The sequence below is a fragment of the Streptomyces sp. NBC_01381 genome, from assembly GCF_026340305.1.
GTDB lineage: Bacteria > Actinomycetota > Actinomycetes > Streptomycetales > Streptomycetaceae > Streptomyces.
Genome location: NZ_JAPEPI010000002.1, coordinates 3,425,985 through 3,482,130, shown reverse-complemented (window position 1 = coordinate 3,482,130; position 56,146 = coordinate 3,425,985). Strand labels below are relative to the sequence as shown.

The window sequence follows — 56,146 nt, the reverse complement described above, 5'->3', positions numbered from 1 at the left end:
TCTGCACCAGATCGTCCAGGGGGTCGTGCCGTCGGCGCGGGTCGTCTATACCGACAACGACCCCATCGTGCTGCGGCACGCCGAGGCTCTCCTTGTCAGCAGGCCCGAAGGGATGACCGACTACATCCACGCGGATGTCCGCAACCCGCTGGAGATCCTCGAACACGCCCGCGGGCTCCTGGACTTCGAGCGCCCGATCGGCCTCTCGCTCATCGCGCTCATGCATTTCCTTCCCGACGACCAGGACCCGCACGGCATCGTGCGCACCCTCGTCGACGCACTGCCCTCCGGCAGTCATCTGGTGCTCTCGCACGCGGCGTCCGACCTCTACTCGGAGCTGGCCGAGCGGGTCACCGCCGAGTACGCGAAGGGTGGCATCCAGCTGGGGTTCCGCACCCGCGCCGGGGTCGGCCGCTTCTTCGACGGCCTCGACCTCGTCGAGCCCGGCCTCGTGACGGCCCCCGAGTGGTTCAAGGACACCGCACGTCCGGAGCCCGAAGGCAGCGGGATCTACGCCGCGGTGGCCCGCATTCCCTGACCGGCACGTGGCTACGCCGGCCCGTCCTCACCGTGGCCGTGCCGCGCGAACCGGTTGGCGATCAGTCGAGCCGGGCATCACCGTGGGGCAGGACCGGCCACGCAAGACATGCCGTGGCCCCGGTGGACGGAGTTCCATGAGTGCGCCGGTTTGTCCCAGGGAGGGGAAGTGAGTCGCCATGCGTGCGCACACGCGCGCCCATCGGCACACCGCACGCGCCGAATTCGCCCTGCCTCAGGAGGCCGCTTCGGCGGGCCGGGCACGGAAGCTGACCTCCGTGTTCCTGACCCGTCCCCATCGCCATGTGACGAAGGTCGACGCCGAGCGGGTGGACGACGCCACGCTGATCGTGTCCGAACTCGTCACCAACGCCACCCGGCACGGCCGCAGCCCCTGCCGCCTGCGCCTGGTCGTCTCCAACGACCAGGTGACCGTCGAGGTCCATGACGCGAGCCCGGTCAGTCCGCACGTACTGAAGACGGACACCGACCCCAAGACGGACACCGAGCGGGAGAGCGGGCGCGGCCTCGCGATGGTGCGGCACCTCGCGGCGCGCCTTGAGGTCGTCGGCACCGGCCGGGGCGGCAAGACGGTGCGGGCGGTCCTGGTCTGGTGAGGGACCGTCACCCTGTCCGGCCGCGTGTGCAACGTCCTCGCAACCTTGCGCGGGCTTGACTGGAGCACCGCCTCAACGGCGGCCCGGCGAGCAAGGAATGGCGGCGGCCCATGACCGAATCCCCGCGCGTGGAGCTGACCCCTGCTGCCGCCGAACTGGTGCGGCGGCTGCGGGAGGCCCACGGACCGCTGATGTTCCACCAGTCCGGCGGCTGCTGCGACGGCAGCGCCCCGATGTGTTACCCGGCGGGCGAGTTCCGGACCGGCGGCTCCGATGTGCGCCTCGCCTCGCTGGACGTGGCGGGCGTCGCCGAGCCGGTCGCCTTCTGGATGTCGAAGAGCCAGCACGAGGTGTGGAGCCACACCCGGCTGATCGTTGATGTCGTACCGGGCCGGGGCGGCGGCTTCTCCCTCGAAGCACCCGAAGGTGTACGTTTCCTCATCCGTTCCCGACTGATCGGCAACTAGCCGCAAGCCCTCCAGCCGACGGGCACCACCATCTGGTGAACTCCTCACACGGCCCCCACACTGGGGCAGTTGGCCTGGCCAGGGAGACATCAGGGGGCGTAGTGGCAACACGACGCGAACACACTTTCCTACGATTCAGAACGGCGAGAGCGGCGCTCTCGGTACTGACGGCATTCGGCACGCTGGCCGGTGCGGCTCTGATGGGAGCGGCACCGGCCGACGCCGTGCAGGGCACCCGCCAGCCGGGTGGTTCGGAGATCGCTCCGGGCGTGTCCTACCGGCACTTCGACATTCCGGCATCGCGCGGCACGGCACGCGCGCATGTGCTCGACATCGACCTGAGCGACCCGCGCACCGGCGTCGACCTGCTCTATCCCGGTGCGGTGGGCGCCCGTTCCGCCGTGTCCACGCTCGCCGACGGGGCCGGTGCGGTCGGCGGGATCAACGGCGACTTCTTCAACATCAGCGAGACCCAGCATCCGGGCGTCGAGGCCACCGGCGCGCCCGTCGGCCCGGCGGTCGCCCGCGGCCGCGCCCTCAAGGGTGCGGTGCCCAATGGCCAGCGCTTCGGCCCTGCGATGCCGCCGGGTGTGACGACCGAGGCCGTGCTCGGCGTCGGCTTCGACCGGCGGGCCCGCATGGACGATCTCCGTCTGGACGGCGAAGTGCGCACCGCCGAGACCCGGCTGCCGCTGGGCGGGCTCAACCAGTACGCGCTGCCCGTTGGCTCCGTCGGCGCGTTCACCAGCGACTGGGGCAGCACATCGCGGGTGCGCTCCACCTGTGGCACCGATACGAACCGGGGCGCGCCCTGCAGCACGGACACCCACGAGGTGACGGTGCGCCACGGGCGTGTCGTGGAGTCGGCCGACACGCCCGGCAGCGGGCCCGTGGCCCGCGGCAGCACGGTCCTCGTGGGCCGCGAGGCGGGCGCCCAGCAGTTGCGCAAGCTGTCGGTCGGCGACCCGGTGAGCGTCCGGCACCGCCTGGTGGCGGCCGAGTCCCGCACTCCGTTCCGCTTCGCGCTCGGCGGCTACCCGGTGCTGCGCGGCGGCGCGCCACTGCCCGGAATCGACACCGTGACCTCCGCGGTGCGGACCGCCGCCGGAATCGCCGACGACGGCGAGCGTCTGCTGCTGCTCTCGCTCGACGGCTCCCCCGAGTTCCGTTCGGGCCTGACGATCGCCGAAGTGGTCGACACCCTGCGCGAGTTGGGCGCGGAGGACGGATTCAGCCTGGACGGCGGCGGCTCGTCCACGCTGGTCTCGTCGAGCACCCTGGTCGCCAGGCCACCGGGCGCCGATTCCGTCACCGTACGGAACAACCCCAGCGGTGGCGCGGAGCGCCCGGTGCCGAACGGCATCGGCGTGTTCTCCACGGCGTGAGCCCGGGCGCCGCCGGTCACTCGGTGTCCCGCACCGCCACGAGCCCGTTGAAGACACCGACGTACGCCGTGCCGTCGGGGCCGAGGGTGACCGGCGCCCAGTTGTTGTCGTAGGCGATGCCCGTGCCGGCGAGACGCTTCCACTTGGTCTCGCCGGTGCGGAAATCGACCGCGGTCAGGTACCAGGCGTCGATGCCGAGGCTGTTGGGCTCCTTCGTGTAGAAGTACAACAGACCGGCCGCGGTGGACAGTTTGGGCACATTCGACGGCGCGCGGACAGCGCTCTCCCACACGGTGTCGCAGCCGCTGCCGTCCTCGCGTACGTCGATCCGGCTGACCCCGCCGACGACGCTGCGCCCGAAGGTCAGCGAAGTGATGTTCTCGTAGCCGTAGTTGTTCTCGACGACCAGGCTGTTGCCCCAGCTGATCAGCGAGTTGTCGGTGGTGGACGCGCCGGAGCCGAAGACGGGGACCTTGCAGACGAGGCGCTTGTCGGCGGGGACGTCGGCGCCTCTGCGGTAGACGAGGACGTTCATGCGGTCGTCGGCGTTGTCGGTGATCGCCACGTAGTCGTCGCCCGCGCCGAAGAGGTCGGGGGTGGTGCCCGAACCCTGGTTCACCGAACCCGGTTTGGTGCCCGTCCCCCGGTCGTAGGTCTGGCGCCAGACGGCCTTCGGGGTGCCGTCGGCGGCCGCCCGGAAGCTGTAGAGCGCGTGGTCGGAGACGATCGACACGCCGTCATCGGCGACGGAGAACGAGTTCTGGATCTCCTCGCCCTCCAGGCGGATCGAGCGGATGTCTCCGGACTCGGGATCGACGGTGCCGACGCGGCCCTGCCGGGTCACCCACCAGATCCGGCCCTCCCAGTCGGGCATCACGGACGTGACCGGGTCACATTCGCCACTCGGGTAGAGATTTGACCAGGTAACGCAGTCGTGCGGGACATGCTCCGTCAGATCCCAGTCCTTGTCGACGACGAACCGCCAACTGCCGTCCGCCGTCTGCTCGTGCGCGAGCCGGACGATGTGCTGCCGCGAGTCGGCGAGCACGAGCCGGTCCTGGTCGTCGAGGTACGAGTAGGCGCCGCCCGAGGTGTCCTTGAAGATCTTCGAGAAGTCGAGCCGGGTGATCGCCTCGACGGTCGAGGGGCGTTGCGGCAGCTTGTACTCGGCGAGCGTCTCCAGCGAATCCGGATCGAGCAGCTTCACCAGGAAGCCGGTGAAGGTGCCGCAGACGGTGACGATGCGGCCCGCGCGGTCGAAGGTGGCGGTGGCGCACTCCCCGCCGATCGCCGCCATCTTCGCGCTGCCGACCTGCGGCTTCTTCCCGAGGGGCCCGTTCCATGGGTACGTTCCGCTGCCCGCCGCGTCGGCGTGCATGCCGCTGCGGCCGTTGGCCGCGAGATACGGGTGCTGGGGCGGCTGTTCGCCGGGCAGCGGCTGAGTGGCGGCGGGCGCTCCCGCGTACTGCTCGACGCGCCGGTGCCCCGGCGCCTTCGGGATGTCGTCGGCGTGGGCCGGGTACGCGAGGGACGCCGCGGCCAGGGCCACCGCACTGCTGAAACCGAGACGACGCAGTCTGCTGGACATGCGCCGAAGCTAGATCGGCGCCCTTGAAGTGTCCATGGAAACATGACAGTTGTTCATGAAGGCGAAACGATCAGGGCAGCGGGCGGATGTTCACGGCTGCAGGCTGCTGACGATGTCGGCCGTGGCCGTGACCCCGTTGTGGATGGTCGGCGCCACGCTGGAACTCGCCAGGTAGAAGCCGAGCAGCGCGCAGACAAGAGCGTGCGAGAACTTCAGCGCGCCGTTACGCAGAAAAACCACCGCAAGGATCACGAGCAGCAGCACCACAGAGACCGAGATGGCCATGGAACACCCTCCTCCGCCGCGTCAGCACCGCGGCTTCGGCCGTCAGTGTTGCGCAGCGGAGGGACCGTCCGGGCGACCGGCATGTCCTCCGAACGGGTGTTAGTTCCCGTGGGCGTCGAGGAATGTTTCGAGCCCCGCCAGGTCGTCCGTGTTCAGGTGATCGACGCCTGCGGCGAGGAGCTCGCCCCACACCGCCTCGCGCGCCGGACCCGCCAGGTCGGGGGTGGCCCAGAAGCGGACGCGCTGACCGCGCTTGTGGGCGGTGGAGACGATGCCGTGCAGCTTGTCGCGCTCGGCCGCGGGGAACGCGCCGACGCCCTGCCAGCTGAAGTTGAGCGTCCAGTTGTCGCTGATCAGCGGGATGAATGAGGCGGGGGCCGCGGTGCCGAGATCGGCGAGGCGGCCGTCGTAGAAGGCGCGGCGCACCCGCTGGGCCTCCATCGGCGCGCGGGCCGCGCGGTCGCCCGATATCACCGCCGTCACGGCGGAGCGGCGCACCTTGCCGTGGGAGTACGTGGTGAACAGGTGCCGGTAGCGCTGGAGATGGCGGTCGAGTTTCAGGTACGTCGCCGCGCCCTCGGTCTTGATGTCGACCAGGAGCTGGAAGGGGGTGCGGTGGTAACCCCGGTACACGGAGCCGCCGTTGGCGCGGACGCGGGCGGCCAGGGGGTCCAGGTACAGGGATTCGAGGGTGCGGGTGGGGTCGAGGTCCACCGGGTCGTGGGCGACCAGGAGTTGGCCGTCGACGAGGTAGATGTCGGCCTCGACGCTGCCGAAGCGGTGGTCAAGGGCGTCGAACAGGGGCCGGGGGTGCTCGTAGTCGTTGTGCGCGTGGGCGCGGATGAGGGGGCGGGGGCCGTGTCCGCGCTCGCTCGCCTGGGCGTACGCGGGGACGGCGACGGTGCCCGCGAGGGCGGCGCCGAAGGTGGTGAGGGCTCTACGACGGCTGAAGAGGGCCATGGAGACTCCCGGAGGACGAGGGACGACGGGCGGGGCCTCAGTGAGTATGAGGCCATGCCCGCGTCAAGAAACCTCCTGCGGCGGGGAGTTGGCGCTATCGACGCCCTTCGTTCACTGCGATGAGCGCACGGAACTTCAGGGCTTCCTGCCGTCCACCACCAGCTCGCTCCAGTGCACCGTCCGGTCGCACCACCGCTCCAGGAGCACCCGGTCGTGGCCGACCGCGAGCAGGCCGGCGCCGCTCTCGCGCCGGTACTTCTCCACCGCGTGCACCAGCGCAGCCGTCGTCGAGGCATCCAGCATCGCGGTCATCTCGTCGCAGATCAGCCAGCGGGGGCGGAGCACCAGCGCGCGAGCCAGGCAGGCGCGCTGCAGCTGGCCGTCGCTCACCTCGTGCGGCCTGCGGCCCAGGAGGTCGTCGCCGAGTCCGACGGTGGCCGCCAACTCCCTTACCCGCTCGGCTGCCTCGCTCCCCCGCCCGCCGGCCCGCAGCGGCTCGGCGATCAGGTTCGTGAGGGTCAGGCGGGGGTCGGCGGAGAGCCGCGGCTGCTGGAAGACCACGCCGAAGGCGGTGCGCTGTTCGCGGGGCGCGCGGTGCCGCCAGCCGCGCGCGGGCTCGCCGTCGATGACGACGCGGCCCGCGTCCGGCTTGTGCAGCAGCGCGGCGACGCGGGCCAGCGTCGACTTGCCGCAGCCGCTGGGTCCGAGGAGGCCGACGGAGGCGCCCGCGTCGACGGTGAGGTCCACGCCGCGTACGACGGGGGCGCGGCGGTCGTATCCGGCGGTGACGGAACGCAGTTCAAGCACGGGGTGCCTCCAGCAGGGCCGCCGGGTGGGGGTGGTGGCAGGCGACTGAGTCCGCCGGCTCGGGCACGGCTCCGCAGGCCTCGTCCGCCGCCGGGCAGCGCGCCGCGAACGCGCATCCGGCCGGCAGCGCGGACAGCTCGGGCGGCATGCCGGGGATCGGCGTGAACTCCCGCTCCGGCAGGGCGTCGAGCAGGCCGCGCGCGTACGGGTGGCGGGGCCCAGGCGTGCCGAAGAAGTCGTCTGCGTCGGCGAGTTCGACGATGCGGCTCGCGTACATCACGGCGACGCGGTCGGCGATCCGCTCGGCGGCAGCCAGATCGTGGGTGATCAGGAGCAGCGCGCGGTCCTCGCCGACGTGCCGGCGCAGTTCGTCCACCGTGCGGTCGACGAGGTCACGGTCGAGCCCGGTCGTCGGTTCGTCGGCGAGCAGCAGCGGCGCGTCGCCGATGAGCGCGAGCGCGGTGGCGGCGCGCTGGGCGAGGCCGCCGGAGAGCTCGTGCGGGTAGCGGTCCAGGTGCCCGGCGGGGAACGCGGCGCGCTCGGCGGCTGCTTCGGCGGCCGCCCGCAGCTTCGGCCGCGGCACGCCCGCGAGCTCCCGCAGGGTCTCCTCCAGCTGGGCGCGCACCGTCCGCACGGGCGTCAGGTGTGCGGCCGGGCTCTGCGGTACGAGGCCGACGCGCCGCCCGCGCACGGTGCGGGCCAGGGTCCGTTCGTCGGCGGCCAGCAGGTCCACGTCGCCGATGAGCGCCGACCCGGCCGTCTCCGCGTTCTGCGGGAGCAGCCCGAGCAGCGCCGACGCGAGCACGGACTTGCCGCAGCCGCTCTCGCCGACGAGGGCCAGGCACTCCCCCGCCGCGAGGTCGAAGCGGGCGTCGGTGACGGCGGAGACGAAGCTGCCGCCGCGCATGCGGAAACGTACGGAAAGGCCCTGCACGGACAGCACGGGAGTCACAGCATCAGCTCCGATCGGCGCCGGGGGTTGATCCGTTCCCGCCAGGCACCCGCGAGGCCCGCGATCGCCAGGGTGGGCACGATGATGAACAGGCCGGGGAAGAGCGTCGGCCACCAGTCCCCGGCGAGCAGCGAGCCGCGCGCGCTCTGCACGAGCGTGCCGAGGCTGGCCTGGTGGGTGGGGAGTCCGAGCCCGAGGAAGGAGAGCGCGGACTCGTGCCACACGGCGTGCGGCACCATCAGGACGGCGGCGAGTCCGGCCTGCGGGAGCACGCCGGGCAGCAGATGCCGCACGGTGACGCGCAGTCTCGAGGCACCGCCGGAGATCGCCGCGTCGACGTAGGGGCGGGACCGCAGCGAGAGCACCTCGGCGCGGACGATGCGGGCCGTGGACAGCCAGTGGGTGAGCGCGACGGAGACGACGACCGGCCAGACGCCGGGCCGGAACATCGCCACGATGAAGATGCCGAGCAGCAGGTGGGGCACGGACGAGAAGACGTCCACGAGCCGCATGACGACCCGGTCCACCCAGCCGCCCGACGCGGCGGCGAGCGCGCCCACGGCCGTGCCGATGACGGTGGCGACGACGGCCGCCACCACACCCACCAGGAGCGAGACCCGCAGCCCGTACACGCAGCGCACGAGCAGATCTCGGCCGACGTCGTCGGTCCCGAAGGGGTGCGCCCAGGACGGCGGTTGAAGCTTGGCCGCGAGGTCGACGGCCTGTTCGTCGAGGTTCACGAGCGGCGGTACGAGCAGGACGGCGAGAACGACCGCCGCGACGATCACCGCCGAGGAACGTACCCGCCACGCGCGCGTGGAGCGAGTTTTCGAGGCGCCCCCTGTAGTGGCACGCCAGGTCACGTCAGCCATCGAATCCCACCCTCGGGTCGGCGAGGCCGTACAGCAGATCGGCGAGGAGGTTGCCCAGGAGCACCGCCGCCGTGGCGAGCACGGTCAGCGCGGCGAGCAGCGGGAAGTCCACGGAGGTGGCGGCCTGCACGGTGGCGGCGGCGATGCCGGGCCAGCTGAAGACGGTCTCCACGAGCAGCGCACCGGTGATCAGTTCGGGCACCCGCGAGCCGATCAGCGTGAGCACGGGCAGCATGCCCGAGCGCAGGGCGTGGCCGAGGAGGACGGTCCGTTCGGCGAGGCCACGCGCGCGTGCACCACGGACGGGGTCGTCCCCGAGCGCGTCGCCGACGCCTTGACGTACGTACAGAACGAACCAGGGAAGCTGCGAGATCGCCAGGACGGCGGCGGGCAGCACGAGATGGCTCGCGACTTGTCCTGCCGTCACGGTCGAGCTCGCGGTGTCCGTGAGCCCGCCCGACGGCAGCACGCCCAGCTTGAGGGCGAACAGCCAGACGGCGAGGAGGCCGATCCAGAACGGCGGCGCCGCTTCGAGGGTGTACGCGAGCGAGGTCACCGCACGGTCGAGCCAGCCGCCCGGACGGCGCGCGGCGAGGACGCCGAGCGTGGTGCCGACGAGGATCGCGAGCAGGAACGCGGTGGCGGCGAGCAGCACGGACCAGCCGATGCGTTCACCGATGGCGTCGGAGACGGGCTGGCGCAGGGTGCTGGAGTCCCCGAGGTCGCCGGTCAGGGCCGAGGTGAGCCAGTTCCACCAGCGCTGCACCAGGGGCTGGTCGACGCCGAGGTTGGCGCGCAGCTGGTCGAGGTTCTCCTGGGACGCCGTGAGCCCGGCCGTCCCCGCGTACGCCTTGACCGGGTCGAAGGGGGACGCGGCGGCGATCGCGAAGACGCCGAAGGTGACGGCGAGCAGGACCGGGACGGCGAACAGGGCCCGCCGTCCCGTCATGCGCGCCATCGGCCCCCACGGGAGCTTCCGGAGCGCGGACTTCACTGCTTCGGCTGCCAGTCTTCGACGTTCCACCACGGTCCTGACGCGAGGCCGTGGTCGTGCGGCTCGGTCTGGGTGGTCAGGTCGCCGAAGCGCTTGTCGACGACGTAGAGGTGGTCGATGTGGGTGAGGAAGGTGTAGCCCGGGTTCTTCACCAGCTCGCGCTGGATGGTGTCGTACGCGGCCTGCCGCTTGGCGTGGTCGCCGCTCTCGCGGGCCTCGTCGAGCGCCTTGTCGACCTTGGGGTTGTCGTAGTGGGCCATGTTGTTGAAGCCGTCACCGGCGAGCGAGGACTTCAGGAGGGTGTACTGGTCGAAGTCCGGGTCGGCCGGGGAGCCGCCGCCCGCGAGGACCGCATCCTTGGGCATCCGCGGCTCGATGACCTCCCACGTGCCGGCCTGCACCTCGACCTTGATGCCGAGCTTCTTGGCGTCGGACGCGTAGGCGAGCGCGTGGTCCTGGCGGAGCTTGTCGCCGGAGAGGTACCAGAGCGGGAACTCCGCCTGGACGCCGCCCTTCTCGCGGATGCCGTCCTCGCCGGGCTTCCAGCCCGCGTCGTCGAGGATCTTCTTGGCCTTGGCGGCGTCGAACTTCAGCTCGGTGCCCTTGGTGAACCAGGGGCTGTCGGTCGGCACGGGCCCGTAGGCCTCCTTGCCCGCGCCGTCCAGGATGGAGTCGACCATCGCCTTGCGGTCGACGCCGGTGTCGAGCGCGCGCCGGATGTCGGTGTCGCCCGCGACCTTGTTGCCGGTGGGCAGGGTCACCACGCGGTAGTCGAAGGTCTTGGCGGCGTACGTCTTCTTGTTGCCGTCGTTCTCGTACTTCTTCGCGAGGTTGGGCGGCAGGATCGCGCCGTCGAGCTCACCGGCGTCGAGCCGGGTGGCCCGGATGTCGTCGTCCTTGATGATCGCCATGGTGAAGTTCTTGACCTTCGGGGCGCCGCCCCAGTAGCCGGGGTTGGCCTTAAAGGTGAGCTTCTCGCCCTTGGACCACTTCACCAGCTTGTACGGTCCCGTGCCGACCGGATCGGCGGTGAACTTCCCCGTGTTCACGTCCTGCTTGCCCGCTATGTGCTCGGGCGCGATCGGCAGGACGGTGCGCTCGGCGAACGGCGCGTAGGGGTACTTGAGGTGGAAGACGACCGTGTCGTCGCCCTTCGCCTCGACGCTCTTCACGGCGTCGAGCTCGGTCTTGGCGGCGTTGTTGGTCTTCTTGTCGAGGATCGTCTCGTAGGTGAAGACGACGTCCTTGGACGTGAAGGGCTTCCCGTCGCTGAACTCGACGCCCTCGCGCAGCTTGTACGTGTAGGTCTTGCCGTCGTCGGCGACCTTGGGCAGCTCCGCGGCGAGCGCGGGCTTGAGCTTCATGTCGGCGTCGTGCGTGAGCAGACCGTCGAAGATCTTGGAGTTGCCGTCCTTGCCGTAGCCCAGGAGCGGGCTGAGGGACTCCGGCTCGTACGCGATGCCGACGACCGCGGAGTCCTTGGCGGCGCCGGCCCTGTCGCCGTCGCCCGGCGCCGAACAGGCCGAGGCGGCGACCGCCAGAGAGGCGGCCGCCGCCACCGCGCCCGTGCCCCGTATCGATCGGGCCCTCATGCTCCACACCCCTACTGAAGATCAACAGTTATTGCGAACAGTTCGCAATTATGCCTCACGTAATGGAGACGTAAAACGCGCAGCCCGCACGCGGTACGTGCAGGCCGCATCGAATACTGCTGTGGGGTATGTACGTCGGGATTTACGTCGGGATTTACGTCGGTCAGGGCGCCTGGAGGTCGAGCAGAGCCGCCAGTTCATCGCGGTGCCTGCCCGCCGTCCCGAAGGCGATCGAGTCGGCCTTGGCCCGCTTCAGATAGAGGTGCAGCGGGTGCTCCCACGTCATGCCGATGCCGCCATGCAGCTGGAGCGCCTCCTCGGCGGCGTGGACCGCGACGGGAGCGGCATAGGCCTGGGCGAGGGCGGAGGCGAGGTTGGGTTCGTCGCTGCCGGTCGCCAGGGCGTCGGCGGCGTGCCGGGCGGCGGCGCGGGTGTTGACGACCTCCAGCCACACCTGGGCGAGCCGGTGCTTCAGTGCCTGGAACGAGCCGACGGGCCGGTTGAACTGGTGCCGTTCCTTCGTGTGGCGCACGGTCTCCGTCAAGCACCATTCGGCGAGGCCCAGTTGCTCGGAGGCGAGCAGCCCGGCCCCGGCCCGCAGACCCATGCGTACCGCAAGGTCGGTGTCGGAAGTGAGGGCACGCGCGCGTGCCGCGTCGAAGGTCACCGTGGCGAGCGGACGGGTGGGGTCGAGGGAGGTCTGCGCGGTGACGGTCACGCCGTCCTGTGCGACGTCGGCAGCGAAGAGCCCGGCGGCCGTCGGCACGAGCAGCACGTCGGCGGCGGCCGCGTCGGCGACGCCCGTGACGCTGCCGTGCAGGGCGCCGCCCTCTTCGCGTACGTCCGTGAAGGTCTGGCCGGCGGCCGCGGACAGCGGCACGGCGAGCACGCCGACCGTGCGTCCCGACGCCAGTGCCGTGAGCAGTTCGGCCGCCGCGTCCCCGTCGCAGACGAGGAGCGCCTCGGTCGCGACGACGGCGCTGGTGAGATAGGGCACGGGTGCCACCGCACGGCCCAACTCCTCCAGGACGACGGCCGCTTCGCGGTGGGCGGCACCCTGGCCGCCCAGTTCCTCGGGCACGAGCAGGCCTGCCAGGCCCATGCCGTCGGTGAGCGCCTTCCACAGTTCGCGGTCGTGCGGCTGGTCGGTCTCGCAGCGGGCGATGACGGCGGCCGCGTCGCAGTGGTCCGCGAGCAGGCCGCGCACGGCCGAACGCAGCGCCTCTTCCTCTTCGGAGTAGAGCAGATCAGTCATCGCGCGAGGTCCTTCCAGGCGACGTCCTTGTCGGTGCGCGGTTCGGACGGCAGGCCGAGGACGCGCTCGGCGACGATGTTGAGCAGCACCTCGCTGGTTCCGCCCTCGATGCTGTTGCCCTTGGCGCGCAGATAGCGGTAGCCCGCGTCACGCCCCGCGAAGTCGACCTTCTCGGGCCGCCGCATCGTCCAGTCCTCGTACAACAGGCCTTCCTCGCCCAGGAGTTCCACCTCCAGGCCGCTGATCTCCTGGTTGAGGCGGGCAAATCCGAGCTTCAGCCCGGAGCCCTCGGGCCCCGGCTGCCCCGCGACGAGCTGCTGGCGCAGCCGCTCACCGGTGAGCCGGGCGACTTCCGCCTCCACCCACAGCTTGAGCAGGCGCTGGTGCAGGTCGTGGGTGCGCAGTTCGGGGCGCTCGCGCCAGGTCGCGGCGACGGGGGCGATCAGGCCGCCCTCGCGCGGGATGCGCGACCCTCCGATGGACACGCGCTCGTTCATCAGGGTGGTCTGCGCGACCTTCCAGCCGTCGCCGACCTCCCCGAGACGGTGCGCGTCCGGGATGCGTACGCCGGTGAGGAAGACCTCGTTGAACTCGGCCTCGCCGGTGATCTGGCGCAGCGGCCGCACCTCGACGCCCGGGTCGGTCATGTCGCAGACGAAGTAGGTGATGCCGCGGTGCTTGGGCACCTCCGGGTCGGTGCGGGCGATGAGGATGGCCCAGCGGGCGGCGTGCGCGCCGGACGTCCACACCTTCTGCCCGTCGACCACCCAGGTTCCCCCACTCTCGGCTTCGCTCGAGCGGGAGGTGCCCCCCTCGTCCCGGACCGCGCGGGTGCCGAGCGCGGCGAGGTCGGACCCGGCGCCCGGCTCGCTGAAGAGCTGGCACCACACCTCGTCGCCGATCCACAGCGGCCGCAGAAAACGCCGCTTCTGCTCGTCGGTGCCGAAGGCGAGGATGGTGGGCGCCGCCATGCCGAGGCCGATGCCGATGCGGCGCGGATCGTTGTCGGGCGCGCCCGCGGTCTCCAACTCGGCGTCGACGACGGCCTGCAGGGCACGTGCCGCGCCGAGGCCGCCGAGCCCCTGCGGATAGTGCACCCAGGCGAGTCCGGCGTCGAAGCGGGCCTTGAGGAAGTCGACGCGGTCCGTCGAAGCGGGCGGGTTGGCGGCGAGGAACTCCTGGGTGCGGCGGCGCAGTTCGGCGGCGTCGGTCATGCGGCGGCTCCCTCGGGGACCACGGCCACGCGGCCCGTGGTGATGCCGTCGGCGACGCGCTGGACGGCGGCCGCGGCCTCGCCGAGCGGCACCCGCTCGCTGATGAGGGGCTTGATGGCGCCCTTGGCCGCGAGCTGGGTGAGCTCCTCGTGGCAGCGCAGGATCGCCTGCGGGTCCTTGGCGTTGTAGAGGCCCCAGTGCAGGCCGAGCACCGAGTAGTTCTTCACCAGGGCGTGGTTGAGCGCGGGCGTCGGGATGACGCCGCTCGCGAAGCCGACGACGATGATCCGTCCCTCGAAGGCGACGCACTTCGCCGACTGGGTGTACGCGTCGCCGCCGACGGGGTCGTAGACGACGTCGGCGCCACGGCCGCCGGTGGCCTCCTTCACGGCGCCGATCACATTCTCCGTACGCCGGTCGATCACGACGTCACAGCCGAGCTCCCGCGCCACCTCGGCCTTCGCGGCGCCGCCGACGACACCGATGACCTTGGCGCCCGCCGCCTTGCCGAGCTGGACGGCCGCGCTGCCGACGCCGCCGGCGGCCGCGTGCACCAGGAGCGTCTCGCCCTCCTGGAGGTGCGCGCGGCGGTGCAGGCCGAACCAGCCGGTCTGGTAGCCGATGTGCAGGGCGGCGGCCTCCGCGTCGTCCAGTGCGTCGGGTGCGGGCAGCACGGCGGCCGCGTCGGCGATCGCGTACTCGGCGAAACCGCCGTACGGCAGCGCGGGGTTGGCGATCACGCGGCGCCCGTCCTCGGTCTCGCCGCAGATCTCCACGCCGGGCGTGAACGGCAGCGGGGGCGTGATCTGGTACTGCCCCCGGCAGAGCAGGGCGTCCGGGAAGTTGATGTTGGCGGCGCGGACCTTCAGGAGCAGCTGTCCGTCGCCCGGCACCGGGCGGTCCACGTCTTCGAGGCGCATCACCGCGCCCGGCTCGCCGTTCTGGTGCACTTGCCATGCCTGCATGCGGGGCCTCCACGGGGCTTTCGTAGACCGGGCTCCGTCGCATACTAAGCGGTCGCTTGCAGGCAGGGGAAGGTCCTGTCAGGCGCCCTTGGGCCGCCGCTGGGCGGGGCGCGCCCTGACGTGCATCCGCTCCCCCTGCGGCCCGAACAGGCTGAGGAATTCGGCGGGGCCCTCGCCCGTCGAACCGAACCAGTGCGGCAGGCGGGTGTCGAACTCGGCGGCCTCGCCCGCCGTGAGGACCACGTCGTGATCGGCGAGCACGAGCCGCAGTTTCCCCGAAAGGACGTACAGCCACTCGTACCCCTCGTGGGTCTGCGGATCGGGCTGTACGGAGCGGGCGGGCTCGACCACCTTGTACGCCTGGAGGCCGCCGGGCTGCCGGGTCAGCGGCACCATCGTGCGGCCGTGCCGGACGATCGGCTTGGCCCGCACCCTGGGGTCGCCGACGGGCGGGGCGCCGACCAGCTCGTCCAGGGGTACCTGGTGGGCGCGGGCGATGGGCAGCAGCAGCTCCAGGCTGGGCTTGCGCCGGCCGGACTCCAGGCGCGAGAGCGTGCTCACGGAGATGCCGGTGGACTGCGAGAGGGCGGCGAGGGTGGCGCCGCGCTCCTTGCGGACGCGCCGCAGGCGCGGGCCGACTTCGGCGAGCACTCCGTCCAGATTCGCGTCGTCGCCGTCAGCGCTCTCCGTGGCAGCCGCCGCCGCGCCCTCTTCGATCTTCTTCGCCATGAATTCATTGCAGTATCGGCAACGTTGTTTGTCAATCCCGCGTCGTCGGTGCGACGGTCTCCGTGGAGGTGGTCACCATGACCCAGGACACCAGGAACGTGAACGGCACCAGCACCAGCACCAGCGGCAGCACCGGCGCCTCGTACGACGTGGTCGTCGTCGGCGGTGGTGCGGCCGGGCTGAGCGCGGGGCTCGTGCTCGGCCGGTCGCGGCGGCGCGTCCTCGTCGTCGACGCGGGCGAACCGCGCAACGCGCCCGCCGCGCACATGCAGGGCTATCTGTCGCGGGACGGCATGCCGCCCGCCGAGTTCCTCGCCGAGGGGCGGCGGGAGCTTGCGGCGTACGACGTGGACGTGGCCGATGACCGTGTGACGGCCGTACTGCCGGACGGCGCCGGGGAGTTCGACGTCACGCTGGCGGGCGGCCGGTCGGTGCACGCCCGGCGGATCGTCGTCGCCACGGGCCTCGTCGACGAGCTGCCCGAGCTGCCCGGTGTCGCCGAGCGCTGGGGCCGTGACGTGCTGCACTGCCCGTACTGCCACGGCTGGGAGGTGCGGGACCAGGCCTTCGGAGTGATCGCTTCGGAGGTGTCCGGGATCCACCAGGCGCTCCTGGTCACCCAGTGGTCGAAGGACGTGACGCTCTTCCTGCACACCGTGCGGGAGCTGCCCGACGAGGACTGGGAGAAGCTGGCCGCGGCCGGCGCCACGGTGATCGAGGGCGAGGTGGCCGGGCTCGAGGTCGAGGGCGACCGCCTGGTGGGGGTGCGGCTCGCGGGCGGCCAGGTGTTCCCGTGCTCGGCGCTGTTCGTCGACGCGAAGCCGGTGCCGAGGCACGGCCTCCTGAACGAGCTCGGCGCCGACATGCAGGACACGCCCGTCGGCCCCTACCCGGCCGTCGACCCGACAGGCCGCACGAGCGTCCCCGGCGTCTGGGCCGTGGGCAACGCGACAGGCCCGAAGGTCCAGGTGATCCAGGCGACGGCCGCGGGCTACCAGGCCGGCGTGATGATCAACTACGAGCTCGTGCTCGCGGACGTCGAAGCGGCCGCGGCACGGCGCCGCGCGGGTGCCTTCTCTCCGGAGATGGAGGCCGAGGTCTCCGAACACGTACGGGGCGCCGACCGCCACGGTCTGCGCTGAACCACTGTCACTGTGCCTCAATTCCCGTACAGCCATGGAGCTTTGATGCGGAAGGCGGTATCGATGCGCCCATGACTGACGAGACTGGCGCGCCGCTGCCCGGACTCCCCGCGCCTCCCCCGCCGGGCGTGAGCGCCTTGCCCGACGGCACCTACGACGGGGCGGTCGTCCTGGTCACCGGTGGCGGGACGGGGCTCGGCAAGGCGATCGCGGCGGAGTTCGCGCGGCTCGGCGCGGATCTGGTCATCGCCAGCCGCAAGGAGGACCGTCTGAAGGCGGCGCGGGACGAACTCGCGGGCCTCGGCGGCCGGGTGACGGCCGTGCCCTGCGACATCCGCGACCCGGACCGCGTCGCGGCGACCTTCGATGCCGCGGAGGAGGCGTACGGACTGCCGGACGTGCTGGTCAACAACGCGGCGGCGAACTTCCCCGTGCCCGCCGAGGACATGTCACCGAACGCGTGGCGCTCGGTCGTGGACATCACGCTGACCGGGACGTTCTTCATGACGCGCGAGTTCGCCCGCCGCCATCTCGCGGCGGGCACGCCCGGTTCGGTCATCGCCATCGGGGCGTCGTACGCGTGGACGGGCGGGCCCGGTTTCGCACACAGCGCGGCGGCCAAGGCGGGCGTACGGAGCCTGGTCGAGACCCTGGCGGTGGAATGGGGGCCGTACGGCATCCAGGTCAACGGCCTGGTCCCGGGCCTGATGCCGCACGAGGACATGACCGACGACATCCGCGGCAACCTGGACCGGGCCCGGGACAAGGCCACCCGTCAGCCCGCTCTCCGCGTGGGCGCACCACGCGAGCTGGGCTGGGCGGCGACGTTCCTCGCCTCGCCCTACGCCCGCTTCATCACCGGGCACACCCTGGTGGTCGACGGCGCGAACTGGCAGCGGCGCGGCCTGGTGAGTCCGCAGGTGGTGACGGTGCGGGAGCAGATGGGGCGGGGGGCCTTCGAGGGGTGACGGTGGTGTCCGCCGGCCGCCGGCGGCCAGCGTCACATCCCTCGAACTCCGCCGGCCCACGGCGGTCGGCATCACTTCCCCTCGAACTCCGCCGCCCGCCGCCCCGCCCGCGCCGCGTACCCCGCTCGCGAGTCCTCCGACGTGAGCGTGATCGCCGCGTTCATCGCCACCCGGTCGAGGGCGGCATCCATTCCCGCGTCCGCGTAGGCGTCGATGCCCCGCTTGATGCCCTGCACCGCGAGCGGGGCGTTGGCGGCGATCTCCGCGGCGACGTCGCGGGACGACTTCGCCAACTCGTCACCTGGCACCACCAGTTGGAGGAGGCGGAGCCGTTCAGCCGTGACGGCGTCGATGCGGCGGCCGGTGAGTGAGAGCAGCTTGGCCCAGCCCGCGCCCGCGTCCCGCGCGATCCGCAGATCGCCGCCCGCGTCGACCGCTACACCGATCTGCGCCTCGGGCAGCGCGAACACCGCGTCGTCGGCGGCGATCCGGACGTCCGCCATCAGCGCGAGCTCGAATCCGAAGCCCAGGCAGTAGCCCTGCACGGCGGCCACGACGGGCTGCGGCAGGCGGGCGAACGTACGGAAGCGCTCGTGGACCCAGCGCAGCCCTTCGTAATAGTTGCGGGTGCGCTCGGAGCCCGAGCGGCCGTCGATCGCACCGAATCCGTTGAGCGACGTGACGTCGATCCCCGCGCAGAACGCCCGCCCCTCCGCCCGCAGCAGCACCACCCTGATCGAGTCGTCGAAGCGGATCCGATCGGCGAAGATGCCGAGCTGGCGGGTGGATTCCCAGCTCCACGCATTGAGCTTCGCCGGATGGCAGAGGGTGAGGATGCCGAGCCCGTCCTCGACTTCCAGGCGCAGGCGTTCCTCGCCCTCCGGAATGTCCGTGCCGATGGTGTCGATCATCAGAGACCAGCCCTCCGCCCGCGTTTCTGACGTACCGTCAGAGCCGCAGCGTACCGGCGGGGGCTCAGCGGCTGAAGACCTCGAAGGACACGGCGGGCTTTCCGCCGAAGCGCGCAGCCGTCCGCTGCACGTTGCCGGTGAGGAATTCGCGGCAGTACTTCTCGGGGTCCTCCTGCGTCAACACCTCGATGTAGGTGCGGTGTTCGAGGAGAGAGAGCACCGAGCGCTCGAACCCCGCCGTCGCGTCCGCCGCGTGCGTGGGTGACGAGGAACCGGCGACGGCGACCCAGCGCACGCCGTTCCAGGGTTCGAGGCCGTCCTCCTCGATCAGCTCGGGGAAGATCCAGCGGTTGCCCGCGTCCGACGCCGCGTCGAGGGTGGCGCGGCCGACGGCGACGTGATCGGGGGTGTTCCAGGCGACGCCGCCCCAGGTGTCGCGGTGGTTGAGCGTGATGACGAGCTCGGGCCGGTGCCTGCGGATCGCGGCGGCGATGTCGCGGCGCAGCGCGGTCCCGTACTCGATCACTCCGTCCTTGTGGTCGAGGAACTCCACGGTCGACACGCCGACCACGGCGGCGCTTGCCCGCTGCTCCCGCTCGCGCAGCGGCCCGCAGGTGGCGGGGTCGAGCGTGTCGATGCCGGCCTCGCCGCGGCTGGCGAGGAGATAGGCGACCTCGCGCCCGCCGTCGGTCCATCCGGCGATCGCCGCCGAGCAGCCGTACTCCAGGTCGTCGGGGTGGGCGACGACGGCGAGTGCGCGCTGCCAGTCTTCGGGCATGGGGGTGAGCTGGTCGTTCAACGGCTCTGTCATGGCCGCAGCCTAGCTCCGCGGGGCCGCGGGGCCACGGCCGAGGAGCCGTCAGGCCTCGCCGCGGGCCAGCGCGAGCAGCCGGTCGAGGACGCGCGGTGCGCCCACCCGAAGACCGTCGTGCTCGTACTCGTCGGTGACCCAGGTGCGCAGGCCGCGGATGGCGCGGGCGGTGCGCAGGGAGTGCCCGGTGTCGACGTACATGTCGTCGTGGTAGATCGCCGCGGCGGCCGGAACCTCGTTGGCGGCGAGGCGCGCTGTGTCGTACAGGGGTGCCCAGTCGGTGCGTGCGGCAAGGAGGTCGGCGGTCTCGCGCAGCGGCTTCAAGGCCGGGTCGCAGTCGAACTGCCAGCGCTGGATGGCCTCTCCGGTGAAGAGCAGCGGAGCGTCACCGTTGAGCGCCTTGGCCGGGTCGAACTGCGGGTACTCGCCGCGTACCCGCTGTGCGGACCAGTCGGTGGGCCGGCCGCCCTGGCCGTAGATCGTCTCGTGCATGAGGGCGAAGAGCGGGTTGCTCCGGAGCGAGAGGGCGGCCTGCACGGCTTCCTGGAACGCGTCAGAGAGCGCGGGCCCGGACGGCGTCCGTACGAAGGCGTCTTCCACCAGGTAGTGCAGCCGGTGGCTGCCGTCGCCCGTGCCGAGGAGCATGCCAAGGGACTGGAACGCCTCGACGGTCAGGCGGTAGCCGCCGGTCAGCACCGGCTCGTGCTCCGCGACATGGGCGGCGATGCGGCGGACGCGTTCAACGTCCTGCGGATAGCGGGCGTAGTGGGCCGCGGTCTTGCGCTCCATGCGCGGATAGGCCGCGCGGTAGACGACGTCGGCGTGCCCGTCGAGCGTCGGCAGGCCACCGGTGATGATCGCGGTGTCCAGGCCCTCGGGGGCTGCCGAGAGGTAGTGGGTGGTGCAGAAGCCGCCGAAGCTCTGGCCGAGGACGGTCCAGGGGGCGCCGCCGGTGAGCTCGCGCCGGATCAGTTCGCAGTCGCGGACGATGGAGTCGGCCCGGAAGTGGGTGAGATAGTCCGCCTGTTCGCGGGGGCCGCCGCGCAGCGCGAGCGTCTGGCGGTTGGCGGGTGTGGAGCTGCCCGTGCCGCGCTGGTCCAGGAGCAGCACGCGGTAGTCCCGCAGGGCCCGGCCGAGCCAGGCCTCCTTGCCCACGAAGCGGTTGGCGCCACATCCCGGACCGCCCTGCAGATACACCAGCCACGGCAGGTTCCCGCCCGCGTGGGCGCCGGCCACGACCTCCCGCGCATAGACCTCGATGCGCTCGCCCGCCGGGTCGTCGTGGTCGAGCGGCAGGGAGAAGCGGTGGTCGGTGAGGACGACGCCGGGCTGGCGGTAGGGGGCGCTGGCGGTCAAGGGGGCTCCTGGGCGACGCGTGGAACGGGGTGCTTCGTCACAGTTGAGCACACCCGTGCCGGGAGCGATCAAGGGGGCATCAGGCTGATGCGGTCAGCGGGGCGCCAGGCTGGAGCGCCGCACCACGAGCTCGGGCTGGAGCACCACGCGCCGGTGCTCGTGCCGCTGAGGGGCCTGCGACTCGGTCTCCTCCAGGAGGAGTTCCGCGGCCATGGTGCCCATCGTGACGGCGGGCTGGCGCACCGAGGTGAGCGGGACGACCGCCGCGGCCGCGAACTCGATGTCGTCGTAGCCGACGATGGCGATGTCCTCGGGGACGCGCACCCCGGCGGCGTACATCGACTGGAGCACTCCGAGGGCCAGCAGGTCGTTGGCGCAGAACACGGCGGTCGGCCGCTCGGCGAGCCCGAGGAGGCGGGCGCCCGCGTCGCGTCCCGCCGCCACGTCGAGGCGCTCGGTGGGCAGTTCCCGCAGCGCCGATGCCGGCAGGCCCGCCTCGGCGAGCGCCTGCAGCGCCCCCTCCCGGCGGTCCTTGACCTGGTTGAGCCCCGCGGGACCGCTCACGTACGCGACGCTGCGGTGCCCGGTGTCGAGGAGATGGCGCACCGCGAGCGCCCCGCCCTGTACGTCGTCCACCGAGACGGAACACTCGGTGGCTCCCTCGGCGACCCGGTCGACGAGGACGAAGGGGATGTTGTGCCGGCGGAACGCCTCGATGTTGCGGCCCGTGGCGTCCGCCGGGGTCAGCAGGACGCCGCGCACCCGCTGTTCGGCGAAGAGCGCCAGATATTCGGCCTCTTCGGAGGGGCTCTGTCCGCTGTTGCACATCATCACGCGGAGCCCGGCGTCGCGCGCGGCCCGCTCGGCACCGCGCGCGACGTCCACGAAGAAGGGGTTGCCCATGTCGAGCACGAGCAGCGCCATGATGCGGCTCTGGCCCGCGCGCAGCTGCCGCGCGGACTCGCTGCGGACGTAGCCGAGCCGGTCGATGACGGACTGCACCCGGTGGCGGGTCTCTTCGGAGACCATGTCCGGCCGGTTGATCACGTTCGACACAGTGCCCACCGACACCCCGGCATGCTTCGCCACGTCTTTGATGCCGACCATGCGTCCCCTTGTTCCGTTGCTCGTACGGCGCCTTGTGCACCGCCTCGTGCGATCCCCTCAGAATTTGTACTGGTCGATGTTCTTCTTGTCGAAGACGGTCGGTTCGCCGAGATCGACCACTCCCTTGTCACCGATGGTGAAGCTGCCGAGGTCGCCCGCCTTGAACGACTCGCCCTTCTTGCCGGTGATCTGCCCGGACTTCAGGGCCACGGCGGTGTGCGCGGCGAGTGCGCCGAGCTTGGCGGGGTCCCACAGTTCGAAGCCCTCTACGGTGCCGTTCTTCACGTACTTGCGCATGTCGTTGGGGGTGCCGAGGCCGGTGAGGAGCACCTTGCCCTTGTACTTCGACCCCGAGAGGTACTGGGCGGCGGCCTTGATGCCGACCGTCGTCGGGGAGATGATCCCCGCCAGCTTCGGGTGTTCCTGGAGCAGGCCCTGGGTCTGCTGGAAGGACTGCTGGGCGTCGTCGTTGCCGTAGGCCGTCTTGACCAGCTTCATGTTCTTGTACTTGGGCTTCTTCAGCTCGTCCTTCATGAAGCCGATCCAGGTGTTCTGGTTCGTCGCCGTCTGGGCGGCGGAGAGGATCGCTATGTCGCCCTTGTAGCCGAGCTGCTTGCCGAGCAGCTGCACCTGGCTGCGGCCGAGCGCCTCGGCACTGGCCTGCGAGACGAACACGTCACGGCAGCCGGCGTTGGTGTCCGAGTCGTAGGTGACGACCTTGATGCCGTTCTTCATGGCCTGCTTGAGGGCGGTGCACAGGGCGCCGGGGTCCTGCGCGGAGACGGCCATCGCGTCGACCTGCTGCTGGGTGAGCGTGTTGACGTAACTGACCTGCCCGCTGGTGTCGGTCGCGCTGTTGGGCCCTGTCTCCTTGTATGTCGATCCGAGTTCCTCGAGCGCCTTCTCGCCGCCCTTGTCGGCGACCGTGAAGTACGGGTTGTTGACCTGCTTGGGCAGGAAGGCGACGGTCAGGCCCTTCTTGGTGGCCGCGTTCGGATCGGCTTTCGCGTCCGATGCCTTGGCCGCGTCGTCGTTCTTCGACGACTCCTTGGTGGTGCCTCCGCAGGCGGTGGCGGTGAGGGCGAGCGAGGTCACCGCGGCGAGGGTCACGCAGGCGCGGGTGAGGGCAGCTCTGCGGGCGGCTCGGCGGGGAGTTCGGCGGTGGGTTCGGCGGGGAGAGAGCATCGTTGGTCCCTTTCGGACTTGTCTGCGGTACGAGGGGGTCAGCGGGCGGGGGCGGTGGCGCGGCGGCCCGCCCTGGCGACGGCGATCTGCCGGACCACACGCGGCCCGAGCACGGACACGACGAGCAGCACGCCGGTGACGACGATCTGCGACTGTGCGGAGACGTTGAGCAGGCTCATCGCGTTCTGCAGCGCGCCGAGCAGGAAGACGCCGGCGATCGCGCCGCCGAGGGTTCCCTTGCCGCCGTCGAAGTCGATGCCGCCGAGCAGCACGGCGGCGACGACGGACAGTTCGAGCCCGGTGGCGTTGTCGTAGCGGGCGCTCGCGTAGTGCAGCGCCCAGAAGACGCCGGTGAGGGCGGCCATGAATCCGGTGGCGACGAACAGCCACAGCTTGTGCCGCTTGACGCGCACCCCGGCGAAGCGCGCGGCCTCCTCGTTGGCGCCGATCGCGAACAGCGAGCGCCCGAAGGGGGTGGCGTGCAGGACGACCACGGCGATCGCGAGGAGCGCGAGGAAGGGCAGGAAGGCGTAGGGCAGGAAGGTCTCCCCGACGCGTCCGGCCGCGAAGTCCAGGTACTGCGCGGGGAAGTCGGTGACGGCGTCCGAGCCGAGCACGATCTGCGCGATGCCCCGGTAGGCGGCCATCGTGCCGATGGTGACGGCGAGCGACGGCAATCCGAGCCGGGTCACCAGGAGACCGTTGATCAGTCCGCAGACGACTCCGATGACGAGGACCAGCGGAATGATCGTCTCGATGGCCATGCCCGCGTTCCACAGGGCGCCCATCACCGCTCCGGAGAGCCCTGCCGTTGAGGCCACCGAAAGATCGATCTCTCCGGAGACCACGAGGAGCGTCATCGGGAGGGCTATCAGCGCGATGGGCAGCGTATTGCCGATGAGGAACGACAGGTTGAGCGCGTTGCCGAAACCGTCGACAAAGGAGAACGACATCAGGAGGAGTACGACAAGGAGGGCGCCGACGACGGTGTCCCAGCGGACGGCGCGCGTGAGCGTGAGCCGGGTGGAGTCAGCCATGGCGGCCCGTCCTTCTGTTGGATGCGGCCCTCTTCTTCAGGGCCTTGGCGACGCGCAGGGCGACGATCCGGTCGACGGCGATGGCGAGGACCAGCAGCACGCCGTTGATGGCGAGCACCCACACGGAGCTGACGCCGAGCGCGGGGAGCACGCTGTTGATGGAGGTCAGCAACAGGGCGCCGAGTGCCGCTCCGTAGACGCTGCCTGAGCCGCCGGTGAAGACGACGCCGCCGACCACGACGGCGCTGACGACGGTGAGTTCATAGCCGTTGCCGGTGGCGGAGTCGACGTTGCCGAAGCGGGCCAGGTACAGCGCGCCCGCGAGTCCGGCGAGCGCCCCGCAGGCGGTGTAGGCGGCGAGGATCCGCTTGCGCACCGGAATGCCGGCGAGGCGCGCGGCCTCGGGGTTGGAGCCCAGGGCGTACAGCTCGCGCCCGCCGCCGAAGTGCCGCAGGTAGTACGCGACGCCGATCAGGACGACGAGCGCGATGAGCGCCAGGTAGGGCACGGCCGAGATCCCGCCGGAGCCGAAATCGATGTATCCGCCGGGCAGGTCGGCCGCGGTGATCTGCCGGGAGCCGACCCAGATCGAGTCGATGCCCCGGATGACGTAGAGCGTGCCGAGTGTCACGACGAGCGCGGGCACCTGGCCGAGGCTGACGAGCGCGCCGTTGAGCAGGCCGCAGCCGACGCCCAGCGCGACCGCGAGGAGGATCGCGACGGTCGAGTTGCCGCCGCCCTGGAGGTGGTTGCCTGCGGCGAAGGCGCTGATCCCGAGCGTCGAGCCGACCGACAGGTCGACGTTGCGGGTGATGACGACAAGCGCTTGTCCCGTCGCGACGAGGACAAGGATGGTCGCGTTGAGGAGCAGGTCCTTGATGCCCTGTTCGGACAGGAACTCGCTGTTGCCCGCCTGGGTGATGCCGATCATCACCAGGAAGACGAGCAGGATGGCCAGTTCGCGCATCTTGAAGACGCGGTCCACGAGGCGGGTCGCGGCGGCCTTCTCCGGGTCCACCGCGGGTGCGGGGCTCTGGGTGGTCGCGCTCATGCCGCCCTCCCTGTGGCCGCCGCCATCACGGACTCCTCGGTCGCCCGCGCGCGCGGGATCTCCGCGGTGAGCCGCCCTTCGTGCATGACGAGGACCCGGTCGGCCATGCCGAGGATCTCCGGCAGGTCGGAGGAGATCATCAGGACCGCGACTCCGTCGGCAGCGAGTTCGGAAAGCAAACGGTGCACTTCGGCCTTGGTGCCGACATCGATGCCGCGGGTCGGTTCGTCGACGATGAGCACCTGGGGGCGGGTGGCCAGCCACTTGGCGAGGACGACCTTCTGCTGGTTGCCGCCGGAGAGGGTGCCGACCGCGTCGGCGATCCGCGCGTACTTCACTTGAAGTCGCACCGCCCAGTCCAGCGAGCGGCTGCGCTCGGCGCCGCGGTCCATGAGGCCCGCACGCACCGTCGTACGCAGTCCGGTGAGCCCGATGTTGCGCTCGATCGACATGTCCATCACCAGGCCCTGGGCGCGCCGGTCCTCGGGGACGAGCGCGAGTCCGGCCGCCATGGCCGTGCTGGGGGCGCCGTTGACCAGCGCCCGTCCCTGCACCTCGACGGTCCCGGCGTCCCACCGGTCGACGCCGAACACCGCCCGCGCGACCTCACTGCGCCCGGCTCCGACGAGGCCGGCGAGGCCGACGATCTCGCCGCGCCGCACGTCGAACGACACATCGGTGAAGACACCCTCCCGGGTCAGCCTGCGGACGCTGAGGGCGACTTCACCCACCTGTGTGTCCTGCTTCGGGTAGAGCTCGTCGAGGTCGCGGCCCACCATGCGGCGTACGAGATCGTCCTCGGTCAGGCCGTCGAGCGGCTCACTGGCGATCAGGGCACCGTCCCGCAGCGTGGTGACGCGCTGGCACAGCTCGAAGATCTCCTCGATGCGGTGCGAGATGAACAGAACCGCAGCGCCCTGTTCGCGCAGGGCGCGGACGACGCCGAAGAGACGGGCCACTTCGCTTCCGGTGAGCGCCGCGGTCGGCTCGTCCATGATGAGGACCCGGGCGTCGAAGGAGAGCGCTTTGGCGATCTCGACGATCTGCTGGTCGGCGATGGAAAGGCCGCGCGCGGGCTGTTCGGGGTCGAGGTCCACCGCGAGGCGCTTGAAGAGCGCCCCGGCCGCGGCGTGCACCGCCTTGTGGTCCACGCGGCCGAGCGAGCGGCGTGGCTGGCGCCCCATGAAGATGTTCTCCGCGACGGACAGGTCGGGGAAGAGCGTGGGCTCCTGGTAGATGACGGCGACGCCCGCGTCCCGGGCGTCGCCGGGGCCGTGGAAGACGACCGGGCGGCCGTCGAGCGAAAGCCCTCCCGCATCCGGCCGGTGGACCCCGGCGAGGGTCTTGATGAGGGTGGATTTCCCGGCGCCGTTCTCGCCCGCTAGGGCGTGCGCCTCACCGGCGTACAGCTCCAAGGAGACGTCGTGCAGGGCGCGGACGGCCCCGAAGGACTTGCTCAGGCCCTGCACGGCCAGGACGGGGGGCTCTCTCATAGGTAGCACCGATCGGTCACGAAGGGCTGTGGCATCGGGAGGGGGCGCCGGGCAGCGGACGCCGGGAGTCACACGCCGGACACCCGGCGTGAAAGGTTTCAATCAATTTTCAGGGAAGCTAAACCCGCGCCAACTGTGGCGTCAATGGGCGTGCCTCGAAAATCCTCGTCCAGCTCGGCCTGGCACAGGCGGTCCCTCAAGACCCCTTGACAGGGCAGACCGCCCTCCCTAGCTTCACCTTGCGTGAAACGATTCATCGTCGAGTCGTTACGGAGTCGAGTTGTGATCAGCAGAAGACGACTGCTCAGCACCACCGCCACGGCCGCCCTGGGAACAGCGGTGGCCGCCGGGGCCGTTCCGACGGCCCACGCGGCCCCCACCGCAGGGGGCCGGTCCCTACGCGTGACCAGACCGACCGTCGAGTACGTCAGACACCCGCTCGGCCTCGATGTACCGCGCCCCAGGCTGAGTTGGCCGCTGGCGTCCGAGGAAGAGGGCCAGGCGCAGAGCGCCTACCAGGTGCGGGTGGCCACCTCCCCCGGCCGCCTCGCCGACCCCGACGTCTGGGACAGCGGCAAGGTGACGTCAGGCGATTCGGTCCTGGTCCCGTACGCGGGCCCCGAACTCAAGGCCCGTACGCGCTACCACTGGTCGGTGCGGGTCTGGGACACCGCGGGCAAGGCATCCGACTGGAGCGAGCCCTCCTGGTGGGAGACCGGGCTCTCCGCGGCCTCGGACTGGTCGGCCCGGTGGATCGGGGCGCCCGCCTCACTCATCGGGGCGCCCGCCCTGGACAAAGCGTCGTGGATCTGGTTCCCCGAGGGCGATCCCGCGAGCAGCGCGCCGGCGGCCACCCGTTGGTTCCGCGGCAAGGTCGACATCCCCGAAGGGGTCACCCGCGCGCGGCTCGTCATGACCGCCGACGACGGCTACACCGCGTACGTCAACGGCACGCGCGTGGCGCACGCCGAGGCGGACAGTGCCGCCGACAACTGGCGCCGCCCCGCGCTCGTCGACGTGACCGCCCACCTGAAGACCGGCGCCGCGGTCATCGCCGTCTCCGCCACCAACGCCACGACCGGGCCCGCCGGTCTGCTCGGCGTGCTCGAACTGACGACCGCCGACGGCGTGCGCGTCCTGACCACCGACGGCACCTGGAGGACCACCGACAAGGAGCCCTCCGGGGACTGGCAGGCCGCCGGATACGACGACGGCTCCTGGCCGGCGGCGAAGGTACTCGCCGCGTGGGGCTCGGGCCCCTGGGGGAAGGTCGCCCCCGGCCACTCCCCGGCCGCCCAGCTGCGCCACGAGTTCCGGCTCCGCGCGGGCAAGACCGTCGCGCGGGCCCGGCTGTACTCCACGGCCCTCGGCCTCTACGACGCCTGGCTGAACGGCGAGCGCGTCGGCGACGACCGCCTTGCGCCCGGCTGGACCGACTACAACAAGCGGGTCCAGTACCAGACGTACGACGTGACCAAGCAGCTCAAGTCCGGCGCCAACGCGCTCGGCGTGACGGTCGCCGTCGGCTGGTACGCGGGGAACGTCGGCATGTTCGGTCCGCATCAGTACGGCGAACGACCGGCGTTCCTGGCCCAGTTGGAGGTGACGTACACCGACGGCTCGACCGACCGTGTGCTCTCCGGCACCGACTGGCGCGCCGCCACAGGGCCGGTGACCGCCGCCGACCTGCTGTCGGGCGAGGACTACGACGCCCGTCTGGAGGCCGCGGGCTGGACACGCGCGGGCTTCGACGACGCGGACTGGGTCGCGGCCGACGCCGTCGACGAGGTCAAGGCCGCCGTCGTGGCTCAGATCGACGGCCACGCGCGCGTGGAGAGCGAGATATCCGCCCGGAAGGTGAGCGAGCCGAAGCCCGGCGTGTTCGTCTTCGACCTCGGTCAGAACATGGTCGGTGCGGTCCGCCTCACGGTCTCCGGGAAGGCCGGTACGAAGGTCCAGCTGCGCCACGCGGAGGTCCTCAACCCCGACGGCACGGTCTACACCACCAATCTGCGGAGCGCCCGGGCCACGGACACGTACACGCTCAAGGGCGACGGCAAGGAGACCTACGAGCCGCGCTTCACCTTCCACGGCTTCCGCTACGTAGAAGTGACCGGCTTCCCGGGGACACCGCCGCGCGACGCGATCGTGGGCCGCGTGATCCACACGTCGGCGCCCTTCACGATGGACTTCAAGACCAACGTCCCCATGCTCAACCAGCTGCACAGCAACATCACTTGGGGCCAGCGCGGCAACTTCCTCTCCATCCCCACCGACACCCCGGCGCGCGACGAACGGCTCGGCTGGACGGGCGACATCAACGTCTTCGCGCCGACCGCCGCCTACACGATGGAGTCGGCCCGCTTCCTCACGAAGTGGCTCGACGACCTGCGCGACGGGCAGCCCGACGACGGCGCCTTCCCCGATGTGGCGCCGAACATCGGCTCGCCCGGCAAGGGCGTGGCCGGCTGGGGCGACGCCGGGGTGACCGTCCCCTGGGCGCTGTACCAGGCCTACGGGGACAAGCGCGTCCTGGAGCAGTCCTGGTCCTCGATGCTGAAGTGGCTCGACTACCTGGAGAAGCACAGCACCGGCTATCTGCGCCCCGCCGAGGGCTACGGCGACTGGCTCAACATCCAGGACGAGACCCCCAAGGACGTCATCGGTACGGCCTACTTCGCGCACAGCGCCGACCTGGTCGCGCGGGTGGCCGAGACCCTGGGCAAGGATCCCGCGCCGTACAAGAAGCTGTTCGGCAGCGTCCGGGACGCCTTCCGCGCGGCGTACGTGACGGGCGGCGGCCGGGTGAAGGGCGACACGCAGACGGCGTACGTCCTGGCCCTCTCCATGGACCTGCTGCCCGAGGCCGACCGCGCACCGGCCGCCGCCCGCCTGGTGGAACTCATCAAGTCCAAGGAGTGGCACCTTTCGACGGGCTTCCTCGGCACTCCGCGCCTGCTGCCCGTGCTCACCGCGACCGGCCACACGGACGTCGCCTACCGGCTCCTCGTCCAGCGCTCCTTCCCGAGCTGGGGCTACCAGATCGACAAGGGCGCCACCACGATGTGGGAGCGCTGGGACTCCATCAAGCCGGACGGCAGCTTCCAGGACGCGGGCATGAACTCCTTCAACCACTATGCCTACGGCTCGGTGGGCGAGTGGATGTACGCGAACGTCACGGGCATCGCACCGGCCGATCCGGGATTCCGCAAGGTCCTCGTCCGCCCGCGTCCGGGCGGCGGCGTGACCGAGGCGGAGGGCCGTTTCGACGCGCTCTACGGCCCGGTCACCACTCACTGGAAGACGGACTCCGAAGGATTCCGGCTCACCCTCACCCTCCCCGCGAACACCACGGCGGAGGTGTGGGTGCCCGCCGACAAGGCGGCCCAAGTGACCCACGGATCGGCGGAGTTCCTGCGGATGGAGGACGGCTGCGCCGTCTTCACCGTGGCCTCCGGCACGCACCGATTCTCCAACTGACCCACCTCGACCGCTCTTTCGGAAGGCTGCGCGATGACCGCCGGAACCAGCAAGGACGCCGTGAAAGCGGCACTCACCACCCAGTCCCTGGAGACCCCGTCCTGGGCATACGGCAACTCCGGCACGCGCTTCAAGGTCTTCGCGCAGCCAGGCGTCCCCCGCACGACCCGGGAGAAGATCGACGACGCCGCCCGGGTGCACGCCCACACGGGCGTGGCCCCCCGGGTGGCCCTGCACATCCCTTGGGACAAGGTCGACGACTACACGGCGCTCGCCGCCTACGCCGCCGAGCGCGGCCTGACGCTGGGCGCGATCAACGCCAACGTCTTCCAGGACGACGACTACAAACTCGGCTCGGTCACCAACCCGGACCCGGCAGTCCGGCGCAAAGCCCTCGACCACCTCCTCGAGTGCGTGGAGATCATGGACGCGACGGGTTCACGCGACCTGAAGCTGTGGTTCTCCGACGGCACCAACTACCCGGGCCAGGACGACATCCGCACCCGCCAGGACCGGCTGTCCGAGGCCCTGCACACCGTGTACGACCGCCTCGGCGACGACCAGCGCATGCTCGTCGAGTACAAGTTCTTCGAGCCGGCCTTCTACGCGACGGACATCCCCGACTGGGGCACGGCGTACGCCCACTGCCTCAAGCTCGGCCCGAAGGCTCAGGTCGTCGTCGACACCGGCCACCACGCCCCCGGCACCAACATCGAGTTCATCGTCGCGACGCTGCTGCGCGAGGGCCGCCTCGGCGGCTTCGACTTCAACTCGCGCTTCTACGCGGACGACGACCTGATGGCGGGCGCCGCCGACCCCTTCCAGCTCTTCCGGATCATGTACGAGGTGGCCCGCGGCGGAGGCCTCAGCGGGGACATCGCGTTCATGCTCGACCAGTGTCACAACATCGAGGCCAAGATCCCGGCGATCATCCGCTCGGTGATGAACGTGCAGGAGGCCACGGCCAAGGCCCTGCTCGTGAACGCCGACGCGCTGGCCGAGGCCCAGCGGACCGGCGACGTGCTCGCGGCCAACGCGTCGCTGATGGACGCGTTCAACACCGACGTCCGGCCCCTACTGGCAGAAGTCAGGGAGGACTCGGGGCTCGACCCGGATCCCATCGGGGCGTATCACCGGTCAGGCTGGCAGGAGCAGATCGTCAAGGACCGGGTCGGCGGCGAGCAGGCCGGATGGGGGGCATGAGCGGCATGAGCGAGATGACACAGCACGCACAGATCGAGGAACTGCTCGACCGCGCGCACCGCTTGGGCGCTGACCCGCGCAACACCAATTACGCGGGCGGCAACGCGTCGGCGAAGGGCACGGCCCTCGACCCGGTCTCGGGCACGGAGACCGGACTGATGTGGGTCAAGGGCTCGGGCGGCGACCTCGGCACTCTCACCGAGGACGGCCTCGCGGTCCTGCGCCTTGACCGGCTGCACGCGCTCAAGGATGTGTACGAGGGCGTGGACCGCGAGGACAACATGGTCACGGCCTTCGACTACTGCCTGCACGGCAAGGGCGGCGCGGCACCGTCCATCGACACGGCGATGCACGCTCTGGTGGACGCGGCGCACGTGGACCATCTGCACCCCGACTCGGGCATCGCCCTGGCCTGCTCGGCGGACGGCGAGAAGCTGACCGCCGCATGCTTCGGCGACACGGTGGCCTGGGTCCCCTGGCGCCGCCCCGGCTTCCAACTCGGCCTGGACATCGCCGAGGTGAAGACGGCGAACCCTGGGGCGATCGGCTGCATCCTGGGCGGCCACGGCATCACGGCCTGGGGCGACACGGCCGAGGAGTGCGAGCGCAATTCGCTGCACATCATCCGCACCGCCGAGGCGTTCCTCACCGAGCGCGGCAAGACCGACCCGTTCGGGCCCGCACGCGCCGAGTTCACGCCGCTGTCCACCCCCGAACGCCACCGCCGCGCGGCGGAACTGGCCCCGTACGTCCGCGCACTGGCCTCCCAGGACCATCCGCAGATCGGCCACTTCACGGATGTGGACGTGGTCCTCGACTTCCTGTCGAGCACCGAGCACCCCCGCCTCGCGGCCCTCGGCACCTCCTGCCCCGACCACTTCCTGCGCACCAAGATCAGGCCCCTGCTCCTCGACGTCCCGCCGGCCACCCCACTGGACGAGACGATCACCCGCCTGCGAGAGCTGCACACCACCTACCGCGAGGAGTACGCGAGCTACTACGCACGGCACGCCGCCCCGGACTCCCCCGCCATGCGCGGGGCGGACCCGGCGATCGTTCTCGTCCCCGGTGTCGGCATGTTCAGCTTCGGCAAGGACAAGCAGACGGCCCGCGTGGCATCCGAGTTCTACCTCAACGCGATCAACGTGATGCGGGGCGCCGAGGCGGTGTCGACATACGCCCCCATCCCCGAGCCGGAGAAGTTCCGCATCGAGTACTGGCCCCTGGAGGAGGCCAAACTCCAACGCCTGCCGAAGCCCAGGCCGCTGGCCACCCGCGTGGCCCTGGTGACCGGCGCGGGCAGCGGCATCGGCAAGGCGATCGCGCACCGCCTGGTGGCGGAGGGCGCCTGTGTAGTGGTGGCCGACCTGGACGCGGCCAACGCGACGGAGGTGGCAGCCGAGTTGGGCGGCCCCGACAAGGCGGTCGCCGTCACGACCGACGTGACGTCCGAAGCCCAGATCGCGGCGGCGTTCCAGGCCGCCGTGCTCGCGTACGGCGGTGTCGACCTGGTGGTCAACAACGCGGGCATCTCCATCTCCAAGCCACTCCTGGAGACCACGACCCACGACTGGGACCTGCAGCACGACATCATGGCCCGCGGTTCGTTCCTGGTCTCCCGCGAGGCGGCCCGCATCATGCGGAACCAGCGGTTGGGCGGCGACATCATCTACATCGCCTCGAAGAACGCGGTGTTCGCGGGCCCCAACAACATCGCGTACTCCGCGACAAAGGCGGACCAGGCCCACCAAGTGCGCCTGTTGGCAGCCGAGTTGGGCCCCGATGGCATCCGGGTGAACGGCATCAACCCGGACGGCGTGGTCCGCGGCTCGGGAATCTTCGCGGGCGGCTGGGGCGCGAAGCGCGCGGCGGTCTACGGGGTCCCGGAGGAAAACCTGGGCGAGTTCTACGCCCAACGCACCCTCCTGAAGCGGGAGGTGCTCCCAGAGCACGTGGCCAACGCGGTGTACGCCCTGACCGCAGGGGATCTCTCCCACACCACGGGCCTCCACATACCGGTGGACGCGGGCGTCCCGGCAGCGTTCCTCCGCTAATCCACACCCCGGCCCACAACTCCGCAGCCTCGCCCCACCGAACAAGCCTTTCCCGCCCACCCGCCCGATTGCCCGACAGCAAGGGTGAGTGGGGGAGGCGGAGGCCGGGGCATCCAGCATCGAGGCAAGGAGGGGGAGGCTGGGGGTGGGGCGCCGCACGCCCCGCAGCGTGGTGAAGCCTGCGCCCGATCACTTACAAGGGACAGGCGCCTCGGCCACCACGCACTCGCAGTGCGCAACGCTCGCGAGGGGACGTGTCGGTATGTCCGCACGGAGCACGTTGCCCACGTCTCGCGAGCCGAAGCAGCAGAACGCTCAGACCGAGATGGCGAGTACGGACATACCGGCGCGGCCCCGCCCCCAAGACGGGCGGTGCAGAACGAGCCGACCCGCACCCGCCGACACCAGCCCAGCCCGACGACAAGCACAGGCGCCAACCCCAAACCCCGGCCCAGCCCCAACCCAACGCCCCACCCGAACTACGGCCCCTGCGAGCCCCCATGCCCAGTCTCAGCCTCAACTCCAGCTCCAGCCCACACCACCGCCGACACCCCCGCCCTCACCACTTCGCCGCAATAGACCTAGGCGCATCCACCGGCCGCGTCATGACAGCCCAGCTAACCCCCGACACCCTCACCCTCACAGAAGCCCACCGCTTCCCCAACCGCCCCATCCGCACGGCCGACACCCTCCACTGGGACATCCTCGCCCTCTACGCCGGCATCCTCGACGGCCTCCGCACCGCAGGCCCCGTCACCTCCATCGGCATAGACGGCTGGGCGGTCGACTACGGACTCCTGGACGCGGACGGCGCCCTCCTGGGCAACCCGGTGCACTACCGGGACACCCGCACCGAGTCCGCGCCGGACAAGGTGTGGGCGACCATGCCCGCCCCCGAGCTCTACGCGGCGACCGGCATCCAGCACGCACCCTTCAACACCCTCTACCAACTGACCGCAGCCCAAGGCACCGCCCAACTCGCCGCCGCCGAACGCCTCCTCCTCATCCCGGACCTCATCACGTACTGGCTGACCGGCGAACAGGGCACGGAACTGACCAACGCGTCCACCACCCAACTCCTGGACCCGCACACCAAGACCTGGTCGCACGACGTCGCAGCGCGCCTAGGCATCAACCTCCATCTGTTCGCCCCCCTGCGGCACCCCGGCGACCCGGCCGGCCACCTACTGCCGCACGTACTGGAAGAGACCGGCCTCCCCACCACACCACCCACCCCCGTCACGACGGTCGCCTCGCACGACACCGCATCGGCGGTGGCCGCGGTCCCCGCCACCACCGACAACTTCGCGTACATCTGCACGGGCACATGGTCCCTGGCCGGCCTGGAGCTGGACGCCCCCGTCCGCACGGAAGCCGGCCGCGCGGCCAACTTCACCAACGAGCTGGGCATGGACGGCACGGTCCGCTACCTCCGCAACATCATGGGCCTGTGGCTGCTCCAGGAGTGCCGGCGCACCTGGAGCAGCGACCTCGACCTCGAACCGCTGCTGCGTCAAGCCGCCGAAGTCCCCGCCCTCCGCTTCCTGGTGGACGCCTCCGACCCCGCGTTCCTGCCCCCGGGCAACATGCCGCACCGCATCGCCCAGGCCTGCGCCGCCGCAGGCCACCCCGCGCCCACCACCCCCGCCGAGACGACTCGCTGCATACTCGACTCCCTGGCGCTGGCCCACCGTCAGGCCATCGAGGACGCCCAGCGCCTCACGGGCAGATCCGTGGACGTCGTGCACATAGTCGGCGGTGGCGCCCGCAACACGCTGCTCTGCCAGCTGACGGCGGACGCCTGCGGGCTGCCCGTCGTGGCGGGCCCGGCGGAGGCCGCCGCGCTCGGCAACGTACTCGTGCAGGCGAGGGCGCACGGCCTGACGGCGGACCGTCACGAGATGCGAGCCCTGCTTGCCCGCACCCAGCCGCTGACCCACTACGAACCGACGGGCGACCGCCGGACCCGTTCGGCGTGGGCCGAAGCGTCCCAGCGCATCACGTCCCAGCGCATCACGCCCCAACGCATCACGTCCCAACGCATCGCCGCACACCGACTCCCGTAACGCCGACGCAGCGCATACCCTGCATCCATCCGATGATCGACGAGGAGGAACCCGCGATGCGTGTCGCTCTGTTCCTGACGTGTGTCAACGACACGCTGTATCCGGACACGGGCCGCGCGGTGGTGAAACTGCTGACCAGGCTCGGCGTCGAGGTCGATTTCCCGATGGCGCAGACCTGCTGCGGACAGGCGCACTACAACACCGGCTATCGCCATCAGGCAGAACCGCTCGCCCGGCATTTCTCCGATGTTTTCGGGGAGGGCGGGTACGACGCGATCGTGACGCCGTCCGGCTCGTGCGGAGCGATGGTCCGCGAGCTGTATCCGCGTATGGGAGACCGGGCTCGGGCCGAGGGGCGGGGTGAGGGCCTTGCGACGGCGCTGGCGCCCGTGGTCCCCAAGACGTACGAGCTGACCGAGTTCCTGGTGGACGTGCTCGGTGTGACGGACGTCGGGGCGTACTACCCGCACACGGTGACGTACCACCCGACCTGTCACGGTCTGCGCTCCCTCGGCCTCGGGGAGCGGCCCGCCCGACTGCTCAGGTCGGTCAAGGGACTTGAGCTGCGCGAGCTGCCCGGCGCCGAGGAGTGCTGTGGCTTCGGCGGCACCTTCGCGATCAAGAACTCCGATGTCTCGGCGGCGATGGGCACGGACAAGGTCCGCAACGCCGAGTCGACGGGTGCCGATGTGCTGTGCGCGGCCGACAACTCCTGTCTGATGCACATCGGCGGGACGATGACCCGCCTCAGAAGCGGCGTACGTCCGGTCCACATCGCGGAGATCCTGGCGAGCACGGAAGAGGAGCCTCTGGCATGAGCGGCACATTCGTAGGCATGCCCGCCTTCCCCGAGGCCGCCCGCGAGGCCGTCGGGAACAAGACCCTGCGCGCCAATCTGCGGCACGCCACGCACACCATCCGGGACAAGCGCGCCAAGGCCGTCGCCGAGCTCGACGACTGGGCACAGCTGCGCGAGGCCGGCAAGCGCATCAAGGACGAGACGCTCCGCCATCTCGACCGGTATCTGGTCCAGTTGGAGGAGTCGGTCACGGCCGCGGGCGGCACCGTGCACTGGGCGGCGGACGCCGACGAGGCCAACCGCATCGTCACCGGGCTTGTGAAGGCCACGGGAGAGTCCGAAGTGGTCAAGGTCAAGTCGATGGCCACGCAGGAGATCGGCCTCAACGAAGCCCTGGAGGCCGAGGGCATCAGCGCCTACGAGACCGATCTCGCCGAGCTCATCGTGCAGCTCGGCAAGGACCGCCCCTCGCACATCCTGGTCCCCGCCATCCACCGCAACCGCGGCGAGATCCGCGACATCTTCGCGCGCGAGATGAGCGAATGGGGCCGCCCCGCGCCGGACGGTCTCACCGATACGCCCGCCGAGCTCGCCGAGGCGGCACGGCTCCATCTGCGCGAGAAGTTCCTGCGGGCCAAGGTCGGCGTCTCCGGGGCGAACTTCATGGTGGCCGAGACGGGCACGCTGGTCGTCGTCGAGTCGGAGGGCAACGGGAGGATGTGTCTCACCCTCCCCGAGACGCTGATCTCGGTCGTCGGCATCGAGAAGGTCGTGCCGACGTGGCGGGACCTCGAGGTCTTCCTCCAGACGCTGCCCCGCTCCTCCACGGCCGAGCGCATGAACCCGTACACCTCGATGTGGACCGGTACGACGGACGCGGAGACCGCCGACGGGCCGCGCGACTTCCATCTCGTGCTGCTCGACAACGGCCGCACCGACACCCTCGCCGACGAGGTGGGCCGGCAGGCACTGCGCTGCATCCGCTGTTCGGCATGCCTCAATGTCTGCCCCGTCTACGAACGGGCGGGTGGCCATGCGTACGGCTCGGTCTACCCGGGCCCCATCGGTGCGATCCTCAGCCCCCAACTCCGCGGCATCCAGAGCGAGATCGACGCCTCGCTCCCCTACGCATCGACGCTCTGCGGCGCCTGCTACGACGTGTGTCCGGTCGCCATCGACATCCCCGAGGTCCTGGTCCATCTGCGGGAGCGGGTGGTCCAGGGCGGCGAAGTGACCAGGAACGGCACGAAGGTGACGCTGCGGCCGGCGCGCGGGCATGCCGCGGAGCGGGCGGCGATGCGCGCGGCCGGCTGGGCGTTCGGCCGCCCGGGGGCGCTGCGCGCCGGCCAGCGGCTCGCCTCGCGCACCCGGCGCCTCCATCCGCGCACGCTCCCCGGCCCCGGTCGGGCGTGGAGTGCGACGCGGGACATGCCGCAGGTGCCGGCGGAGCCGTTCCGGGACTGGTGGCAGCGGACCGAAGGCGGCCGGGCCCAGAGGAGCGGGAAGAGGAGCGGCAAGTGAGCAGCAGAGACCTGATCCTGGGCAGGGTGCGACGCGCCCTGACCGACGTACGAGACGACGTACGAGCCGGTACACGAGCCGACGTGCGGGACGACGTACGGGGCGACGCGCGAGCCGACGGTGTGCCGTACTCCTACGACGGCACCGTCGAGCGCGGCTATCTGCGGGAGCACGGTGATCGCACCGCGGAGCAGACCGTCGAGCTGCTCGCCGAGAACCTCGCGGACTACCGGGCGATCGTGCATCGCGCAGAGGCGGGGCAGCTGCCGGAACTGCTCGGGCGGCTGCTCGCCGAGCGGGGCTCGCGCAGCGTGCTCGTGCCGGCCGCGCTGCCGACCGGCTGGCTGCCCGCGGAAGGACCGGAGCGCGTCGAGGACCTGGCCACGCACACCGCCCGGGAGCTTGACGAGGTCGACAGTGTCGTCACGGGCTGCGCGGTCGCCGTCGCCGAGACCGGCACGATCGTCCTGGACGGCGGCCCGGACCAGGGCCGCCGCCGCGTCACGCTCGTCCCCGATCACCACATCTGTGTCGTACGGGTCCCTGATCAGGTCGTCGCCTCCGTCCCCCTGGCACTCGAACGGCTCGACCCCGCCCGGCCGCTCACGTGGATCTCGGGACCGTCGGCGACCAGTGACATCGAACTGGACCGGGTGGAGGGCGTACACGGCCCGCGCAGGCTCGAGGTGGTGCTGGTGAGCGGAGTGTGAGGGGCGCGGTTAGCGTGAGTGCATGATCCGGTTCGAGCAGGTGACCAAGCGCTACCCGGACGGCACGACGGCCGTGGACGAGCTCTCCTTCGAGGTCGCGCAGGGTGAACTGGTCACGCTCGTCGGCCCGTCCGGGTGCGGCAAGACGACCACGATGATGATGGTGAACCGGCTCATCGAGCCGACATCGGGCCGCATCTTCGTCAACGACGAGAACATCGCCGATGTCGACCCGGTCCGGCTTCGCCGTCGCATCGGCTATGTCATCCAGCAGGTGGGGCTCTTCCCGCACCGGACCGTCCTCGACAACACGGCGACCGTGCCCGCGCTCGTCGGCTGGAAGAAGGGGAAGGCCCGGGCGCGTGCGGCCGAGCTGCTCGACCTGGTGGGGCTCGATCCGAAGATGTACGGCTCCCGCTATCCCGAGCAGTTGTCGGGCGGTCAGCGTCAGCGGGTCGGGGTGGCACGGGCGCTGGCGGCCGATCCGCCGGTCCTCCTGATGGACGAGCCGTTCGGGGCGGTCGACCCGGTGGTGCGGGAGCAGTTGCAGGACGAGTTCCTGCGGATGCAGGCGGCCGTCCGCAAGACGGTGCTGCTTGTCACGCACGACATCGAGGAGGCGGTCAGGCTCGGGGACCGGATCGCGGTGTACGGGCAGGGGCGCATCGAGCAGTTCGATACGCCGGGAGCGGTGCTCGGCACTCCTGCCACGCCGTATGTCGCCGAGTTCGTGGGCGCCGACCGGGGCCTGAAGCGGCTCTCGGTCACCGAGATCCAGGCCGACGACCTGGAGCAGCCGTCGGTGACCCGCCTCGACGAGCCCGCCCCGCAGGCCGCGGCCCGGCTGCGCGAGCAGGACGCGCGCTGGGCCGTCGTCCTCGACGCGGAAGGCGATCTGCACGGCTGGGTCGGCGTCGACGAGGTGGCGCTGGCCGGGGAGGGCGGCAAGGTCGGCGATCTGGCCCACCGGATGAAGGCATGGGTCCCCGTCGGCGCGCCGCTCAAGCAGGCCTTCGGCGTGATGCTGCAGCACGACGCGGGCTGGGTGGCGGTCCTCGACGGGGCCCACTTCCTCGGCGTACTGACCCCAGCGAAACTGCATGAGGCGCTGCGCCGCTCGGTGGACGCGGACGCGCAGGGCGTGCCGCGGGATCAGGTGGACTTCGACTCCGTAGCCGACGCGTAGGCCTTGCCGGCCGGGGGTGCGGTGTCCGGGCGAGCCCGGGGCCTTTGCGCCTGCGGCGAGCGGAGGTGTGTCAGCGCGCAACCCCTCTCGGGCAGAGGCAGTTCGGCACCGCCGCATGCCACCGTCCGGCTTGATCACCGTTGCGGCGGAGAGGGAGCCCGCCCCGGCCGAGAGGGGGTGCCCGTCCCGGCGGGGAGGGGGAGTGCCCGCCCTGGCAGGGAGGGGGTACCCCGCCCCGGCGGCGTCACAGCAAGCCCTTCTCCTCCAAATACGCCCGAGCAACGTCCTCCGGAAGCCTGCGCCAGCTGTCGACCTGTTCGTTCAGGGATGCCAGGTCCGGCGTCGTCAGGACGGCGTTCAGGTGGCCGAGTGCGTTGGCGACGCCCTCGCTGCCCGCGCGGGAGTGGTTGACGACCGGGACGATGTAGTCGGCGTTCTGGAGTTTCTTGTCGTCCTTCAGCAGGACCAGGCCGAACTCGTCGAGGGTGGCGTCCGTCGATGTCGTCAGGACCATCTGGTCCTGGCCGCTCTGCACGGCCTTCTTGGCCTGCGTCGTGCCCACGCCCTTGGGGTCGACGGCGGTGATGTCGATGCCGTAGACCTCCCTCAATCCCGGTTCGCAGTACGGGCGTTGCACGCATTCGTCGCCCGCGGCGAGCCGCACCGGCAGGCCGGACCTGCCGAGGTCGGTAAGGGTCTTCAGCCGGTGCTGCCGGGCGTAGGACGCGGTGACCGCGAAGGCGTTCTGGTCGACGGCCTTGCCCGGGTCGAGGACATTGAGGCCGCGGGGCGTGGCGAGGTCGCGCAGGGCCCGCATGGTGGCGTCGAGGTCGGGCGAGCCGACGGGCTGCGCGTCGGCGCCGTTCTTCTTGGCGTTCAGCCAGTCGGCGAACGTCGCCGCGTACTCGGGGACGACATCGATCTGCCCGGATTCCAGGGCCGGTTCATAGAGCTCGCGGTTGGCCACGGAGAGGATCTCCGCACCGTATCCGGCCTTGTTCAGGAGCAGTGAGTACATCTGGGCCAGCAGATCGCTCTCCGTGAACCCCGCGGAGCCGACGACCAGGTCGCGGCTGTCGCCGGGCGGCGCGGTGACCTCGCCCTGGGTCTCCAGGGACGGCCCGGACGCGCAGCCGGACAGGACGACGAGCGCGGCGGCGGCCAGCAGGGTCGGTCCGGTGCGCCGTCTCATCCGGCTCGGCCCGGTGCGCCGCCTCATCCGGCCCGCCCCTTGCCGCCCCGCGCCCACGCCGGGGCAAGGCGCTCGCCGATCTCGAAGAGCGCCTCGACGAGCAGCGCGAACGCGGCGACCAGGACGGCGCCCGCGACGACCTGGGGCGTGCTCGCGAGGTTGAAGCCCGCCGTGATGATCCGGCCGAGTCCCCCGCCGCCCGCGAGCGCCGCGATGGTCGCGGTGGCGACGAGCTGTACGGCGGCGATCCGCACCCCGCTGAGCACCAGCGGCATCGCGAGCGGCAGTTCGACGCGCCACAGCATCTGCCGCCCCGTCATCCCCATGCCCCGCGCGGCCTGCACGATGCTGCGGTCGACGCCGCGCATGCCGACGTACGCGTTGGTGAGCAGCGGCGGCACGGCGAACAGCACGAGGGCGACGACGGTGGGCCCTTCGCCCCAGCGTCCGATGGGAGTCAGGAGCAGGAGGACGAGGACGGCGAAGGTCGGGACCGCGCGGCCGATGTTGGAGATGTTCACGGCGAGCGCGCCGCCCTTGCCGAGGTGGCCGAGGACGAGCGCGACGGGCAGCGCGATGAGACAGCTGATCAGCAGGCACACCACGGTGAGGACGAGGTGCTGGGTGAGGCGGTGCCAGATGCCGTCGTCGCCCGACCAGTGCGCCGCGTCGGTGAGCCACTGCCAGGCCTCGCCGAGGGTGTTCATGAGCGGACCGCCCTCGTCCAGGGGGTGAGGATCCGTTGTACGCCGAGCAGCAGCAGGTCGGCGGCGACGGCGATGACGACGCACAGGACGGAGGCGGTGAGGACCTGCGCCTTGAAGTAGGTGTTCATGCCGGCGTAGATGAGGTTGCCGAGCCCGCCGAAGCCGACGATCGCGCCGACCGTGACGAGGGAGACGGCGGAGACGGTGGCGATCCGCAGGCCGGCCATCGCGGCGGGCAGTGCGAGCGGCATTTCGACGGTGAGCAGCAGCCGGATCGGGCCGTAGCCCATGCCTCGGGCGGCCTGGCGGGTGTCCTCGGGGACGCCGCGAAGACCGGCGAGGATGTTGCGGACGAGCAGCGTCAGCGAGTACAGGACGAGCCCGGCGACGACCAGGGTCGAGGACAGGCCGTACACGGGGAGCAGCAGCGAGAACATCGCGAGCGAGGGAATCGTGTAGAGGACCGTGGTGAGCGCGAGCACCGGGCCCGCCGCGAGGCCCCAGCGGCGGGCGATGACGGCGAGCGGCACGGCCAGCACGAGCGCGATGAGGACGGAGAGCGCCGTCAACTCCAGATGCTGGACGACCGCGTCGAGGATGATCTGGCGGCGGGTGCTCAGATACTCACCGCAGATCCACTCGTTGCGCGCGAGGCAGTCGTCCGGGGGCGCGGTCACCTGTCCATTTCAGCGGGCGGCGGCGGGGGACGGCGCGTTCTGGTCACCCGTACGGGCGGCAGCGCGCCGGACCCCGGCGGCCCGTCAGGTCCTGCGGCGGCGGAAGAAGACGAAGCAGGCGGCGGTGAGGCCGGCCGCGGTCAGGCCCGCGAGGGCCGGCGGGACGGCGCTGTCGCCCTCCGTGGCGGCGGCGGTGTTCTCGGCGTTCAGCGCTACGGCGTCGTCCTTGGCGGGGTTCTGCTCTCCCGCGGTGTCGCCGCCGTGGCCGTGGTGGCTCACCGTGGACTTGGACGCCCCGGCGTCGAGCTGCTTCTCGGTGGGCGACTTCGGGGTCCCCGCGGTCTGCGCGCCCTGGCCGAAGACGACGTCGGAGCAGCTGTAGAACGCCTCGGGGCTGTCATTGCGCTGCCAGACCTTGTAGAGCAGGTGGCGGCCCGACTTGTTCGGCAGGGTGCCGGAGAACTCGTAGTAGCCGGTCGTCGAGGTCTTGGCCGTGGCGGTCGTCGCCACCGGGGTGGATTCCAGGTCGGACCACTTCAGCGGCTTCGTCGGGTCATAGCTGTCTTTGGTGATGTACACGGTCATGGTGCCGGGATGGGCGGCCGTGACACGGAACTTGAAGTCGAAGGCACCGGCGGACACCTGCGTGGCGAGCCAGTCGGTGCGGGGCCAGTCGAGCGCCTTGTACTTCTCGCGGTTCGCCGAGCACAGCTTGCCGTCCGGGATGAGCTGCTGGTGCCGGCCGTTGGCGTTGGCGATGTTCACCTCGTTCCAGTCGTACAGCGGCTGGGTGCCGCTCGCCGCGATGAGGTCCTTGCACACCTGGGACTTGGGGGTCTCGGGGCCTTCCGCGTAGCAGGCCGCGACACGGCTGACGGGGTTGAACACCGCGCCGTGCGCACTGGCCTGACCCGGCGTGATCGAGACGAGCAGCGCGGACGCCGCGCCGAGCGCACCTAAGGAGGCGGCCTTGTGTCGAGCGGACATGGTGGGACTCCATTCAGGGCAGGGCACGGTGCCCCGAGGGGCGTGTGAGAGGAGAGTGGCATTGGCCTAGACCAAGCAGCAAGAGGTCTGCACCAATAATCTGCGGACCGCACCCCTCCCCCGCCGCGCACGGGCCCACCCCAGGCCGGGCATCGGCAATCCCCGAATCGGGTGGTTCGATCCGCCAGAGTGAATCGAACGCAAGATCACGGCCCGGCGGCCCGGCATCCCGGCCCTCGGCACCCGGCTTCGAACTTCAGCCCGAGACATCGCCCCCACGTCACCGTTACGCACCACCGCTCGACCCCGTTTCCCGAGCGTCTGTCCGTACCGATGCCGCCAGGGAGCCCCTTTGGAACTGCACGCCAACATCGTCGGTGTTCACCTTGTGTTCGAGCGGGCGGGCAGGGTATTGCTCGGGCTGCGCTCCCCCGACTCCGCCTACGCCCCCGCCACCTGGCACCTTCCGGCCGGTCATCTCGAACGCGAATCGGCCACGGCGTGTGCCGTGCGCGAGGCGGGCGAGGAGCTCGGCGTCACCATCCACGAGCAGGACCTCCGGCTCGTCCACATCGTCCACCATCGGGACGGCGGCGACGGCAGGGCCCGGATGCAGCTCCTCTTCCACGTCCTCGACTACGCCGGCACCCCGGCCATCCGCGAACCCGATCGCTGCACCGCCCTGGAGTGGTGGCCGTACGCTGCCCTCCCCTCCCCGCTCGTCGACTACACCGCCGTCGCGCTCACGGGCATCGCCGCGGGCCGTACGTACACGGAGATGGGATGGGCGGCAGCATGACAAGCCAGAACACCGGCCCCACCACCGGCCCCACCACCGTCACCGCCCCGTCCCCGTCCCCGTCCACGTCCCCGTCCAGGCCGCCGCTGCCCCCTCCCCCGCCCGCGGAGATCAAGTTCGAGGGGAACCCCGGAAAGAATCCCCTGGGCGAGGCCTCCTTCCGGGACATGTGCTCCCGCCTGCCGTCGGTCCTCGCGCACACGACCCGGATGGCGTGGCAGGCCGACCGGCCTGCCGTGCTGCTGCTCCTCGGCTGTCAGCTGCTCGTCGGCGCCGGCGCGGCCGTGCAACTCGCCTTCACCGCCACGGCCATGCAGCCCCTCCTGGGCGGTGGCCCCGCCGCCGACCGGCTGCGCGCGGCGCTGCCCGCCCTGCTCGTCATCGCCCTCGCGGCCGCCGTCACGCGCGTCGCCACCGCGCTCTCCTCGTACGCGGACGGCCGGATCACCCCACGCCTTACCACCGGCGCCGACAGCGCCCTCGTCGAGGCGGTGTGCCGCGCCGAGGCCGCCGCGTACGCGGAACCGGGGTTCGCAGACCGGCAGGAGGCGGCCGAGATGGGCGTGACCCGCAGCCGGATGATGGTGCAGGACGCGACGCGTTTCACGGCCGCCCTGGTCCGCATGGTCACCGCGAGCGGCGTGCTCTCCGTGCTGCATCCGCTGATGTTCCCGCTGCTCGTCCTCGCCGTCGTGCCCGCCGGGGCCGGGGCCGTCCTCTCGGCGCGCGTCACCTACGAGACGCACTACGCCAACGTCGGCGACCGCAACGTACGCCAGATGATGCGGTGGTGGTCGACCACCCCGAAGTTCAGCGACGAGGTGCGGGCCAACGGCATGACCGGGTACCTGGTCCACTGGTACCGCGCCCTGTCCGCCCGGATCGACCGGCGCACCCTGGCCGCCGCGCCCCGGATGCTGCGCATCGTGCTCGCCAGTTCCGCACTGGGCGGGATCTTCCTCGTCGGCGCCTGGGCGGCGCTGGCCTGGCTCGCCGTCACGGGGCGTGTGGACCTGGCCGTCGCGGCCACGGCGGTCGTCGCCGTGCAGACGTCCCTCGCCGCGCTCTCCCAGCTGGTGATCCACGGCGCGGCGATGTTCCACACCGGTCTGTACCTCGCCGACATGCGCTCGTTCCTCGACTTCGCCCGCGAACTCGCCCCCGAGCGCGGCCGGTCGAAGGCTCCCGAGCAGGTGGCGGAGATCCGTGTCGACGAGGCGGTCTATCAATACCCCGGCAAGGAGAAGCCGGCCGTCGACCATGTCTCGCTCACCCTGCGCCGCGGCGAGATCGTGGCCGTCGTCGGCGAGAACGGCTCGGGCAAGTCCACCCTCACGCGTCTGATCACCGGCATCTTCCTCGCCGACAAGGGCCGGGTGACCTGGGACGGAGTCGATCTCGCGACGGCGGACCCGGACTCCGTATGGGCCCGCACCGGTCTGGTCGCGCAGAACTTCGCCCAATGGCCGCTGCGGGCCCGCGAGAACGTGACGCTCGGCCAGCCCCGCACTCTCGACGACGGGCCGGTCTGGGGCGCCGTCGACGCGGTCGGCATGCGCACCGCGATCGAGCAATTGCCGCACGGCCTCGACACCCTGCTGGCCCGTGAACTCTGGGGCGGCTGCGAGCTCTCCGGTGGCCAGTGGCAGCGCCTGGCGTGCTCCCGCGCCCTCTACCGGCGGCCGCCCGTGCTGATCCTCGACGAGCCGACGTCGCAGATGGACGTCCGCGGCGAGCGGGCCGTGCTCGACGCGCTCAGGGCGAGCGCCCCGGACCAGATCACCATCGTCGTCACCCACCAGCTGGAGAACACCAGGGTGGCGGACCGGATCGTCGTGATGCGGCAGGGCCGGATCACGGAACAGGGCCACTACGACGACCTGGCCCACGGAGGGGGCCTGTTCGCGGAGCTGCTCGCCCTTTCGAACGATCGCTGAGGGCCAGCACTACACATAAAGAAAAAATAAGCGCAGAATGGATATGCGCGACGACTATGCCGCGATAGCTCTTCAGGCCTGCTCGAATCAGAGGAGACGAGTCTCATGGCCGACGTCTCACACAGGGGCGACATCACTCATCACCCCGATGTATCCGAGATGCGGGATCGGTACGCCCGCGTGCTCGGCGGTCACGATGTGGCACTCGTGGACGGGCCTGTGTTCCTCACGGGCCTCTTCTGCGCCATATCCCCGTGGACGATCCACTTCGCCGCCAACCAGCCCACCCTCGCGACGCACAACCTGATCATGGGCATCGCGATAGCAGTGCTGGCGGTCGGGTTCACCGTCACCCCGGCCCGGATGTACAGCCTGAGCTGGGCCATGTGCGCCATGGGCGTATGGATGATCGTCTCGCCGTGGGTGGTGGGCGACAGCCCCGACACGGGCGTCATTCTCACCAACGTCATCATCGGCGGTCTCACCTTCGTCCTTGGCCTCGCCTGCACGGGCGCGGCGGCGAAGGAGGGCCGGCAGCCAAGCACACCTTGACGGAGGTCGAGGACTGAACGAAGGCGGCGGCTCCCGGTCGAACACGGCCGGGGGCCGCCGCTCGCCGTCTCAGGCGGCGCGGTGCGCGCGCCCTTGGTGGTCGCGGACGATGGCCGCGTAGCGGTGGCCGCTCCCCTTGACGGTGCGCCGCTGCGTCGCGTAGTCGACGTGGACGAGGCCGAACCGCTTGTCGTAGCCGTAGGCCCACTCGAAGTTGTCGAGCAGCGACCACGCGTAGTACCCGGCGAGCGGCGCGCCCTTGCGGGCGGCGCTCGCGCACGCGGCGAGGTGCCGCACCAGGTAGTCGGCGCGCTCCGGGTCGTCGACCGTGCCGTCGGGCCGTACGACGTCGGGGTAGGCCGAGCCGTTCTCGGTGACGTACAGCTTGCGCGCCCCGTACTCGTGGGTGAGGCGCAGCAGCAGGGTCTCGATGCCCCGCGCGTCGATCTCCCAGTCCATGCCGGTGCGCGGTACACCGTGGCGGCGCACCTGGCGGGCGTGCGGCGCGGGCCCGGTGGGATCGTCGGCGACGGCGGCCGGGAAGTAGTAGTTCAGGCCCAGCCAGTCGAGCGGCCCCGCCATGGTCGCCAAGTCCCCTGCCCGCTCCGGAAGTTCGACCCCGTACACCTCGCGCATGTCGGCGGGGAAGCCGAGGCCGTGCACCGGGTCGAGCCACCAGCGGTTGGTGTGGCCGTCGACGCGCCGGGCGGCCGCGATGTCCTCGGGGCGGTCGGTGGCGGGCTCGACGGTGGAGAGGTTGTTGACGATGCCGATCTGCGCGCGGGGCGCCGCCGCCCGGATCGCCTGCGCCGCCAGGCCGTGCCCGAGCAGCAGATGGTAGGAGGCGCGCACGGCGGCGGTCAGATCGGTCAGGCCGGGCGCCATGCGGCCCTCCAGGTGGCCGATCCAGGCGGAGCAGAGGGGTTCATTGAGGGTGGCCCACTGCGTGACGCGGTCGCCGAGACGGGCGGCGGCCACGGACGCGTACGCCGCGAAGTGCTCGGCGGTCTCGCGCTCCGGCCAGCCGCCGCGGTCCTGCAGGACCTGCGGCAGGTCCCAGTGGTAGAGGGTCACGGACGGGGTGATGCCCGCGTCGAGCAGCCCGTCGATCAACTGGTCGTAGAAGTCGAGGCCCTTGGCGTTGACCGGACCGTCGCCGCCGGGCACTATGCGCGGCCAGGCCAGGGACAACCGGTAGGCGTTGGTGCCCAGTTGCCTCATGAGGGCGATGTCCTCGCGCCAGCGGTGGTAGTGGTCGCAGGCCGTGTCGCCGTGATCGTCGTTGTCGATCTTTCCGGGGGTGTGCGAGAAGGTGTCCCAGATCGACGGGGAGCGACCGTCCCGCGCGACGGCTCCTTCGATCTGGTACGCCGATGTGGCCGTGCCCCACGCGAAGTCGTGCGGGAGTGCGGCGAGGTCGATGAGGTGGGACGGAGACGACACGGACGACACGGACGTCCTCTCAGACGTAGAGGGATGGGTCACTTGACGGCTCCGGCGGTCAGGCCGGCCACCAGATAGCGCTGGAGCAGCAGGAACCCCGCGACCACGGGCACGCTGACGACGAGCGACGCGGCCATGATCTGGTTCCAGTAGACGTCGTTCTGGGTGGAGTAGCCCTGCAGGCCGATGGCGAGGGTGCGGGTGGTGTCGTTCGTCATGACGGAGGCGAAGAGCACTTCTCCCCAGGCGGTCATGAAGGCGTAGACCGCGACCGCGACGATGCCGGGGATCGCGGCGGGGACGACGACGCGGAAGAGCGCGCCGAGCGGCCCTCAGCCGTCCACGAGGGCCGCCTCGTCCAGGTCGCGCGGCACCGAGTCGAAGTACCCGATGAGCATCCAGATCGAGAACGGCAGCGAGAAGGTGAGATAGGTGAGGATGAGTCCGGCGCGTGAGCCGAACAGGGCGATCCCGGTGGCGTTGCCGATGTTCACGTACATGAGGAACAGCGGCAGCAGGAACAGGATGCCGGGGAACATCTGTGTCGACAGGACGGTCACCGTGAAGACGCGTTTGCCGCGGAACCGGTAGCGGCTGACGGCATAGGCGGCGAAGACGGCGATCACCACCGAGCAGACGGTGGCAGCGCCCGCCACGATCAGCGAGTTCATGAAGTACTTCGCCAGCGGGACGGTCTTCCAGATGTCGATGTACGGGCGGATCGTGAGCCCGCTGGGCAGCCAGCGGAACTTGCCCGACACGTCTTCGAGCGGCTTGAGCGAGCTGGACACCATCACGAACACCGGAAGCAGCACGAACCCGGTGAGCAGGGTCAGGAAGATCCGCCGGGACCAGAGGAACGAGCGGGGCGGCGCCATCGGTGACCGGACGCTATGCATGGACCGACTTCCTCTCGCGTGACGTGACCCGCAGATAGACGCCCGTCACCGCGAGCAGGAACAGGAGCAGCAGGACCGACATGGCAGAGCCGGAGCCGAAGTTCCAGGTGGCGAACGACGATTGGTAGATGTGGATCGAGACGAGGTCAGCCGCCTCGGGCGCCGCCCTGCCGAACAGGACGAACGGCGTGTTGAAGTCGTTGAACGTCCAGAGGAAGAGGACCAGGACGAGCACCTGGTTGACGGGACGGAGCGAGGGCAGCGTGATGCGGCGGATCTGCTGCCACACCCCGGCGCCGTCGAGGGCGGCGGCCTCGTACATCTCGCGGGGGATGTTCTGCAGGCCGGCCATCATGATGAGGAAGGCGAACGGCCAGCCCTTCCACACCGACACGGTGAGCAGCGCGACGAAGCTGTTGTCGCCGATGAGCCAGAACGTGGCGCTGTCGGTGAGGCCGAGCTGGTCGTGCAGGACGTGGTTGATCAGGCCGTTGTCGCGCTGGAACATGAAGCCCCAGGTGATCACGGCGGCGTACACCGGCAGTGCGTACGGCACGAGGAAGAGCGCACGCAGCACGCCCCTGCCCGGGAACGTCTCCTGCAGATAGATCGCGGTGGCCGTGCCCAGGAGCCAGCACAGGCCGACCGAGAGCAGGGTGAAGGCGCAGGTCACCAGGAACGAGTGGAGCAGCGCCTGCCCGACGGGCGCGTCGAAGTCGACGGCGACCTTGTAGTTGTCCAGGCCCGACCAGGGCGCGGCGCCCCAGTCGCGGATGAAGAACTGGGTGAGTTCCTTGAAGCTCATCACGATGCCGGTGACGATCGGCAGCAGATGGACGAGGATTTCGAGGAGGAGGGCGGGGAGCAGCAGGAGGTACGGGAGTCCGATGCGGCGCAGGCGTCCGGGCCTGCGGCGGCGCGGCCCTGTCGCAGCGCTCACTGCTGTGACATCTGCTGCTGGGCCTTGGCCAGTTCGGCCTTCACCGATGCCGTGGTCACCTCGCGTCCTGCCGCGGCGTGCGCGAAGAGGTTCTTGACGGCGGTGCCGACCGCGGTCTCGAACTGCGACTCGTCGGGCACCTGGGGCAGCGGCGCGGCGCTCTTGGCCAAGGTGTCGCGCAGGACCTTCAGTTCGGGGCGGTCGAAGGCGGGGTCCTGCTGTGCGGCCTTGACGGGCGGTACGGAGCCGTAGGCGGCGCAGAGGATCTTCTGCTCCGCGTCGCTCGTCATGAACTTCACGAACTTCAGTGAGCCGTCGATGTTCTTGGTGTTCTTGAACACGGCCATGTTGATGCCCGCGACCATCGAGTTGGTGGCCTTGCCCTGCCCGGGAGCGCCGGAGGTGACCGGCACGGGCGCCACGCCCCACTCTTTGTCGCTCATGCCCTGCGACTTGAAGGTGGTGGCCGCGGCCTGCCACAGGACCATCGCCGTCTTGTCCTTGGCGAAGTCGCTCAGCGACTGGTTCTGCGCGTACTCGGCGTTGCCGGGGGCGATGACCTTGTCCTTGGCCATCAGGTCGACGTACTGCTGCACGGCCGCGACCGCGCCGTCGGAGGTGAAGTCGGGTTTGCCGTCCGCGGTGAAGAAGTCTGCGCCGTGCTGTTTGCCGAGGACGAAGATCTGGTGGATGTTGTTGGCCAGGTTCGCGCCCTCTGCTCCCAGGGCCCAATTCCCGTCCTTGGAGAGCTTCTTGCCGTCGGCGACCAGTTCGTCCCAGGTGGCGGGCGGCCCGTCGATCCCGGCCTCCGCGAACATCTTTTTGTTGTAGTAGAGGGCGTACGCCATGGAGTAGAGCGGCACGGCCGCCGGGTCCTTGTCCGGTGCCCCGGCCGAGCCGAGCGCGGACTCGACGAACCGGTCCTTGCCGCCGATCTTCGCGAAGTTCTTCTCGTCCCAGGGCAGCAGGGCACCGCCGGCCTGGAGCGACGCGCTCCAGGTGTTGCCGATGTTCAGTACGTCGGGGCCCTGGCCCGAAGTCGTCGCGGTGAGGATCCGGGTGAGCAGCTCCGACCAGGGGATGACCTCGAGTTTCACCTTGATGCCCGTCTGCTTCTCGAACTTGTCGAGCTCGGGCCCGAGGATCTTCTTGTCCGCTTCGAGGTTGGGGCCCTGATTCGACGCCCAGTACGTCAGGGTCTTCGGCGAGTCGTTGGATCCGGCACCGCCCGTCGACGTACCTCCGCCGCAGGCGGACGCGGCGAGGGCGAGCGCGAGGGTGGCGGCGCCGGCGGCGGGCGCTCGGAATCTGCTCATGTCTCCAGGTGTCCCTTCCGGAGGGAGTCATGAGGCGAAGGGCCCGGGGCCGGGTCGGGCGGGCCCCGTGTTCACCTTCTGAATGACCTCATGACTTAATTTAGGACGTGAGTTAAACCGGCGGGGAAGATAGCGTCAAGAGGTCGCACAGGACCAAGTTCGAGGCAGAGCAGGCCGGAAGGAACCACATGGCAGGGCAGCGCAACGGGCGTACGGTGCACGACCTGCGGCGGGAGAACCGCGCCGCCGTGCTGCGGCGGCTGTACTTCGACGGGCCGATGAGCCGCTTCACGCTCGGGCCCGCCACCGGGCTGAGTTCAGGTTCCATCAGCAATGTCGTGGCCGAGCTGGTGGCGGAGGGCCTCGTGGAGGAGGCGGGCAGCGTGGAGTCCGACGGCGGCCGGCCCCGCACCCTGCTGCGCGTCGCCCCGGACCGCGGCCGGCTGATCGGTGTGGACGTCGGCGAGACCCGGGTCCGCGTAGAGCTCTTCGACCTGTCGCTCTCCGAACTCGCCCGTGTTGAGCGGCCGTTGACCCTGAAGGGCCACGACGTGGAAGGCGTCGCGGGACTCATCAGGGACGGGATCACCGAGGTCATCGGCGCGGCGGGCGGCTCGGACGACGCCGTCATCGGCGTCGGGATCGGCGTACCGGGAATCGTCGCGCGCGACCCCGAACTCGGCGCGGTGGTGCACGGGCAGACCATCGGCTGGGACGCGGTCCCGCTGGAGTCGCTGCTGCGCGATACGGGTCAACTCCCCGATTCTGTCCCGTACTTCATCGACAACGGCGCCAAGACGCTGGGCCAGGCGGAGATGTGGTTCGGCGCCGGGCGCGGCACGCGCAACGCGGTGGTGGTCCTCTTCGGCTCCGGTGTGGGCGCGTGCGTGGTGACCGAGGACGCGAAGCAGGGCCGCGCCGTCGAGTGGGGACACCTCACGGTGCGGGTCCGTGGCAGACGGTGCCGGTGCGGGGCGCTGGGCTGCCTTGAGGCGTACGCGGGGGCGGAGGCGCTGCTCGAGCGGTGGCAGGAGGCGGGCGGGCGGCCGCCCCGGGGCTCCGACGAGGAGGGCGCGCTCACCGCCATGCTCGGCGCCGCCTACCCGGAGGGCGACCACGCGGCCGACCCTACGGCCCTGGCCGTCCTTGAGGAGACCGCCGAGTACTTGGGAGCGGGCCTCTCCGACCTGATCAACCTCTTCCAGCCCGAGCGCATCCTGGTCGGCGGCTGGGCCGGACTCCAGCTCGGGCAGCGCTTCCTCACGGCGGTCGAGCACCACATCCCCACCTACGCCCTGGCCTACCCCGCGGACCGGGTCACCATCGGGCTCGGCCGCCTCGGCCCCGACGCGGTGACCGTCGGGGCGGCGACGCTTCCGCTGGCCGACTTCTTCGCCCGGGGCGGCCGCCGCGCGGCGCCGGCCCCCGAGGCGGCGGCACCGGCCTGGCAGACGGCGCTGGAGGGGCGAACGCCCAAGTGACAGGGCTTTCGGCGCCCTTGGGACCGGCCCATTCGGGTCGTTCTGGGCGTCACCGGGCGCGCGGACGCCGCCGCCGTCCGGCGTTTCGGGTAACGGTGGCCTGGCCCGGATCACTTGACGGTGCCCTCACCCCGCTCACCTGACGGTGGCCCGGCCCCGACCATTTCGACAGGAGAACCGCAGTGCGACCTCACCGCGCCCTGGCCTCGACCCTCACCGCTCCGGACACCGCCGGTGCGGCCGCCCTCGACGACACGGACTACGCGGCCGAGTCGAACGGCTGCCTGGTGCAGGCCGCGGCCATCAGCGGCACCCTGCGCGGTGCGAGCGATCCGTTGACCACGCGGGTGGACCTGGCGAACCTGTTCGTCGGCACCGTCGAGGTCCACCTCAAGAACGGCGGCGAGGTGTGGGCCTCCTGCCACGGCAAGGTCCCGCTCGGAAAGGCCGGCTGGGAACGGCGTGCGGGCAGGCTCGGCCAGCCGATCGAGCCCTGACGCGCCGTCAACACATGACTTCGTCGCTCGACCACGCCGCCGCCCGGCTCTTCCCCGACGACCCCGAGCACCACGGCGTGCTGCCCCCGCTGCTCGTCGTGCTGACCTTCGTCACCGGCCTTGTGGACGCCGTCAGTTATCTGGGCCTCGACCACGTCTTCGTCGCCAACATGACCGGGAACGTGGTCTTCCTCGGGTTCGCGCTCGCGGGCTACGCCCAGTTGTCCGCCACCGCGTCGCTCCTCGCGGGCGGCGCGTTCGTGGCGGGCGCGTGGGCGGGAGGGCGGCTCGCGCCGCGGGTCGCGGACCGGGTGCGGCTGTTCGCGGTGCTCGTCGCGGCACACGCCGCGCTGGTCGCGGCGGCCCTGGTGACCAGCGTCGCCGTCGACGTCGATCACGTACTGATCGCGCTCCTGGCTCTGGGGATGGGCCTGCAGAACGCGGTCGTGCACCGCATCGCCGTCCCGGATCTGACCACCACGGTCCTCACCCGCACCCTGACCGCCCTCGCCTCCGACCGTCCCGGCCCTGCGACCCTGCGCCGATCCCTCTCCGTCGCCGCGATGTTCGCCGGCGCCCTGACGGGCGGTCTGCTGCAACTCGACCACGGCACACCGGCGGCGCTCGCGCCCGCCCTCGCCCTGCTCACCGTCGTCGCACTGGCGGCGGCTCTTGCCCCGCGTACCCGCCGCTAGGAAGCCTCGTTCTCCTCGACGAGCCGGGCGAGGTTGGCCAGGGCCATGCGGGTGCCCGTCTCGTTGTCGGCCGCCGGGATCGCGTCAGGGATCCCCTCGTGCACGATCACCACATCGGTGCCGCCGTCCGCGCCGTCGGTGAGCGTCGTCGTCATCGTCATGGTGCCGCGCAGTGCGGGATCCTCGGCCTCGAACGCGAGGATCTCGACCACCCGCTCGTCCGGGACGAGTTCGGCGAAGTGGCCGTGGTACGTGTCGGTGTGCGAGGCCGACTTGCCGGCGCCGTCCGGAGCGTCGTAGGTGAGCGACACCCGGAACTCGCCTCCCTCGCGGGCGTCGAACGCGTGCACCTTACTCGTCATGCCGCTCGGCACCCGCCATCGAGCGATGGCGTCCGCGTCCACGAGCGCCTGGTAGACCGCCGGGCGCGAGGCGTTCACGTGGTGGGAGATCCGCGTCGCGTACATACGCGTCAACGTAGCAAGCGAGGGCGGCGTGATTCGGGCATCGCGCCCCGTTCTGTACCGCTGCGCGCGGGGCGTGAGTGCCGGGGTGAGGGGCGAGGGGGCGGCGGAGGCCGGGCAGGCGCCAATTGTTCGCAGGCCCCGGCCGGGCTGGTGGGAGTGCGGTGGCCTCGGGGGCGCGGACCCGGCCGCTCGCGGTGAGGTGCGGGAGCGAGCCGATGCCCTGTGTGCCGTGCGGGATGTGAGAGGCCGTCAGCCGACGGGATCGGTCCGCCGTTGACCGGCCCGGCGGCCTCCCCGCCCGGTCGGCGCAAAAGGCTCATTGCGGCACTTGTCAGGCGGCAGTAGAAGGGGCATTGACCCTAAACGTTGCGGCCGCGGCGTCCTCAAAAGCATCACAGCGCAGCTCTGCACATCACAGCTCGTACATCGCAGCTCTGAGAGAAGCCGGGTGATCCAGAATGGCGCAAGATCCACACACCGCAGTGACGAACGAGCCGGACGACGGTGCGGTATCACTGGCCCCTGAGCAGGAAGCGATCCTGCAGCCGCCGTCCGAGGGCACGCAGGGCGAGACGCAGCACCCGACGGGCGAGGGGCTCGAGCACATCGAGGGCTACCGCCGGCCGGAACACTTCGCGCCCGAGGCCTGGACGGCCCCGACCGCGACGCTGCCCGACATCGGGGAGGCGTCGTTCGGTCCGCCGCCGCTGGCCCCCGAGACGGTGCACGGCCCCGATGACCGCGTACAGATCAACAACACCAGCGTCTACCCGTGGCGCGTCCATTGCTACCTGCTGATCACCGCCCGCGACAACGCGCTCTACCAGGGCACCGGCTGGCTGCTCGGACCGCACACGCTGGCCACCGCCGGGCACGTGGTCTACATCAAGGGCAGTGGAGTGGCGGGCCGCGACGGCTGGGTGAAGAGCATCCAGGTCATGCCGGGCCGCAACGGCGCGTCACTGCCGTACGGCAGCATCACCTGCACGAGCTTCCGCTCGGTGCTCGGCTGGACGCAGAACGGCGACGAGAACTTCGACTACGGCGCCATCGTCACACCCTCCAACATCGGCTCCACCACGGGCTGGTTCGGCTTCGGCGTATGGTCGGACTCGGATCTGCTCAAGACCACCGGCAACATCGCCGGCTATCCGGGCGACAAGCCCGGCGGGACCATGTGGTACGCGGCACGCGGGATCGACTCGGTCGCCCCGCGCAAGGTGTACTACGACATCGACACCGCCGGTGGCCAGAGCGGCAGCTCCGTCTACCGCATCGACAGCAACGGCCGCTACGGCTTCGCGATACACGCCTACGGCGGATCCCGGGTGAACTCGGGTACCCGGTTCACCACCCCCGTCTTCAACAACTACGTGGCATGGAAGGCATGAGCGAAGGCCTATGAGCGGCAGCGGTTCGGCAGTACAGATCATCGGCGTCGTCCGCGACGCCTCGGGCGCGCCGGTGGCGGGTGCTCATGTCCTGTTCACCAGCGGGCCCCGGCCGCTGCCGGACATCGCTGCCTTGACGGACACCGAGGGACGCTTCTTCCTCACCGCGCCCGCCGCGGGCGCGTACACGCTCACGTGCCGGGCGGACCCGATCATGGGCCCGCCCGGCACCGCCGATGCCACCGTCCGGGTCGGCGCGACCACCGGGGGCGCCGTCGCCGAGCCGGTACGGGTCGAGCTGACAATCGGCTAGGCACCTCTCCTGGAGACCTCGCCGCGCCCTATTTCAGATACGAGCCGTCCACGCCTACCTTGCCCGGAGCCGGATTGCCCGGCAGGTCGAGCACGTAGGCGCGCAGGTTGCCCTTGCCGGGAGCGGCGACGGACAGCTTGCCGTCGGTGACGGTCTTCTTGTCGCCCGTGACGGCGTCGGTGTACGTGCCGTCGGGGATGCCGCTGTAGGTCGCGGCGCCGGAGACGGTGACCAGGGCGAAGCTGTCGGCCGGGCCCGACGTGTAGCGGCGCTTGTACGCCATCTGGCCGCCGATGCCCTCGGTCGAGTACTGGCCCGACTGGAGCGCGGGCACCGCCCTGCGGATCTGGTTGAGCCGCTGGACGTGTTTGACCAAGGGCTGCTCCAGGGTCTTGGCGACCTCGCCGCTCGCGCTGTCGACCGTGCCGAACTCCGAGGCGGTGACGCTCCCTTGGAGGTGGCCGCCGTAGTAGGCGCGGCCCGTGGTCGCCAGCGGGCACTTGGGGCCGCAGTCGATCTGCTTGCCCTTCTGGAACTCGATCTCCGAGCCGTAG

50 protein-coding genes and 2 pseudogenes (2 of these 52 only partly in view) are annotated in these 56,146 nt (G+C 70.8%); 22 read left to right on the top strand and 30 right to left on the bottom strand.

Annotated elements, in window-relative coordinates; genetic code table 11:
• The 4 genes from OG453_RS36900 to OG453_RS36885 all read left to right on the top strand — a co-directional run.
• Positions 1–538: the 3' portion of an SAM-dependent methyltransferase gene (locus tag OG453_RS36900; protein WP_266872897.1), read on the top strand. Its footprint begins 248 nt before the window's first position; the window shows 538 of its 786 coding nt (coding positions 249–786); its start codon lies off the left edge, out of view; it ends in the stop codon at positions 536–538.
• A gap of 178 nt (positions 539–716) precedes the next feature.
• A complete protein-coding gene (locus OG453_RS36895; protein ID WP_266872896.1) occupies positions 717–1,154 on the top strand; it encodes an ATP-binding protein in 438 nt (145 codons plus the stop codon).
• A 110-nt stretch (positions 1,155–1,264) separates the two neighbouring features.
• Positions 1,265–1,621 carry a DUF779 domain-containing protein gene (locus OG453_RS36890; RefSeq protein ID WP_266872895.1) on the top strand — a complete coding sequence of 119 codons (357 nt, stop codon included), beginning with the start codon at positions 1,265–1,267 and terminating at the stop codon, positions 1,619–1,621.
• Positions 1,622–1,821: 200 nt separating this feature from the next.
• Positions 1,822–3,006: a phosphodiester glycosidase family protein gene (locus OG453_RS36885; protein ID WP_266872894.1), complete on the top strand. Its 1,185-nt coding sequence runs from the start codon at positions 1,822–1,824 to the stop codon at positions 3,004–3,006.
• A gap of 16 nt (positions 3,007–3,022) precedes the next feature.
• Here OG453_RS36885 and OG453_RS36880 read toward each other — a convergent pair whose 3' ends face one another.
• The 12 genes from OG453_RS36880 to OG453_RS36825 form a co-directional block, all read right to left on the bottom strand.
• On the bottom strand, positions 3,023–4,594 hold the full coding sequence (locus OG453_RS36880; protein ID WP_266872893.1) for a hypothetical protein: 1,572 nt from the start codon (positions 4,592–4,594) through the stop codon (positions 3,023–3,025).
• Between the two features lie 90 nt (positions 4,595–4,684).
• Entirely contained in the window at positions 4,685–4,879 is a 195-nt protein-coding gene (locus OG453_RS36875) for a hypothetical protein (RefSeq protein WP_266872892.1), read from the bottom strand.
• A 99-nt stretch (positions 4,880–4,978) separates the two neighbouring features.
• Positions 4,979–5,839 (bottom strand): phosphatidylinositol-specific phospholipase C/glycerophosphodiester phosphodiesterase family protein, encoded by an 861-nt coding sequence (locus OG453_RS36870; RefSeq protein ID WP_266872891.1) that lies wholly within the window; start codon positions 5,837–5,839, stop codon positions 4,979–4,981.
• 135 nt (positions 5,840–5,974) lie between these two features.
• Positions 5,975–6,646, bottom strand: a complete 672-nt coding sequence (locus OG453_RS36865) for an ABC transporter ATP-binding protein (protein WP_266872890.1) — start codon at positions 6,644–6,646, stop codon at positions 5,975–5,977.
• Entirely contained in the window at positions 6,639–7,553 is a 915-nt protein-coding gene (locus OG453_RS36860; RefSeq protein ID WP_266873266.1) for an ABC transporter ATP-binding protein, read from the bottom strand. The genes OG453_RS36865 and OG453_RS36860 overlap by 8 nt, the downstream gene beginning before the upstream one ends.
• A 41-nt stretch (positions 7,554–7,594) precedes the next feature.
• On the bottom strand, positions 7,595–8,470 hold the full coding sequence (locus OG453_RS36855) for an ABC transporter permease (RefSeq protein WP_266872889.1): 876 nt from the start codon (positions 8,468–8,470) through the stop codon (positions 7,595–7,597).
• Positions 8,463–9,428, bottom strand: a complete 966-nt coding sequence (locus OG453_RS36850; RefSeq protein ID WP_266872888.1) for an ABC transporter permease — start codon at positions 9,426–9,428, stop codon at positions 8,463–8,465. Before OG453_RS36850 ends, OG453_RS36855 begins: the two co-directional genes overlap by 8 nt.
• 32 nt (positions 9,429–9,460) lie before the next feature.
• Positions 9,461–11,056, bottom strand: coding sequence for an ABC transporter substrate-binding protein (locus OG453_RS36845; RefSeq protein WP_266872887.1), 1,596 nt, complete (start codon positions 11,054–11,056; stop codon positions 9,461–9,463).
• A gap of 163 nt (positions 11,057–11,219) precedes the next feature.
• Positions 11,220–12,311, bottom strand: coding sequence for an acyl-CoA dehydrogenase family protein (locus tag OG453_RS36840; RefSeq protein WP_266872886.1), 1,092 nt, complete (start codon positions 12,309–12,311; stop codon positions 11,220–11,222).
• Positions 12,308–13,525, bottom strand: coding sequence for an acyl-CoA dehydrogenase family protein (locus tag OG453_RS36835; protein ID WP_266872885.1), 1,218 nt, complete (start codon positions 13,523–13,525; stop codon positions 12,308–12,310). Before OG453_RS36835 ends, OG453_RS36840 begins: the two co-directional genes overlap by 4 nt.
• Positions 13,522–14,490, bottom strand: coding sequence for an NADPH:quinone oxidoreductase family protein (locus OG453_RS36830; RefSeq protein ID WP_266872884.1), 969 nt, complete (start codon positions 14,488–14,490; stop codon positions 13,522–13,524). Before OG453_RS36830 ends, OG453_RS36835 begins: the two co-directional genes overlap by 4 nt.
• 78 nt (positions 14,491–14,568) lie before the next feature.
• A complete protein-coding gene (locus tag OG453_RS36825) occupies positions 14,569–15,219 on the bottom strand; it encodes a helix-turn-helix domain-containing protein (RefSeq protein ID WP_266872883.1) in 651 nt (216 codons plus the stop codon).
• Positions 15,220–15,296: 77 nt separating this feature from the next.
• Between OG453_RS36825 and OG453_RS36820 the strand changes: the two genes are divergently transcribed.
• A complete protein-coding gene (locus OG453_RS36820) occupies positions 15,297–16,361 on the top strand; it encodes an NAD(P)/FAD-dependent oxidoreductase (protein WP_266872882.1) in 1,065 nt (354 codons plus the stop codon).
• A gap of 71 nt (positions 16,362–16,432) precedes the next feature.
• Positions 16,433–17,329 carry an SDR family oxidoreductase gene (locus OG453_RS36815; RefSeq protein WP_266872881.1) on the top strand — a complete coding sequence of 299 codons (897 nt, stop codon included), beginning with the start codon at positions 16,433–16,435 and terminating at the stop codon, positions 17,327–17,329.
• A 71-nt stretch (positions 17,330–17,400) separates the two neighbouring features.
• Here OG453_RS36815 and OG453_RS36810 read toward each other — a convergent pair whose 3' ends face one another.
• The 8 genes from OG453_RS36810 to OG453_RS36775 all read right to left on the bottom strand — a co-directional run bounded on the left by OG453_RS36810 (position 17,401) and on the right by OG453_RS36775 (position 26,280).
• Complete coding sequence (locus OG453_RS36810) at positions 17,401–18,240, bottom strand: enoyl-CoA hydratase/isomerase family protein (RefSeq protein WP_266872880.1); 840 nt, start codon at positions 18,238–18,240, stop codon at positions 17,401–17,403.
• A gap of 64 nt (positions 18,241–18,304) precedes the next feature.
• Positions 18,305–19,051, bottom strand: a complete 747-nt coding sequence (locus OG453_RS36805) for a PIG-L deacetylase family protein (RefSeq protein ID WP_266872879.1) — start codon at positions 19,049–19,051, stop codon at positions 18,305–18,307.
• A 48-nt stretch (positions 19,052–19,099) separates the two neighbouring features.
• Positions 19,100–20,407: an alpha/beta fold hydrolase gene (locus OG453_RS36800; RefSeq protein WP_266872878.1), complete on the bottom strand. Its 1,308-nt coding sequence runs from the start codon at positions 20,405–20,407 to the stop codon at positions 19,100–19,102.
• Positions 20,408–20,500: 93 nt separating this feature from the next.
• Positions 20,501–21,514 carry a LacI family DNA-binding transcriptional regulator gene (locus OG453_RS36795; protein ID WP_266872877.1) on the bottom strand — a complete coding sequence of 338 codons (1,014 nt, stop codon included), beginning with the start codon at positions 21,512–21,514 and terminating at the stop codon, positions 20,501–20,503.
• 57 nt (positions 21,515–21,571) lie between these two features.
• Positions 21,572–22,699 carry a rhamnose ABC transporter substrate-binding protein gene (rhaS, locus tag OG453_RS36790; protein WP_266872876.1) on the bottom strand — a complete coding sequence of 376 codons (1,128 nt, stop codon included), beginning with the start codon at positions 22,697–22,699 and terminating at the stop codon, positions 21,572–21,574.
• Positions 22,700–22,737: 38 nt separating this feature from the next.
• Positions 22,738–23,736 (bottom strand): ABC transporter permease, encoded by a 999-nt coding sequence (locus OG453_RS36785; RefSeq protein WP_266872875.1) that lies wholly within the window; start codon positions 23,734–23,736, stop codon positions 22,738–22,740.
• Positions 23,729–24,787: an ABC transporter permease gene (locus OG453_RS36780; RefSeq protein ID WP_266872874.1), complete on the bottom strand. Its 1,059-nt coding sequence runs from the start codon at positions 24,785–24,787 to the stop codon at positions 23,729–23,731. Before OG453_RS36780 ends, OG453_RS36785 begins: the two co-directional genes overlap by 8 nt.
• Positions 24,784–26,280, bottom strand: a complete 1,497-nt coding sequence (locus OG453_RS36775; RefSeq protein ID WP_266872873.1) for a sugar ABC transporter ATP-binding protein — start codon at positions 26,278–26,280, stop codon at positions 24,784–24,786. The genes OG453_RS36780 and OG453_RS36775 overlap by 4 nt, the downstream gene beginning before the upstream one ends.
• Before the next feature lie 282 nt (positions 26,281–26,562).
• Here OG453_RS36775 and OG453_RS36770 point away from each other — a divergent pair, with 282 nt between their 5' ends.
• The 8 genes from OG453_RS36770 to OG453_RS36735 all read left to right on the top strand — a co-directional run bounded on the left by OG453_RS36770 (position 26,563) and on the right by OG453_RS36735 (position 39,299).
• Entirely contained in the window at positions 26,563–29,760 is a 3,198-nt protein-coding gene (locus OG453_RS36770; RefSeq protein ID WP_266872872.1) for an alpha-L-rhamnosidase, read from the top strand.
• A 33-nt stretch (positions 29,761–29,793) separates the two neighbouring features.
• On the top strand, positions 29,794–30,963 hold the full coding sequence (gene rhaI / locus OG453_RS36765) for an L-rhamnose isomerase (protein WP_266872871.1): 1,170 nt from the start codon (positions 29,794–29,796) through the stop codon (positions 30,961–30,963).
• Positions 30,964–30,977: 14 nt separating this feature from the next.
• On the top strand, positions 30,978–33,017 hold the full coding sequence (locus tag OG453_RS36760; RefSeq protein ID WP_266873265.1) for a bifunctional aldolase/short-chain dehydrogenase: 2,040 nt from the start codon (positions 30,978–30,980) through the stop codon (positions 33,015–33,017).
• Positions 33,018–33,622: 605 nt separating this feature from the next.
• Complete coding sequence (locus OG453_RS36755; protein WP_266872870.1) at positions 33,623–35,083, top strand: rhamnulokinase family protein; 1,461 nt, start codon at positions 33,623–33,625, stop codon at positions 35,081–35,083.
• A gap of 56 nt (positions 35,084–35,139) precedes the next feature.
• A complete protein-coding gene (locus OG453_RS36750) occupies positions 35,140–35,901 on the top strand; it encodes a (Fe-S)-binding protein (protein WP_266872869.1) in 762 nt (253 codons plus the stop codon).
• On the top strand, positions 35,898–37,403 hold the full coding sequence (locus tag OG453_RS36745; protein ID WP_266872868.1) for a LutB/LldF family L-lactate oxidation iron-sulfur protein: 1,506 nt from the start codon (positions 35,898–35,900) through the stop codon (positions 37,401–37,403). Before OG453_RS36750 ends, OG453_RS36745 begins: the two co-directional genes overlap by 4 nt.
• The gene (locus OG453_RS36740) at positions 37,400–38,113 is read left to right on the top strand and encodes a lactate utilization protein C (protein ID WP_266872867.1); all 714 of its coding nucleotides are present in this window, start codon (positions 37,400–37,402) and stop codon (positions 38,111–38,113) included. Before OG453_RS36745 ends, OG453_RS36740 begins: the two co-directional genes overlap by 4 nt.
• Positions 38,114–38,135: 22 nt before the next feature.
• Positions 38,136–39,299, top strand: a complete 1,164-nt coding sequence (locus OG453_RS36735) for an ABC transporter ATP-binding protein (protein WP_266872866.1) — start codon at positions 38,136–38,138, stop codon at positions 39,297–39,299.
• 244 nt (positions 39,300–39,543) lie between these two features.
• On the opposite strand, the gene OG453_RS36730 is transcribed toward OG453_RS36735, so the two are convergent.
• From OG453_RS36730 to OG453_RS36715, 4 genes are all read right to left on the bottom strand, one after another.
• Positions 39,544–40,491 (bottom strand): ABC transporter substrate-binding protein, encoded by a 948-nt coding sequence (locus OG453_RS36730; RefSeq protein WP_266873264.1) that lies wholly within the window; start codon positions 40,489–40,491, stop codon positions 39,544–39,546.
• 23 nt (positions 40,492–40,514) lie between these two features.
• Positions 40,515–41,198 (bottom strand): ABC transporter permease, encoded by a 684-nt coding sequence (locus OG453_RS36725; RefSeq protein WP_266872865.1) that lies wholly within the window; start codon positions 41,196–41,198, stop codon positions 40,515–40,517.
• The gene (locus OG453_RS36720; RefSeq protein ID WP_266872864.1) at positions 41,195–41,875 is read right to left on the bottom strand and encodes an ABC transporter permease; all 681 of its coding nucleotides are present in this window, start codon (positions 41,873–41,875) and stop codon (positions 41,195–41,197) included. The genes OG453_RS36725 and OG453_RS36720 overlap by 4 nt, the downstream gene beginning before the upstream one ends.
• An 84-nt stretch (positions 41,876–41,959) precedes the next feature.
• Positions 41,960–42,862, bottom strand: coding sequence for a lytic polysaccharide monooxygenase (locus tag OG453_RS36715; protein ID WP_266872863.1), 903 nt, complete (start codon positions 42,860–42,862; stop codon positions 41,960–41,962).
• A 352-nt stretch (positions 42,863–43,214) separates the two neighbouring features.
• Between OG453_RS36715 and OG453_RS36710 the strand changes: the two genes are divergently transcribed.
• From OG453_RS36710 to OG453_RS36700, 3 genes are all read left to right on the top strand, one after another.
• On the top strand, positions 43,215–43,661 hold the full coding sequence (locus tag OG453_RS36710) for an NUDIX domain-containing protein (RefSeq protein ID WP_266872862.1): 447 nt from the start codon (positions 43,215–43,217) through the stop codon (positions 43,659–43,661).
• A complete protein-coding gene (locus OG453_RS36705) occupies positions 43,658–45,598 on the top strand; it encodes an ABC transporter ATP-binding protein (RefSeq protein WP_266872861.1) in 1,941 nt (646 codons plus the stop codon). The genes OG453_RS36710 and OG453_RS36705 overlap by 4 nt, the downstream gene beginning before the upstream one ends.
• A gap of 105 nt (positions 45,599–45,703) precedes the next feature.
• Positions 45,704–46,150, top strand: a complete 447-nt coding sequence (locus OG453_RS36700) for an SPW repeat protein (protein ID WP_266872860.1) — start codon at positions 45,704–45,706, stop codon at positions 46,148–46,150.
• Positions 46,151–46,219: 69 nt separating this feature from the next.
• On the opposite strand, the gene OG453_RS36695 is transcribed toward OG453_RS36700, so the two are convergent.
• The 4 genes and pseudogenes from OG453_RS36695 to OG453_RS36680 all read right to left on the bottom strand — a co-directional run bounded on the left by OG453_RS36695 (position 46,220) and on the right by OG453_RS36680 (position 50,748).
• Positions 46,220–47,593 carry a GH1 family beta-glucosidase gene (locus tag OG453_RS36695; protein WP_266872859.1) on the bottom strand — a complete coding sequence of 458 codons (1,374 nt, stop codon included), beginning with the start codon at positions 47,591–47,593 and terminating at the stop codon, positions 46,220–46,222.
• Between the two features lie 38 nt (positions 47,594–47,631).
• Positions 47,632–48,471 (bottom strand): annotated as a pseudogene (locus tag OG453_RS36690) (carbohydrate ABC transporter permease).
• A gap of 13 nt (positions 48,472–48,484) precedes the next feature.
• Entirely contained in the window at positions 48,485–49,432 is a 948-nt protein-coding gene (locus OG453_RS36685) for a carbohydrate ABC transporter permease (RefSeq protein WP_266872858.1), read from the bottom strand.
• Positions 49,429–50,748 carry a sugar ABC transporter substrate-binding protein gene (locus OG453_RS36680; RefSeq protein ID WP_266872857.1) on the bottom strand — a complete coding sequence of 440 codons (1,320 nt, stop codon included), beginning with the start codon at positions 50,746–50,748 and terminating at the stop codon, positions 49,429–49,431. The genes OG453_RS36685 and OG453_RS36680 overlap by 4 nt, the downstream gene beginning before the upstream one ends.
• A 188-nt stretch (positions 50,749–50,936) precedes the next feature.
• On the opposite strand from OG453_RS36680, the gene OG453_RS36675 reads away from it, so the two are divergent.
• The 3 genes from OG453_RS36675 to OG453_RS36665 all read left to right on the top strand — a co-directional run bounded on the left by OG453_RS36675 (position 50,937) and on the right by OG453_RS36665 (position 53,421).
• Positions 50,937–52,229: an ROK family transcriptional regulator gene (locus OG453_RS36675; RefSeq protein ID WP_266872856.1), complete on the top strand. Its 1,293-nt coding sequence runs from the start codon at positions 50,937–50,939 to the stop codon at positions 52,227–52,229.
• Between the two features lie 182 nt (positions 52,230–52,411).
• A complete protein-coding gene (locus tag OG453_RS36670; protein ID WP_266872855.1) occupies positions 52,412–52,726 on the top strand; it encodes a hypothetical protein in 315 nt (104 codons plus the stop codon).
• Positions 52,727–52,740: 14 nt separating this feature from the next.
• Complete coding sequence (locus OG453_RS36665) at positions 52,741–53,421, top strand: YoaK family protein (RefSeq protein WP_266872854.1); 681 nt, start codon at positions 52,741–52,743, stop codon at positions 53,419–53,421.
• Here the strand turns inward: OG453_RS36665 and OG453_RS36660 are convergent.
• A complete protein-coding gene (locus OG453_RS36660) occupies positions 53,418–53,888 on the bottom strand; it encodes an SRPBCC domain-containing protein (protein ID WP_266872853.1) in 471 nt (156 codons plus the stop codon). The two genes, OG453_RS36665 and OG453_RS36660, sit on opposite strands and share 4 nt — an antisense overlap.
• A gap of 458 nt (positions 53,889–54,346) precedes the next feature.
• Here OG453_RS36660 and OG453_RS36655 point away from each other — a divergent pair, with 458 nt between their 5' ends.
• Positions 54,347–55,279 carry a serine protease gene (locus tag OG453_RS36655; RefSeq protein ID WP_266872852.1) on the top strand — a complete coding sequence of 311 codons (933 nt, stop codon included), beginning with the start codon at positions 54,347–54,349 and terminating at the stop codon, positions 55,277–55,279.
• Between the two features lie 10 nt (positions 55,280–55,289).
• A complete protein-coding gene (locus OG453_RS36650; RefSeq protein WP_266872851.1) occupies positions 55,290–55,592 on the top strand; it encodes a carboxypeptidase-like regulatory domain-containing protein in 303 nt (100 codons plus the stop codon).
• 28 nt (positions 55,593–55,620) lie between these two features.
• Here OG453_RS36650 and OG453_RS36645 read toward each other — a convergent pair.
• Positions 55,621–56,146: pseudogene (locus tag OG453_RS36645) on the bottom strand (alpha-amylase) (its annotated part continues 71 nt past the right edge of the window); the annotation flags it as partial.

What these genes read in the sequence shown, in the direction of transcription:
- OG453_RS36895 (WP_266872896.1), top strand. Translation starts at nt 717, where the DNA reads ATGCGTGCGCACACGCGCGCCCATCGGCACACCGCACGCGCCGAATTC.
- OG453_RS36890 (WP_266872895.1), top strand. Translation starts at nt 1,265, where the DNA reads ATGACCGAATCCCCGCGCGTGGAGCTGACCCCTGCTGCCGCCGAACTG.
- OG453_RS36885 (WP_266872894.1), top strand. Translation starts at nt 1,822, where the DNA reads ATGGGAGCGGCACCGGCCGACGCCGTGCAGGGCACCCGCCAGCCGGGT.
- OG453_RS36880 (WP_266872893.1), bottom strand. Translation starts at nt 4,594, where the DNA reads ATGTCCAGCAGACTGCGTCGTCTCGGTTTCAGCAGTGCGGTGGCCCTG.
- OG453_RS36875 (WP_266872892.1), bottom strand. Translation starts at nt 4,879, where the DNA reads ATGGCCATCTCGGTCTCTGTGGTGCTGCTGCTCGTGATCCTTGCGGTG.
- OG453_RS36870 (WP_266872891.1), bottom strand. Translation starts at nt 5,839, where the DNA reads ATGGCCCTCTTCAGCCGTCGTAGAGCCCTCACCACCTTCGGCGCCGCC.
- OG453_RS36860 (WP_266873266.1), bottom strand. Translation starts at nt 7,553, where the DNA reads ATGCGCGGCGGCAGCTTCGTCTCCGCCGTCACCGACGCCCGCTTCGAC.
- OG453_RS36855 (WP_266872889.1), bottom strand. Translation starts at nt 8,470, where the DNA reads ATGGCTGACGTGACCTGGCGTGCCACTACAGGGGGCGCCTCGAAAACT.
- OG453_RS36850 (WP_266872888.1), bottom strand. Translation starts at nt 9,428, where the DNA reads ATGGCGCGCATGACGGGACGGCGGGCCCTGTTCGCCGTCCCGGTCCTG.
- OG453_RS36845 (WP_266872887.1), bottom strand. Translation starts at nt 11,056, where the DNA reads ATGAGGGCCCGATCGATACGGGGCACGGGCGCGGTGGCGGCGGCCGCC.
- OG453_RS36840 (WP_266872886.1), bottom strand. Translation starts at nt 12,311, where the DNA reads ATGACTGATCTGCTCTACTCCGAAGAGGAAGAGGCGCTGCGTTCGGCC.
- OG453_RS36835 (WP_266872885.1), bottom strand. Translation starts at nt 13,525, where the DNA reads ATGACCGACGCCGCCGAACTGCGCCGCCGCACCCAGGAGTTCCTCGCC.
- OG453_RS36830 (WP_266872884.1), bottom strand. Translation starts at nt 14,490, where the DNA reads ATGCAGGCATGGCAAGTGCACCAGAACGGCGAGCCGGGCGCGGTGATG.
- OG453_RS36825 (WP_266872883.1), bottom strand. Translation starts at nt 15,219, where the DNA reads ATGGCGAAGAAGATCGAAGAGGGCGCGGCGGCGGCTGCCACGGAGAGC.
- OG453_RS36820 (WP_266872882.1), top strand. Translation starts at nt 15,297, where the DNA reads ATGACCCAGGACACCAGGAACGTGAACGGCACCAGCACCAGCACCAGC.
- OG453_RS36815 (WP_266872881.1), top strand. Translation starts at nt 16,433, where the DNA reads ATGACTGACGAGACTGGCGCGCCGCTGCCCGGACTCCCCGCGCCTCCC.
- OG453_RS36810 (WP_266872880.1), bottom strand. Translation starts at nt 18,240, where the DNA reads ATGATCGACACCATCGGCACGGACATTCCGGAGGGCGAGGAACGCCTG.
- OG453_RS36805 (WP_266872879.1), bottom strand. Translation starts at nt 19,051, where the DNA reads ATGACAGAGCCGTTGAACGACCAGCTCACCCCCATGCCCGAAGACTGG.
- OG453_RS36795 (WP_266872877.1), bottom strand. Translation starts at nt 21,514, where the DNA reads ATGGTCGGCATCAAAGACGTGGCGAAGCATGCCGGGGTGTCGGTGGGC.
- rhaS (WP_266872876.1), bottom strand. Translation starts at nt 22,699, where the DNA reads ATGCTCTCTCCCCGCCGAACCCACCGCCGAACTCCCCGCCGAGCCGCC.
- OG453_RS36785 (WP_266872875.1), bottom strand. Translation starts at nt 23,736, where the DNA reads ATGGCTGACTCCACCCGGCTCACGCTCACGCGCGCCGTCCGCTGGGAC.
- OG453_RS36780 (WP_266872874.1), bottom strand. Translation starts at nt 24,787, where the DNA reads ATGAGCGCGACCACCCAGAGCCCCGCACCCGCGGTGGACCCGGAGAAG.
- OG453_RS36775 (WP_266872873.1), bottom strand. Translation starts at nt 26,280, where the DNA reads ATGAGAGAGCCCCCCGTCCTGGCCGTGCAGGGCCTGAGCAAGTCCTTC.
- rhaI (WP_266872871.1), top strand. Translation starts at nt 29,794, where the DNA reads ATGACCGCCGGAACCAGCAAGGACGCCGTGAAAGCGGCACTCACCACC.
- OG453_RS36760 (WP_266873265.1), top strand. Translation starts at nt 30,978, where the DNA reads ATGACACAGCACGCACAGATCGAGGAACTGCTCGACCGCGCGCACCGC.
- OG453_RS36755 (WP_266872870.1), top strand. Translation starts at nt 33,623, where the DNA reads ATGACAGCCCAGCTAACCCCCGACACCCTCACCCTCACAGAAGCCCAC.
- OG453_RS36750 (WP_266872869.1), top strand. Translation starts at nt 35,140, where the DNA reads ATGCGTGTCGCTCTGTTCCTGACGTGTGTCAACGACACGCTGTATCCG.
- OG453_RS36745 (WP_266872868.1), top strand. Translation starts at nt 35,898, where the DNA reads ATGAGCGGCACATTCGTAGGCATGCCCGCCTTCCCCGAGGCCGCCCGC.
- OG453_RS36735 (WP_266872866.1), top strand. Translation starts at nt 38,136, where the DNA reads ATGATCCGGTTCGAGCAGGTGACCAAGCGCTACCCGGACGGCACGACG.
- OG453_RS36730 (WP_266873264.1), bottom strand. Translation starts at nt 40,491, where the DNA reads ATGAGACGGCGCACCGGACCGACCCTGCTGGCCGCCGCCGCGCTCGTC.
- OG453_RS36725 (WP_266872865.1), bottom strand. Translation starts at nt 41,198, where the DNA reads ATGAACACCCTCGGCGAGGCCTGGCAGTGGCTCACCGACGCGGCGCAC.
- OG453_RS36715 (WP_266872863.1), bottom strand. Translation starts at nt 42,862, where the DNA reads ATGTCCGCTCGACACAAGGCCGCCTCCTTAGGTGCGCTCGGCGCGGCG.
- OG453_RS36705 (WP_266872861.1), top strand. Translation starts at nt 43,658, where the DNA reads ATGACAAGCCAGAACACCGGCCCCACCACCGGCCCCACCACCGTCACC.
- OG453_RS36700 (WP_266872860.1), top strand. Translation starts at nt 45,704, where the DNA reads ATGGCCGACGTCTCACACAGGGGCGACATCACTCATCACCCCGATGTA.
- OG453_RS36680 (WP_266872857.1), bottom strand. Translation starts at nt 50,748, where the DNA reads ATGAGCAGATTCCGAGCGCCCGCCGCCGGCGCCGCCACCCTCGCGCTC.
- OG453_RS36675 (WP_266872856.1), top strand. Translation starts at nt 50,937, where the DNA reads ATGGCAGGGCAGCGCAACGGGCGTACGGTGCACGACCTGCGGCGGGAG.
- OG453_RS36665 (WP_266872854.1), top strand. Translation starts at nt 52,741, where the DNA reads ATGACTTCGTCGCTCGACCACGCCGCCGCCCGGCTCTTCCCCGACGAC.
- OG453_RS36660 (WP_266872853.1), bottom strand. Translation starts at nt 53,888, where the DNA reads ATGTACGCGACGCGGATCTCCCACCACGTGAACGCCTCGCGCCCGGCG.
- OG453_RS36655 (WP_266872852.1), top strand. Translation starts at nt 54,347, where the DNA reads ATGGCGCAAGATCCACACACCGCAGTGACGAACGAGCCGGACGACGGT.
- OG453_RS36650 (WP_266872851.1), top strand. Translation starts at nt 55,290, where the DNA reads ATGAGCGGCAGCGGTTCGGCAGTACAGATCATCGGCGTCGTCCGCGAC.